Origin of the sequence: Mycobacterium heidelbergense (assembly GCF_050205645.1) — a bacterium.
GTDB classification, from domain to species: Bacteria; Actinomycetota; Actinomycetes; order Mycobacteriales; family Mycobacteriaceae; genus Mycobacterium; species Mycobacterium heidelbergense_A.
On record NZ_JBNMQT010000007.1, the window covers coordinates 1 to 57,671 of the forward strand.

Here is a 57,671-nt window from a genome sequence, read left to right on the forward strand (position 1 = left end):
TGCCGCAGCCGCCCAAGGGGCAGCGGCCGCGGCCGCGCTGGCCCCCGCCGCTGCCCCTTGGGCGGCTGCGGCACCCGCGGCGCCCGCCGCGGACGCGGCCCCACTCGCCAGACCCTGACCGCTCGCGGCGATTCCGAACACCGACGACATCGCGTACAGCGGGGTGGCCGCGGCCATCAGCCAGGCGGGCATGTCGGAAGCCACGAGGCTCGTGATATCCGACGAGGTGAGCGAGGCGGCGGTGGTGGTCGCCGTGGTCGCTGCGGTCGAGGCGAGTGTGCTGGCCGAGCTGGTCGCGGGCGATGAGAGCGACTGCAGCGCGGCGGGCACCGAGGTCACCACGCTCGCCAGGTTGGCTTGCGACGTCCCGGAGATGCCGCTTGCCTGGGTGACCGCGGCCGCCTGCTCGGCGAATCCGGCGGGGTTCGTGGTTTGCGGCGCCGGGGTGAACGGCGTCACCTCGCACGCGACGGCTGAATTCGCGGCGTATTGATACATCGCTGCCGCGTCCTGCGCCCACATCTCGCCGTATTCGGCTTCGGTGGCCGCGATCGCGGCCGAATTCTGGCCGAAGAAGTTGGTGGCGATCAGCATTGCGAGCTGGACTCGGTTGGCGGTGACCGCCGGTGGCGGCACGGTCATCGCGAAGGCCGCCTCATAGACCTCGACCGCGAGCAACGCGTGACTTGCGGTCTCGGCGGCCCGCGCGGCGGCGCCGGTCGTCCACGCCACATATGGAGCGAATGCGGACGCCATGGTCAGCGACGAGGGGCCCATCCAGCGGGTGGTGGTGAGTCCGGCGATCACCGACCGGTAAGCGCTTGCGGCGGAATGCAATTCGGCCGCCAAGTTATCCCAGGCCACCGCCGCGGCCGCGAGCGATATCGGCCCGGGCCCGGCATACATCCGCGCGGAATTGATCTCCGGCGGAAGCGCACCGAATTCGATCACGCCAGCCCCCGGGTTCCGGCGGGCCGCGGTCCAGCCTGCGCGCCATCCTCGCCAACGAGCGTCGGCCGTCCACACATACTCGCAGCATGAGTAGAACGCCATCTTGCTGACGATGGGTATTTCGCCCGTCGACCCAGGATCTTGGTCCCCCCAGTGCGCGGGCCCTCCGGCGTGACGATGGTCGGGCGGGCGGCCGTGACCACGTTTCCGCTGCTCATCGCGGCTGCCGATGCCGGTGGCGCGTCGGCCGAGGCCTCCGGCGCAGTTGGCTGCGTGATGACGAACGGCATGCGGTCCCCTCGAGAGCTCGGCGCCATGATGCAAACTGACAGCCATACAATAACACATAAAAAATACTTATGGAACGGAAAACGGGTAGGATCCTTGTGACGGGTATCTAGACGGGCTCGGGGCCGGTTTGCATGGTCCGGGGACCTCGTCCTGATAACCTCTTAGGTGGCCAAACGCCGCCCGAGAGACGCCGGCGAGTAGTTCGCCTTGGACCGCTGGAAGAACCAGGTGTGTGCGCCGCTCGAGGAGGGCATCAACAACGTGAAGGCGATCGACCCAGCTCAGGGCACCCGTGGCGATCGCGATCTCGCGGCGGCGGACAACTGAGTCGTCGGTTTCGATGTCCACCCACCCACCCGACGGACGCGCGGATGCGACGCGGCGGCAGATTCTGCGGGCCGCCTCGCACCAGTTCGCGCAACGCGCCTACCACGAGGTCGGCCTCGACGACATTCTCGCCGAGGCCGAACTGACCAAGGGCGCGATGTACTTCCATTTCAAGTCCAAGCACGCGCTGGCCGTCGCGATCATTGATCAACAGACCGAGGCCGGTACGGCCGCCGTCCAAGACCTGATAACGCGGGGACTTTCCGGCCTGGAGACCCTGATCGATTTCTCCTACCTCATCGCCGTCCAGGACATCAAGACCGATCGAGTCCGGGCGGGACTGAACCTGATCGAATCCGTCGGTCGTTCGGAAGGCCTGCAGGAGAGGTTGTTGGACGAGTGGGTCAAAGCATTGGCCGCAGTCGTCGAGCAGGCCGTCGGCGAGGGTGACATCGACGACCGGTGCGACCCGGAGGATGTCGGGCGCCTGATCGTTTCCCTGCAGATAGGGCTGCGAAAAACCAGCAACCTAGATCAACCGGAGCGGTTTTTGCTCGACCTGGAAAAATGCTGGGCCCTGCTGATGGCCGGGATCCTGCGACCGGACCGCGTCGAATACTTCCGGCAATTCCTCAGGCGGCGTGCGGCACTGGCGATCAACGCCAATTCGACCGATCCCGACTCCGGGTAACAAGACCGCGACGTACCCGACGGCCGCTGATCGCCGTGGCTGTTAACCTTGATCGTCTTGCGGGGCGATGCGAAACGTGACCGACGAATCCGCGTACCCGACGAGATCCCGGAGGTATTAGGGGCGATGGCGCGGCAGGTTCGGTCGGAAGCCACTCGGCGAAAGATTCTTAAAGCCGCGACCGACGTGTTCGGAGAGGTCGGGTATGCGGCCGCCGGGTGGGGCACGATCATCGAACGCACGGGGATGACCAAGGGCGCCCTCTACCATCACTTCGATTCGAAGGAATCGTTGGCGTCGGCGATCATCGAGGAGGGCTCCGGCACGCTCGCCAACGCCTATCGGAACGCGTGCGGTTCGTCATCGCCGGGCCTGGAGAACCTGCTGCACGGTACGTTCACGATCGCCGATGTGATGACCTCGGACGAAACCGCCCGCGCGGCCGTGCAACTCACCGCGACACTGAGTGGTTTCAACGAAGCCGCCGCGAACTTCTGCGCGGCTTCGGTTCAGCTGATGACCGCCGAGGCCCGGCGGGCCATCGCCGAGGGGGACCTCCGCAAGGACCTCGACCCGCAAGTGGTCGGCGAATCGATCGTCGGCGCCATGTTCGGAGCGCGATTGCTATCGAACGCGATATCTGCCGTCGACACAAAAGAAGGCGTCGTCTGCGACCTCAGCGAGCGCTTGATTCGGATTTGGGAACTCCTGCTTCCCGGCATCGTCTCAGAAGCTTCGCTCGGCTATTCCCGGGAATTCCTTGCTCGCGAAGCAATGCGCCATGCCCGGCTGGCCGCCGCGCGCACCGAGACCGTGCCGGAAACCGATTAGGCATCTGCCGATACCGCGATTCAATTACCGCGCGCATTCAACAATGCATACTGTTCCGGTGATGAACCGGAAATATGCGAGCCGAGTTATTGCGCTGGCTGGTGTGGTCGGATTCTTGGTCATGAGCGCCCCGGTATCGCAGGCCGCGCCCGGCGACGCGGGCGCGACCGAGTCAACGACGTTGGCGCTGGCCGACGTTGGGTCCTCGTCCACCTTGTCGTTCTGGGGATTCACCAGCTCCCAACAGCTCAGCGTGCCGGTGCTGCACGGGCTCACACCCACCGCGCTCAACGCGACCGTCGAACTGCCGATCAATATGCGGTCCGGCCAGCTCACCGTCACCCAGGGCGAGCGCACGATTGCGCGGCTGAACCTGCCCACCACCGATCAAGCGCCGATCGTCCTCCCGCTGACCGGAGCGGAAGTCGCCGACAATTGGGTATCGGTGACGGTGCGTTCCTACCTGGTGCCCCTGGACGGATTCTGCTTGTACCCGGAGAGCCCGCTGCGTCTGGTCAACGGAACGATCAACTACACCGGGGTCGAACAGCCGCCCACGACGGTGGCCCATTTCTTGCCGCCGGTGCTGCGCAAGCTGACCATATTTCTGCCGCAGGCGCCGTCAACGGCTGAGTCCGACACGGCAATTCAACTCGCCACGTCGGCGGCCGCGCACTACGGCAGGCAGGCTCCCGAGATCGCGGTGGTCCCGTTGCCCGACGGACAGCAGGCGCCGCCGACGCCGCCGCAACCGCTGGAACGCCAGGTCGTCGTCAAAGAGGGGTCGGACGCCGGGCTTTCCCTGCAGGGCAACACCGGTGTGCCATGGCTGTTGATCTCGGGGCCCCTCGGGCGAACCGACGAATCGGATACCGCGCTGCTGTTCAACGACCTGTCGCGGCTGGCCCTTGTCTCCAGGGCATCGGCGGAATCGTTGAAGACCACCCCGCAGCTACCCGGCGACAACGCCACGCTGCGCGAACTGGGGCAGCCCTTCGCCAACGCCACTTCGCTGCAACCGCGGGTGTCAATTGGATTGGACCAGACCAAGTTTGGCAGATCCGTGCACGGGGTGCGCGTGCATCTGCAGGGGTCGTATACCCCGACGCCGGCCAACGTCGGCGGCCAGATCACCGCCAACATCGGCGCGGAGAGCATCGACCATTGGCCCACCGACGGCCACGGCGCCATCGACCACTGGATCGACGTGCCGGATCGGCTGCTGCAGCGATACACCAGCCTTGACGTAGTGCTGGATGTTGCGAGCAACATCGGACACTGCGGGGATTTCTACACGCCTGGCGCCGGCAACTCGCTGCTCACGTTGAACATCAGCGGCGACAGCACCGTGCAGAGCAGCCCCGCCGCGCCACCGGTGCCCGGCGGCCTGCAGTCGGTGCCGCAGGCGTTGATGCCCAAGGTCCAGGTGGGCATCGAGCCCCACTCGTTGATTGACACCAAGCGCGCGATCGACATCATGGTCGGCCTGCAGCGCATCAGTGCGGCGCCGATCGACACCACCGTCACAGGCGTTCAGCAGGCGCTCGATTCGTCGAATCCCGCGCTGGTGATAGCCGCCGACGGATGGAACCACTCCGACATCGCGCTTCCGGTGTCCGCCGGGCCCACCGGTCCGATCACGATCAACGCCGTCGAGTCGGGCGGCAAGCCCACCAAGCTGACACTGGACCCGTCGTTGCGGTTCGCTTCTCTCCAAACGGTTTTCAACCGCGGCCGGTCACTGTTGATCGCGACCTCCAACGGCGCGCCCTTCCAGCTCGACGAGCTGCTGCGCTGGCTCACCGGCGACAACAAGCACTGGCAGAGCCTCAAGGGCGTCGCGGCGGTGTCGGTACCGGGACAAGAGCCGGTCACCGTCGATCGGTCGCCCACCGCCGGTCCGGTCGCGGCGGCGCCCGGGCGCGGTAGTCACTCGGACCTGGCCTGGCTGTGGTGGTTCGGCGCGGGGTGGCTGGTCCTGGCCATCGTCGGGGCGGCAGTGATCGTGCTGCGCACCAGGCGCCGGACCTAGCGCTCCTCGATCCACAACTGCGCGGTCAGATCCTGGAACGTCGCGAGGGCGAATTGGTCGTCGGCCCGCCGCACGGCCGATTTACTCATCAGCGCGCGCACGACCGAGCCGTCCCGGTGTGCCAATTCGACCACCATGTTGCCCAGGGCGTGGACGACCGATAGTAAGGAATCCGAGGCCGGGGCCTCATGGAAGACCTCGTGGAACCCGAGCGCCAGAACCTCGTCCGGTGCGTAACCCACCATGTCGGCAAACGCGGTGTTGGTGAACAGGATGCTGCCGTCATGCCCGATAGCCAGCACGGGAACCGGGATCCGCTCCAGCACGACCAGTGCGGGAAGCTGCTTTAAGGTCGTCATCGGCGACTGGGTGTGTTGCCGATTACGTCGTCGCTCCACCGGCCGATTATGGCCCATGGCAGCGACCATGCCGTGCGCTTTTTCTAATACAGCGTCCGGCGGTCTTTCGTCATGCGTCTGAAGCCGGCTGGTAGCGGGGGAACACGCCCGAGGGCGCCGGCAGTGCCGTGCCGGGGGCCAGCCGCGCGCCGATGGCGCCGAACGTGCGCCGGTCTTCGTCCTGGCCGAGCAGGTCCAGCAGCTTTGCGGCCGACTCGGGCATGACGGGCTGCACCAGCAGCGCCGCGATGCGCACGGCCTCGCATGTGGTGTAGAGGACGGTACGGAACCGTGCCTGATCGGCCCCGGACTCGCTCTTGCCCAGCACCCACGGCTGCTGGGCCGAAAAGTATTTGTTCGCCTCGCCGAGCATCAGCCAGATCGCCTCGAGGGCCAGGTGCATCGCCTGAGCGTCGAAACTCGCGCGCACCCGCTCCAGCAGACCCTCGGCCGTGGTCAGCAGTTCGGTGTCGGCGGCGGTGAAATCGCCGGGCTCGGGCACCACACCGCCGAGGTTCTTGGCCACCATCGACAACGACCGCTGCGCCAGGTTGCCGAGTTCGTTGGCCAGGTCGGCGTTGATCCGGGTGACGATCGCCTCTTCGCTGTAGCTGCCGTCCTGGCCGAACGGAACTTCCCGCAACAGGAAATAGCGCACTTGATCCACACCGAACGTGTCGATCAGCGCCACCGGGTCGACGATGTTGCCGACCGACTTGCTCATTTTCTCGCCGCGGTTGAGCAGAAACCCGTGCGCGAAAACCCGTTGCGGCAGCTCGATTCCGGCCGACATCAGAAACGCCGGCCAGTAGACGGTGTGAAACCTGATGATGTCCTTGCCGATCATGTGCAAATCAGCGGGCCAATAGTGGCGGAACAACTCGGAGTCGGTATCGGGGTAGCCGACCCCGGTCAGGTAGTTGGTCAGCGCGTCGACCCAGACGTACATGACGTGATCGGGGTGTTCGGGCACCGGCACCCCCCAGTCGAACGAGGTGCGCGAGATGGACAGGTCCCGCAGGCCACCCGAGACGAAGCTGACGACCTCGTTGCGCCGCACCTCGGGCGCGATGAAATCAGGGTTCGCCTCGTAGTGGGCCAGCAGCTTGTCGGCGTACGCGGAGAGCCGGAAGAAATAGGTCTGCTCGTCGGTCCACGTCAGCGGGGCGCGGGTCTCGATGGCGATGCGGGTGCCGTCGTCGAGCAGTTCGGTTTCCGCTTCGACGAAGAACCGCTCGTCGCGCACGGAGTACCAGCCCGAGTAGGTGTCTAGGTAGATGTCGCCGGCCGCCGCCATCCGTCGCCAGATTTCCTTCGATGCCTCATGGTGGTCGGCGTCGGTGGTGCGGATGAACCTGTCGAAGGAGATGTTCAGCTTCTCCTGCAATCGCTGGAACACGTCGGAGTTGCGCCGCGCCAGTTCGGCGGTGGGCAGTCCCTCGGCCGCGGCGGCCTGGGCGACCTTGAGGCCGTGCTCGTCGGTGCCGGTGAGAAAGCGGACATCGAAGCCGTCGAGCCGCTTGAACCGTGCGATGGCGTCGGTGGCGACGTACTCGTAGGCGTGCCCCAGGTGCGGTGCGGCATTGGGGTACGTGATCGCGGTGGTGACGTAGTACGGCCTCATCGAGACTCACCCTATTGTGTGGCGGTGAGCTCCAACCGCTCCGGTAAACGAGAAGCGCCGCCGGCGCCCGAGCCGCTGGCGCCGTTGGTCGACGCCCACACCCACCTCGACGCGTGTGGGGCGAGTGACGCCGAGGGGGTGCGGGCCATCGTCGAGCGCGCCGCGGCCGTGGGGGTCGGCGCGGTGGTCACCATCGCCGACGACCTCGGCTCGGCGCGCTGGGTGACGCGGGCCGCCGAGTGGGACCCACGCGTCTACGCCGCGGTCGCGCTGCATCCGACCCGCGCCGACGCGCTCGACGACGCCGCCCGCGCCGAGATCGAGCGACTGGCCGCCCACCCCCGGGTGGTGGCCGTCGGCGAGACCGGGATGGACCTGTATTGGCCCGGCAAGCTGGACGGGTGCGCCGCGCCCGACGCGCAGCGGGAAGCGTTCGCCTGGCATATCGACCTGGCGAAGCGGTCCGGGAAGCCGCTGATGATCCACAACCGGGAGGCTGACACCGAGGTGCTCGACGTGTTGCGGGCCGAGGGCGCCCCGGAGGTCGTGATCTTCCACTGCTTTTCCTCGGACGCCGCGATGGCCCGCCGCTGCGTGGATGCGGGGTGGATGCTCAGCCTGTCTGGGACGGTGAGCTTCCGTAACGCGCGCGCCCTGCGGGAAGCCGTGCCGTTGATACCCGAGGAACAGCTTTTGGTGGAGACCGATGCCCCGTATTTGACGCCACATCCTTACCGTGGCGCAGCGAACGAGCCGTACTGCCTTCCTTATACTGTGCGGGCGCTGGCTGAACTGGTCGGTCGCCCGCCCCAGGAGTTGGCGGCGATCACCACCGGCAATGCCCGCCGCGTCTACGGACTGGCCTAGCGCGACGGGTGATTTGGGTAACACTGGCGCACACACGGTCCGCCGGAGTTGCCGAACATTGGCCGGTTCGTTACCGTCTTGTGATCGAACGAGTGGGCCCGTGGGCCCCTTTGTCGTTTTCTGCTGAATAGGTCTGAGTAGGTCGTTGAAGTGGTTGCTGAGGTCGGGGTAAGCGCGCGTTGAGTGTATTAGCGAAACTTCATCAATCCCCATCACCCATGTTGCGGCTCGTCGTCGCGGGCCTGCTCTTAGTACTGACGTTGGCCGGCGGCGTTGCCGTCTCCGCAAGCAAGACCGTGACGCTGACCGTCGACGGCATCGCGATGCGGGTGACCACCATGAAGTCGCGGGTGATCGACATCGTCGAGGAGAACGGCTACACCGTCGACGAGCGCGACGACCTGTACCCCGCCGGTGACGTCCAGGTGCACGACACCGCCAACATCGTGCTGCGTCGCAGCCGGCCGTTGCAGATCTCGCTGGACGGCCATGACGCCAAGCAGGTTTGGACCACCGCGTCCACCGTCGACGAGGCGCTGGCGCAGCTCGCGATGACCGACACCGCTCCCGCCGCGGCCTCCCGCGGCAGCCGAGTTCCGCTGGCGGGGATGGCCCTGCCGGTCGTCAGCGCCAAGACGGTCAAGATCAACGACGGCGGTGCAACCCGCACGGTGCACCTGCCGGCGCCCAACGTCGCGGGACTGCTGAGCGCCGCGGGCATACCGCTGGCCGACAGCGACCAGGTGGCGCCGAGCGCGACGGCACCGATCGTCGACGGCATGGAAATCCAGGTGACGCGCAACCGGATCCAACGGGTCACCGAGCGGGTTCCGCTGCCGCCGAACGCCCGTCGGGTCGAGGACCCCGAAATGAACGTCAGCCGGCAGGTCGTCGAGGACCCGGGCGCCCCGGGCACCCAGGACGTGACGTACGCGGTGGCCACCGTCAACGGTGTCGAGACCGGACGGATCCCCGTCGCCAACGTGGTTATCACCCCGTCCCGGGAATCGGTGGTGCGCGTCGGCACCAAGCCCGGCACCGATGTGCCCGCCGTGATCGACGGATCCATCTGGGACGCCATCGCGGGCTGCGAGGCCGGCGGAAACTGGGCGATCAACACCGGTAACGGGTATTACGGTGGTGTGCAATTCGATCAGGGCACCTGGGAGCGCAACGGCGGCCTGCGGTTCGCCTCCCGCGCGGACCTGGCGACCCGGGAAGAGCAGATCGCCATCGCCGAGGTGACGCGCGAGCGCCAGGGGTGGGGCGCCTGGCCGGTGTGCAGCGGAAGAGCTGGTGCACGCTGACCATCCGGCTACTCGGGCGCACCGAGATCAGGCGGCTGGCCAAAGAACTTGAATTTCGGCCTCGGAAGGCACTCGGCCAGAACTTCGTTCACGACGCCAACACGGTGCGCCGGGTGGTGTCGACCTCGGGGGTCAGCCGCTCCGACCATGTCTTGGAGGTCGGTCCCGGTCTCGGGTCGCTCACGTTGGCGTTGCTCGACCGCGGCGCCGCCGTCACCGCCGTCGAAATCGACCCGGTCTTGGCCGCGCGGCTGCCCCAGACCGTGGCCGAGCACTCGCACAGTGAAATCCAGCGGCTGACGGTGCTCAATCGCGACGTCTTGACCCTTGCCCGCGACGAGGTGACTACCGAACCGACGGCCGTCGTGGCCAACCTCCCCTACAACGTCGCGGTCCCGGCGCTGTTGCACCTGCTTGCCGAATTTCCCTCCATCCGCACCGTGACGGTGATGGTGCAGGCCGAGGTCGCCGAACGCCTCGCGGCCGAGCCGGGCGGCAAGGACTACGGAGTGCCCAGCGTCAAGGTGCGTTTCTTCGGGCAGGTCCGCCGCTGCGGGATGGTGTCGCCGACGGTCTTCTGGCCCATTCCCCGGGTCTATTCCGGGCTGGTTCGCATCGACCGGCACACGACCTCGCCGTGGCCAACCGACGAAGCTTTCCGGCGGCGGGTATTCGAACTGGTCGACATCGCGTTTGCTCAGCGCCGCAAGACATCTCGCAACGCGTTCGCCGAATGGGCGGGCTCGGGCAGCGAGTCGGCGAATCGCTTGCTCGCCGCCAGCATCGATCCCGCACGGCGCGGCGAAACGCTGTCGATCGACGATTTCGTCCGGCTGCTGCGGCGTTCCGGTGCACCGGGCCAAGGCGCCGCCCCGGCAAGCACGAATACCGCGCTGCGGCACGTTTCGGGGCACGCGTCCGCGAGCTGAGTAGGACGTCGACCGTTCCAGCGATAGTCTGCTGCGGTGTCCGCGTCTGACGGCAGCACCGCAACGCAGTGGGTGCCCACCGGGTCGGTCACCGTTCGGGTGCCCGGAAAGGTCAACCTCTACCTGGCCGTCGGCGATCGCCGCGAGGACGGCTATCACGAGCTGACGACGGTGTTCCAAGCCGTCTCGTTGCTCGACGAGGTGACCGTGCGCAACGCCGACGTGCTGTCGCTCGAGCTCGTCGGCGAGGGCGCCGACACGTTGCCCGTCGATGAACGCAACCTCGCCTGGCAGGCGGCCGAGCTGATGGCCGATCACGTGGGCCGGGCACCCGATGTCTCGATCATGATCGACAAGTCCATTCCGGTCGCCGGCGGCATGGCGGGCGGCAGCGCGGATGCGGCCGCGGTGCTGGTTGGGATCAATGCGCTGTGGGAGCTCAACGTGCCGCGCCGCGATCTGCGCATGCTCGCCGCGCAACTCGGCAGCGACGTGCCGTTCGCTCTGCATGGCGGCACCGCGCTGGGGAGCGGTCGCGGCGAGGAGCTGGCGACGGTCTTGTCGCGGAACACCTTTCACTGGGTGCTGACGTTCGCGGACAGCGGGCTGCTCACCCCGGCGGTGTTCGGCGAGCTCGACCGGCTCAGGGAGAGCGGCGAGCCGTCACGGCTGGCCGAGCCCGGGCCGGTGCTGGCGGCCCTGGCCGCGGGCGACCCGGCGCAGCTGGCGCCGCTGCTGGGCAACGAGATGCAAGCGGCGGCGGTGAGCCTGGACCCGGGTCTGCGGCGGACGCTGCGCGCCGGCGTGGAGGCCGGTGCGCTGGCCGGCATCGTGTCCGGCTCCGGTCCGACGTGCGCTTTCTTATGCACCTCGGCGTCGCAGGCGGTCGACATCGGCACCCAGCTGTCGGGCGCGGGCGTCTGCCGCACGGTCCGCGTCGCGAGCGGACCGGTGCCCGGTGCACGCGTCGTGCCCGCGCCGATGACCGAAGTCTGAACGGGGTGTGAAATCCGACTCAGCGGCCGCTAGAAGTTGGCGCTTCCTTAAGAGGAGTTTAAGATGACTCGCGGTGACGAGTAGCGGTAAGCAGGACCACTCGATTTCGTCGTCTGCCGGGCGCTGCGGTGGACGGCCGACGGGGTTTGCAGACTCATCACTGTTTCGAGACCCAACCGCTGCCCAACTGTGCTCGCGCGCCTGCTGCAAAGTAGCCCCCAGCAGGCGGAATATGAGATTCCGGGCGTTGGGGAATGTGCCGGAACCGAGGAGGCCTTTGTGAGCCGGTTTACCGAGAAGATGTACCGCAACGCCCGCACCGCGCGGACGGGCATGGTCACCGGTGAACCCCACGAACCCGGCCGCCACACGTGGGGCGAGGTCCACGAGCGCGCCCGGTGCATCGCGGGCGGCCTGGCCGCCGCGGGGATCGGCCTCGGCGACGCGATCGGTGTGCTCGCCGGCTTCCCGGTGGAGATCGCCCCGACCGCGCAGGGCCTGTGGATGCGCGGGGCCAGCCTCACCATGCTGCACCAGCCCACGCCGCGCACCGACCTTGCCGTCTGGGCCGAGGACACCATGACCGTGATCGGCATGATCGAGGCCAAGGCCGTCATCGTCTCCGAGCCCTTCCTGGTGGCCATCCCCGTGCTCGAGGAGAAGGGAATCAAGGTCCTCACCGTCACCGACCTGCTGGCGTCGGATCCGATCGACCCCGTCGAGGTCGGTGAGGACGATCTGGCGCTGATGCAGTTAACGTCCGGGTCCACCGGTTCACCCAAAGCTGTCCAGATCACGCACCGCAACATCTACTCCAACGCCGAGGCGATGTTCATCGGCGCGCAGTACGACGTCGACAAGGACGTCATGGTCAGCTGGCTGCCCTGCTTCCACGACATGGGCATGGTCGGCTTCCTGACCATCCCGATGTTCTTCGGCGCGGAGCTGGTCAAGGTCACGCCGATGGACTTCCTGCGCGACACCCTGTTGTGGGCCAAGCTGATCGACAAGTACAAGGGCACCATGACGGCGGCGCCCAACTTCGCCTACGCGCTGCTCGCCAAGCGGCTGCGGCGCAACGCGAAACCCGGCGATTTCGACCTGTCGACTCTGCGCTTCGCGCTGTCCGGCGCCGAGCCCGTCGAACCCGCCGACGTCGAGGACCTGCTGGACGCGGGCAAGCCGTTCGGGCTTCGGCCCTCGGCGATCCTGCCGGCCTACGGCATGGCCGAGACGACCCTGGCCGTGTCGTTCGCGGAGTGCAACGCCGGCCTGGTGGTCGACGAGGTCGACGCCGACCTGCTGGCCGCCCTGCGCCGGGCCGTGCCCGCCAGCAAGGGCAACGTCCGCAGATTGGCCACGCTGGGTCCGCTGCTGAAGGACCTCGAGGCCCGCATCATCGACGACCAGGGCGACGTGATGCCGCCGCGCGGCGTCGGTGTCATCGAGCTGCGCGGCGAGTCGCTGACGCCCGGCTACCTCACCATGGGCGGCTTCATCCCGGCCCAGGACGAGCACGGCTGGTATGACACCGGTGACCTCGGCTACATCACCGAGGAGGGCCACATCGTGGTGTGCGGCCGCGTCAAGGACGTCATCATCATGGCCGGCCGCAACATCTACCCGACCGACATCGAGCGGGCCGCCTGCCGCGTCGAGGGGGTGCGGCCCGGCTGCGCCGTCGCGGTGCGGCTCGATGCCGGTCACTCACGCGAGACGTTCGCCGTCGCTGTCGAATCCAACGCCTGGCAAGACCCGGCCGAGGTGCGCCGTATCGAGCATCAGGTCGCGCACGAGGTGGTCAGCGAGGTCGACGTGCGGCCACGCAATGTGGTGGTGCTGGGCCCGGGGACGATTCCGAAGACGCCGTCGGGCAAGCTGCGCCGGTCCACCTCGGTCACGCTCGTCAGCTAGCGCTGGCGCCTAGTTCACGACAGCGGGGACAGACCCGAGCGCACCAGCTCCAGGCACGTGGCGGCGATAACCCCCAAATCCTCGACACAGCCGTTCTGCCCCCACGTCTCCACACCGATCACCATGGCCGCGGCCAGCGTTGCGCCCGCGACGTTGGCGACCAGATCGATGTTCGGAACATCGGGGTAGCGCTGCTTGACGAAGTCGGTGATGACCGCGGCGAACGACGCCTGAACCACGCGCAGGTGGCTGGCGATCTGCTCGCCGGTGATCAATTCGGCCCGGGCGAGCGCCGCCTGCCGCACCAGCTCGATGTCGTGCGGATAGCTGGCCATGCTCGCCAGCACCGCCTCGAACACTGACTCGGAGCGGGGGCGGTGCGCGAGCGCCTCGGCCAGCCACTCCACCTGGGTGTCGTAGTCCTGGAACAGCACGGCTTCCTTCGTGGGGAAGTGCCGAAAGAACGTGCGCTCGGTGACGCCGGCCTCCTGCGCGAGCTGCTGCACGGTGACGTTTCCGAAACCCTCGCTGGCGAACCGCTTGAGGGCCACCTGCCGCAGCGCCTCATGGGTCCTGGTGCGGCGCACCTTGTGGAGGTTCTCCTTCTCGCCCATACCTCGCATCCCACCACACCGATCGGCCGGAGCCGACGTCTTCCAATTGAGTCAGTACTGACATATATTAAGGGCGCCCGCGGCTCCTGTCGCGCGGAATGGCCTCGGAGACCGAGTCGGAGAAGGAGCAGGAGCGATGACGGACTATGACGCGATCGTGGTCGGCGCCGGGCACAACGGGTTGACCGCCGCCGCGATCCTGCAGCGCGCCGGCCTGCGCACACTGTGCCTGGAGGCCAACACCTATACCGGCGGCATGGCGGCCACTGTCGAGCTGATCGACGGATTCCGTTACGAGATCGCGGGTTCCGTGCAGTTTCCCACTGCCCCGCAGATCGTCAAGGAGCTGGGGCTGGACACCCTGCCGACCGTCGATGCCGAGGTGCAGTCGGTCAACCTCGGCGACGACGGCGAAGAACCGATGATCTTCTACCGCGACCCGATGCAGCTGATGACGCACCTCGCCGAGAAGCTCGGCGCCGACGCCGTCACCGGCATGGCCGAGATGATCGGGTGGAGCCAGGGGCCCGCGAAGGCGCTCGACCGCTTCGAGGTGCGCACCCCGCCCAAGACCCTCGACGAGATGTATGCCTGCGCGGCAAACGAATCCGAGCGCAGAGCGATCCACGAGGTGTTGTTCGGGACGGCGATGGACCCCATCGACCGCTTCCTGCCCGACAAGGACAAGCACGCGGTGCTGCGCGGGATGCTCGCGTTTCTCGCCATCAACTCCACCTACCGCGGGCCTTATACCCCGGGCAGCGCAACGTGTTTGGCGTTCGCGCTCGCCGTCCCCAACGAGGGCACGGCGATGATGACGAAGCTCGAGGGCGGCATCGGCGCCCTCTGCACGCACCTGCATGAGATGTTCGTCTCGCACGGCGGCGAGGTCAGGTACCGCGCCAAGGTCGAAAAGATTCTCGTCGAAAACGGCCGGGTGACCGGTGTGCGGCTGCGTGACGGCTCACAGATCACCGCACCCGTCGTGGTATCCAACCTGTCGCCCGATTTGACCCTCATCGACCTGCTCGGCGCCGAGCATCTGCCCGCCGAGCTGGTCGCGCGCCTCAGCGGACGTGACCACCGAGCGTCGTTCGTCCAGATCCACTTCGCGCTCGACGGCTTGCCGGAATTCGCCCCGCCGTACGACTTTCTCAACGAACCGGGCATGCAGTCGTCCATCGGCATCTTCGGCTCACCCGAAGAACAGCAACGCCAATGGGAGGAGTGCAAGAGGGGAATCATTCCGGACAACCCGTCGATGGGCATGCAGATCCCGTCGGTGCACGATCCCGCCATGGCGCCCCCGGGCAAGCACGCGGCAAGCGCATTCGCCTACGCCTTCCCGGTCGAAGCCAACCGCGACCTTCATGGCCAGCTCAAGAACGTGATGGCGGAGAAGGTCATCGACAAGATCACCCGCTACGCGCCCAACTTCCGCGACATCCAGATACGGCACATCACGTTCGCGCCGTACCACATGCAGACGATGTTCGCCGCTCCCTCCGGGGACTTCTGCCACGGCCTGTTGCACCCGGACCTGATGGGGCCCAACCGGCCCGGGCCCAAGGGCTTCCTGGACCTTCCCGTCCCGATCGAGGGGCTGTACCTCGGCGGCGCGGGATGCCATGGGGGACCGGGGATTACGTTCACGCCCGGCTACAACGCGGCGCACCAGGCGCTCGAGGACATCTCTCGATGACCTACGTGGTCGCAGAACCGTGCGTCGACCTGAAAGACAAGGCGTGCGTGGAGGAATGTCCCGTCGACTGCATCTATGAAGGCTCGCGGATGCTCTACATCCATCCTGACGAGTGCGTCGACTGTGGTGCCTGCGAGCCGGTGTGCCCGGTCGAGGCCATCTACTACGAAGACGACGTGCCCGACCAGTGGCAGCACTACACCCAAGTCAACGCCGACTTCTTCGGGCAGCTCGGCTCACCCGGCGGCGCGGCCAAAGTCGGCCCGTACGAGCATGATCCGCCGGGGGTCACCGGGCTCCAGCCAATGGAAAGGCAGGCATAGTGACACGACCCCTCGACGGCACGGTGGCCCTCGTCACCGGCGCGAGCCAGGGCATTGGCCAGGGCATCGCGCTCGAGCTCGGCCTGCAGGGCGCCACCGTCTGGCTCACCGCCCGAAGCGCCGCCGGCCTCGAGAAGACCGCCGACCAGATCCGGGAGCTCGGCGGCACCGCGGTGGCCCGGCCCTGCGATCACGCGGACGACACCCAGGTCGTGGCCGTGTTCGACGAACTGCGTCGAGACGCGGGCCGACTCGACGTGGTGGTCAATGTCGCATCGCCGGACTTCACATCGATGGTGGGCCAACCGTTTTGGGCATTGCCCTTCGAAGCGATCACCGACAGCCTCGCCGTCGGACCGCGCGCGAACTTTGTGACGTCGGCGCTGGCCGCGCCGATGATGATCGAGCAGGGGGGTGGACTGATCGTCAACATCTCCTCGCACGGCAGCGAGGACTACATACTGTCGACGCCCTATGGGGCGGCCAAGGCCGCCATCGAGAAGATCACTCACGACACCGCGCTCGAGCTGCGCGAGCACCACGTGGCGGTGATCGGATTGTGGCCGGGCTTGGTGCTCGCCGACCGCATCCTCGCCTTCGCCACCGAGGGCCCGTCCGGGTCGCGCCAGCTGTTCGGCCTCGACCTCGACATCTGCGAGTCGCCACGATTTCCGGGTCGCGCCGTGGCCGCACTGTTCACCGACCCCGACCGCATGGCCCGTACGGGCCGATCTTTCTTCGCCTCTCGCCTCGCCCGCGAATACGGCTTCACCGATGTCGACGGCCACCTGCCGCCGGAGGTGCGACTGCTGGTCGACTATCTCGGCGACGGCAATGTGCCCGAGTATTGGCAGATGGTCGAGCGGTTCGGCCGGGGTTTCGCCGAGCCGTCGCCGGCCTGAGCGGGCCCGTCATCGCGGTTTCCGTCCTGTCCAAAATTTGTCAGTACTGACGTCTTCCAATTAGGTCAGCACTGACATATTCTGGCGTCAGCCCGCCGGGGTGGGTCGCCGGGATCATTCGGACAAGGAGCTGCAGCGATGACGGATCGTCACGCGGTTCCCGCAGTGCGCGGTTGCGATGGCAACTAGCTCCGCGGTTCGGTGTTGGCCGGGTATGACGTTGGGGCGCAACGCGGTACGCACCTCGCTCGTCGTCGTGGCAGTCGTGACCCTCTTGGTATCGCCGGCCGTCTACGGCGCCAACGGCAACTTCAACCTGTCCGGGTGAGGGAATCGATGTCTGGTCGTGCCGTTCGTCCGATGCTCGGGCTGGTGACTCTCGCGACGATTGCCGGGATCGTCGCCATGACCACCAGCCTGTTCCGGGGCGACTTCTCCGACAGCGTGCCGGTCACCGTGCTTTCGCCGCGCGCCGGGTTGGTGATGGATCCAGACGCCAAGGTGAAGCTGCGCGACGTGCAGGTCGGTACCGTCGCCTCCATCGAGGAGCAGCCGAATGGTCAAGCGGCCCTTCACCTGTCGATCGACCCGTCGAAGCTACGGCTGATTCCGGCCAACGTGCTCATCGACATCACCTCGACGACTGTGTTCGGCGCGAAGTTCGTGCAGCTGGTTCCGCCGGCGGATCCCTCGCCGCAAAAGGTGCACCCGGGTCAGGTCCTCGAGGCCAAGAACGTCACGGTGGAAATCAACACGGTGTTCCAGGAACTGACATCGGTGCTTTCGAAGATCGAACCGGAGAAACTCAACGAGACGCTCGGCGCGCTTGCCTCGGCGCTGGGCGGCCGCGGTCACAAGGTCGGCCAGATGCTTTCGGACCTGGATTCGTTTTTGGCCACGCTGGATCCCAGCCTTGCCAATCTCGGCCACGACGTCGCCGCCGCGCGGCAGGCGTTCACTGCCTACGCCGACGGTGCGCGCGACCTGGTCGAGGTCGCCGACAACGCGACACGGATCGGCCAGACCGTCGTCGACGAGCAAGCCAACCTGGATGCGCTGCTGATCAGTGCGATCGGATTGGCGGACATCGGAAACGATGTCGTGGGCGACAATCGGCACGGCCTGACCGATGTGGTTCATCTGTTGGTGCCGACCACCGATCTTGCCAGCCAGTACCACGAAGCGCTCAATTGCGCGGTAGCCGGACTGGTGCCGATGGCCAAGAACCCGCCGCCGCCCGAACCCGGCGTGGTGGTCTCGGTCAGTTTCACACTGGGCATCGAACGCTATCGATACCCCGGCCATTTGCCGAAGGTTTCGGCCAAGGGCGGACCGCATTGCGCGGATCAACACCTACCGGCCGTGCCGCCCGACACGGCTCCGCCCTTCGTGGTCACCGACGTGGGCGCCAATCCGTGGCAGTACGGCAACCAGGGCATCCTGCTCAACTCCGACGGGCTGAAACAACTGCTGTACGGGCCGATCGATGGGCCACCGCGCAACTCCGCTCAGATCGGACAACCGGGATGAGCCGCTCGGTGCGCGCCACCTTTCTCAAGTTCGGGGTCTTCTGTGTCGTGATGGCGACGCTGACCGCGGTTCTCTTCTTCATCTTCGGCCAGTACCGCACCGGCGCGACCAACGGCTACTCCGCGGTCTTCGCGGACGTGTCGCGCCTGAAGACCGGCGACTCGGTGCGTGCGGCCGGGATCCGGGTGGGCACGGTCGACAGCGTCGAATTGCGCCCGGACCAAAGCGTTTTGGTGAAGTTCGACGCCGACCGCGGCGTCGTCCTCACCAGCGGGACCAAGGCGGCGGTTCGCTACCTCAACCTGGTCGGCGATCGCTACCTCGAACTCGTCAACGGCCCAGGCTCGACCGGGGTGCTGCCGGCCGGGGCGCAGATCCCGGTGGACCGCACCGCGCCCGCGCTCGACCTCGACCTGCTCCTCGGCGGCCTGAAACCCGTTATCCAAGGCCTCAATCCGCAAGATGTCAACGCGCTCACCGCATCGCTGGTAAAGGTCTTCCAGGGCGAGGGTGACACGCTCGACTCGGTATTTTCGAAGACGTCGTCGTTCTCGAATGCGTTGGCCGACAACAACCAGACGATTCAGCAATTGATCGACAACATGCACGCGGTGCTCGCCACGCTCGTCAAGGACGGCGACAAGTTCTCCAACGCCATCGACCGGCTCGAGCGCTTGACGTCCGGACTCTCCCAAGACCGCGATCGGATCGGCGCTGCAATCGAATCACTGGACAACGGAACCGCGACCATCGCCGACCTGCTCCGAATCGCGCGGCCACCGTTGGCCGGCACGGTAGAGCAACTGGATCGGCTGGCTCCGCTGCTGGATCAGGACAAGGACCGATTGGACGCCGCCCTGCAGCGGGCGCCGGAAAACTACCGCAAGCTCGCCCGGCTCGGGGCATACGGCAGCTTCATCCAGTTCTACATCTGCGGAATGTCCGTCCGGGTCACCGACCTGCAGGGCGAAACCGCTGTGTTCCCTTGGCTTAAGACACAAGGAGGGAGGTGCGCGGAACCCAATGCTTAAGTACGGCGGTTCGCACCTGACCCGGGCGGGTTTCATCGGCATCGTCCTCGTCACACTCGTCATCGCCGTGGGCCTGCAGCCCGGGCGGCTGTTGTCGTTGGCTACCTCCGTCCGCTACCAGGCGTTGTTCTCCGAGGCCGGCGGGCTCGAGGTCGGCAACGACGTGACGACATCGGGCATCAAGATCGGCACGGTGTCGGATATCGCGTTGCGCGACGGCGAAGCCTTGGTCACGTTCACCGTCAAGGGCAAGGTGCGGCTCGGATCGGACAGCACCGCGCACATCAGGACGGGCTCGCTGCTGGGGCAGCGGGTGCTCACCCTCCAGTCGGCGGGGGCTCGGCGACTGCGCCCGTCCGACCTGATTCCGCTGTCGCGCACCTCATCGCCGTACTCGCTGACGGAGTCGGTCAGCGACCTGACGACCAACCTTGCCGGGACCGACACCGCGTCGCTCAACCAGTCGCTGGACACACTGTCGGCGACGATCGACCGCGTCGCACCGCAATTGGGGCCGATGTTCGACGGCCTGACCCACCTGTCGGAGTCGCTCAACGGCCGCAACCAAACTCTCGGCGAGGTCTTGAAGAGCACCAGCACCGTGACCGGCATCCTGTCGCAACGCAGTCAGCAGATGAACACGTTGATCCTCAACGCCAATGCGCTGGTGGGTGTGCTGGCCCAGCGCCGCGAGGCGATCGTCGAACTGCTCGCCAACACCTCCGCGGTGTCCAAGCAGCTGTCGGGGCTGGTGCACGACAATGAACAAACGCTGGCACCGACGCTGCAGAGGCTCAACTCGGTGACCGCGATCCTGGAGAAGAACCGCGACAACATCTCCAAAGCCCTTCCGGGCCTTGCCAAGTTCGAGATCACCCAGGGCGAAGCGGTCTCCAGCGGGTTCTACTACCAGGCCTACGACCCCAATGTGATGCCGCCGCAGTTCGTGCAGCCGTTCCTCGACTACCTGTGGGGTTTCCGCCGGGGCAACATCCCCGGGCAGCCGCCCGACAATGCCGGCCCGCGGGCACTGTTTCCGTTCCCGTACAACGGGATTCCACAGCATCAGGGACAACGATGATGCCCCGGAACAAACTAGTCGTGGCGGTGGCGATTGCGTTGATCGGGCTGGGCGTCGGAGCAGCGGCTTTCCTTGTCCACCAGTCCTTTTCGCGCTCGAAGACGATCACGGCCTACTTCACCACCGCGACCGCTATCTATCCGGGCGATCAGGTGCGGGTCTCCGGCGTCAGGGTCGGCAAGATCACGTCGATCCACCCGGAGGGCGGCACGGTCAGGCTGACCATGCACCTGGATCGCGACGTACGCATCCCCGCCGACGCGAAGGCGGTGATCGTCGCCCAGAACTTGGTCGCGGCGCGTTATGTCCAGCTGGCCCCGGCGTACCACCACAGCGGCCCGACGATGCCCGATGGCGCCGTGATTCCCGTGGAACGCACCGCGGTCCCGGTGGAATGGGACGAGGTGAAGACCCAATTAACGCGCCTTGCCACCGAATTGGGCCCCACCAGTCAGGTGTCGGTCCCGTCGATGGCCCGGTTCATCGACAGCGCCGCCAACGCATTGAACGGTAACGGGGACAAGCTGCGCCAGACGCTGGCTCAACTGTCGGGGGTGGGAAGGATCCTGGCCAACGGCAGCGGCAACATCGTCGACATCGTCAACAATCTGCAAGTCTTCGTCACAGCGCTGCGCGACAGCGACCAGCAGATCGTTCAATTCGAGAATCGGCTGGCCACGCTGACCAGCGTGCTCGACGACGGCCGCTCCGACCTGGACGCCGCGCTGACCGATCTCTCGAGCGCGGTCGGGGAAGTGCGACGATTCGTTTCGGGCAGTCGTAACCAGGTCTCCGAACAGATCCAGCGATTGGCAAACGTCACCAACAACCTCGTCGAGCACCGCACGGACCTCGAGAACCTCTTGCATGTGGCACCGAACGCGTTCGGCAATTTCTACAACGCCTACAACCCCGACACGGGCGACGCCATCGGATCGATCGTGTTCAACAACTTCTCCAGCCCGGTGCAGTTCATCTGCGGGCAGATCGCGGCGATCGAAAACGTCACCGCGGGCGAGAGCGGGAAGCTGTGCGCCGAGTATCTGGGCCCCGCGCTGCGATTGCTGAACTTCAACTATCCGCCGATCCCGTCGAGTCCGTTCCTGATGAAGTCGGCGAACCCGGACAACATCATCTACTCCGATCCCCGTCTGGCGCCCGGCGGCGAGGGGCCCAATCCGGGTCCGGCGGAGACGCCGCCCGCGGTGTCCGCGTACTCGGGGCTGCCCGGTGATACCCCGCCGGCGGTACCGCCACCGCCGCCGCTGGGGCGCATACCGGGGCTGGCGCAACCCGAGCCGCCGCCGACGACCGCGACGGGGACTGTGCCGCAAGCGGTCCCGGCGCCCGCACCGGCGAGTTGGCAGGACCTGTTGCTTCCATCGGGAAGGCCGGGCCCGTGAGCGGGTCGCGGTCGATGGGCCGCGCACTCCTGATCGGCGCGTGCGTCCTGCTCGGCGTGACAGGATGCGCGTTCCAGGGATTGAATTCGCTACCGCTGCCCGGTGCGGTGGGACGAGGGCCGGGCGCCACCACCTACCACGTCGAGGTGGCGAACGTCGGGACGCTAGAGGCGAATTCGCCGGTGCTGCTCAACGACGTCGTCGTCGGCAGCGTCGGCAACCTGACCTTCCGCGACTGGCACGCCGACGTCCTGATCTCGGTGAAACCCAACGTCGTCGTGCCCGCCAACGCGGTGGCCCGGGTCGGGCAGACCAGCCTGCTGGGATCGATGCATCTCGAGCTGAACTCGCCGCTGGGTGAAACGCAGCGAGGCCGGCTGCAGTCCGGAGCCACGATCCCACTGGACAGGTCGGCGACCTATCCGTCGACGGAGCAGACGCTCTCGTCGCTGTCAGCGGTGATCAACGGCGGGGGATTGGGGCAGATCGGCGACATCATCCACAACTTCGGCGCCGCCCTGTCCGGGCATGAAAGCCAGATCCGGGATCTGCTGACCCGGTTCGACGACTTCGTCGGCACGTTGGATGCCCAACGCGACAACCTCATTGGGTTCATGGAGGAACTGAATCGACTCACCGGAACGCTCGCGGGACAGCGCGATGTGATCACGCAAGCGCTGCACAAGATACCGCCGGCCCTGGACGTGCTGATAGCCGAGCGGCCACGCATCACGACGGCACTGGACAAGCTGCGCGTTTTCAGCGACACCGCAACCGGGCTCATCAACGACACGCAGGCCGACCTGGTGCGCAACTTGAAGAATCTGGAACCGGCGATCAAGGCGCTCGCCGACGTCGGGCCCGACCTGGGCATGGCGCTCGCCTACGCCCCCACCTTCCCCTACGGCCAGAATCTGATCGACCGGGGCATTCGAGGCGACTACATGAACATGTACCTGATCGCCGACCTCACGCTGCCGCGGCTCAAGCGGACACTGCTGCTAGGCACCCGGTGGGGTCAGGTGGGCGCGAAACTTGTTCCGGCACCGGGGGATCCGTCGTATCTGAACTACACCTATGCGCCGCCGGGCGTGGGCGCGACACCCCCGCCGGCGAGTGCGCCACCCGATCGCGGTCTCGCGCCTGCTCCGACACCGGATGGGGTGAGCCAAGCGCGACCACTGTCGGGCATTCCGCTGCCAACCGACTTTCCGCCGAAAGATGAGGCCGGCGGCTGATGTTGACGCGTTTCGTCCGAATCCAACTCACGGTCTTCACGATCTTGTCGATCATTGGTGTCCTCTCGATGGTCCTCGGCTACGTCCAGGCGCCGACCCTGCTCGGCATCGGCCGCATCACCGTGCGCCTGGAATTGCCTTCCGGCGGAGGGATATACAGGTTCTCCAACGTCACGTACCGCGGCGTGCAGGTGGGCAAGGTCACCGCGGTCGACGTGTTGTCGGACCACGTACAGGCGACGCTCTCGCTCGACACGTCGCCGCGCATTCCCACCGACCTGCGGGCGGAGGTGCGCAGCGTCTCCGCGGTGGGGGAGCAGTACGTGGACCTGCGTCCGCGCGCCGACGTCGGCCCCTACCTCGAGGACGGCTCGGTGATTCCCCTTGAGAAGACCTCGATTCCGCAACCGGTGGGGCCGATGCTGGATAAGGTCAGCGCGCTGATAAACAGCATCCCCAAGGAGAAGCTCGGCGCGTTGCTTGACGAGTCGTTCAAGGGCCTCAACGGCGCGGGCTACGATCTGGGCTCCCTGCTCGACTCGTCCGCTCAGGTGGCCGGTGATATCAAGCCTGTCGCCGATCCGACCCGCGCCCTGGTCGATAACGCTGTGCCCCTGCTGGATTCACAAGCCAACACGACCGAGTCCATCCGGACCTGGGTGCACAGCCTGGCCAGCGTCACCCATACGGCGGCGGCCGACGACCGACAACTGCGGACACTGCTGCGGGCCGGCCCAGGCGCCGTGAACGAAGTTTCGCGCCTGCTCGACCAGATCAAACCCACGCTGCCCGTTCTGCTGGCGAACCTCACCACCGTCGGTCAGGTCCTGGTGACCTACAACCCGTCGCTGGAGCAGCTGCTGGTGTTGCTGCCGCCGGCGATCGCCGCGCTGCAGTCCGCCGGACTCTCGGCGAACAACGCGACCGGGCAGGCGCTGGGCGAGTTCGCGATCAGCATCGGCGATCCGCCGCCGTGCACCGTTGGATTCCTGCCACCGTCCTCGTGGCGCTCGCCCGCCGACACCACCACGATCGACACCCCGGACGGGCTGTATTGCAAACTCCCGCAGGATTCCCCGATCTCGGTCCGCGGTGCCCGCAACTATCCGTGCATGGGTAACCCCGGCAAACGCGCGCCGACCGTGCAGATCTGCGACAGCGACAAGCCCTATGAGCCGCTCACCATGCGTCAACATGCGCTCGGCCCGTACCCCATCGACCCGAACCTGCTGTCGCAGGGCATCCCGCCCGATGATCGCGTCACAGCCGACGAGCACACCTTTGGTCCGGTCGACGGGACACCCCTGCCCCCGGGCGCCGCGCCGTCGGGCACGCCACCGGCAGGCGCGGCTCCGAGTTCGTTGACGACCGCCGGGCCGAAGCCGTTGGTGGGGTTCGCCGGATACGACCCGCGCACCGGTAAATACATGACGCCCGACGGCCAGTTGTTCCGGCAATCCAACGTGGTTTCCCGTGCGGCGCCCAAGTCGTGGAGGGACATGCTGCCGACCTAACGGCGCGGCCGTGCTCGCCTTATCTGTAACGGTGTCAAGGACGTTGGCTGCTTGCGCTGGGCAGTCGCGGGTGGGAACAGCGGTGTCGGAGTATGCTCCCGTGCTGTGCAGGGAACTCGCTTGGACACTGCGCGGATCCGAGCGAGTCGCCGCCTCATCGATCCGGTTTTTCTCGATACTCCGCTGTACCGCTGCGAGGCTCTGGAACGAAGCCTTGGGTGCGCGGTGAGCATCAAGCTCGAAACAGCCAACCCGGTCCGCAGCTTCAAAGCCCGCGGCGCGGAGGTGGTCGCGAGCCTGCTCGCCGACAATGGTTCGCCCGCAGTGGTGTGCGCCAGCGGGGGCAACCTCGGCCAGGCCCTGGCTTGGTCTGGTCGCGCGAGGGGCCTTGACGTCACGGTCGTGGCACCCCGGTTTGCACCCGAGGTCAAGCTCGATCGCATGCGCGCACTGGGCGCCAGATTGGAGTTAGTCGAGGGCCCCGAGGTGGCCCGCCCGCGAGCGGCAGCCATCGCGAGGCATGACGGCATCCGGTTGCTCGAAGACAGCTTGGACATCGAAACTTGTGAGGGCGCGGCGACCATTGGCCTGGAACTGGTGGACGCGGGGTCGTCGTTCGACGCCGTACTGATCGCCCTGGGCGGTGGAGCACTGGCTACCGGGGTCGGGCATGTGATGAAGGCCTTCGCTCCCGAGGTCGAGGTGATCTGCGTTCAGCCAGCCGGTGCGCCGGCGATGACACATTCGTGGCGCGAGCGTCGCGTTGTCACCACCGAGTCGACCGACACCATCGCAGACGCTGTCGTCGAGCGGTGTCCATTTCCGGCCGTCCTTAACGACCTGCTTCTGGTCGCCGACGATGCCGTCCTGGTCCAGGAAGCATCGATCATCGCCGGTATGCGGATGCTTTTCGAAGTCGCTGGCCTGATCGTCGAACCGGCGGCCGCACTTGGCATTGCGGCCATCCTCGAAGACCGCGACCGCTTCGCGGGCCGACATGTAGTGACCATTGTGTGCGGCAGCAACGTCGACATGGACGCCTACCGCCGCTGGACCGTTTAGGGCCCGCCAAGGGACCTACCAGGCGTGGATTCGGTTTTGCGCGGGCTCCAGACCCAGGTCGATGAGTAACTCGGTGGCGTCGGCCGCCTGCTCGCAGATCGTGGGAACTTCGGGGCGCTCGGCGGCGGTAAAGTTTTCAAGCACGAAAGCCGCCGGGTCCTTACGGCCGGGCGGACGGCCGATCCCGATGCGCACCCGCTGAAAGTCCTTGGTGCCCAAGGCTGCCGCCACCGAGCGCAGGCCATTGTGGCCGCCCTCGCCGCCGCCGATCTTGAGCCGGATGCGACCGAACTCGAGGTCGAGGTCGTCGTGGATGACGATGATGTCCGCCGGCGCCACCGAGTAGAACTTTGCGAGCGGCCCGATCTGGCGGCCGGATTCGTTCATGTAGCAGCGCGGCTTGGCCAGCAGGATCGAGCGGCCGGCCAAGCGGCCGCTGACGACCTCCGCGCCGGAACGCTTGTGCGCCTTGAATTTCGCGCCCAGCCGGGCGGCGAGCAGGTCGGCGACCATGAACCCCAGGTTGTGCCGCGTCCGTGCGTAGTTGTCTCCGGGGTTGCCCAGGCCGACCACCAACAACGGCTCGGCCATGTCGCGAGCCGCCTACTCGGACTCGGCGGCGGGTGCCTCGGCTTCGCCGCCCTCTTCGGCTTCTTCTGCGGGGGCTTCCGGCGCTTCTTCGCCCTCGGCGACCTCGCCCGCGCCCTCTTCCTCGAGGTCCTCGGCGGTCGGCGCGACCACCACGTTGACCACCAGCATCTCCGGGTCGGAAATCAAGTTGACGCCCGAGGGCAAGGAGATCTGTCCTGCCGTGAACTGGGTGCCCGGTTCGGCGCCCTCGACGGACACGGTCAACTGCTCGGGAATCGACAGGGCGTCGGCCTCGATCTCGATGGTGCTGGTGTCCTGGGTGACCAGGGTGCCGGGGACGGCGTCGCCCTCCACGACGACCCGCACCTCGACGACGACCTTCTCGCCACGACGCACGACGAGCAAGTCGGCGTGCTGAATGGTGCGGCGGATCGGGTGGATGTGCAGCGCTTTGGTCAGCGCCAGCTGTTCCTTACCAGCGATGTCGAGGGTCAGCACCGCGTTGGTGCCGGAATGCCGCAGGACGGCCGCGAAGTCGTGCCCGGGCAATTCGAGGTGCTGCGGGTCGGCGCCGTGACCGTAGAGGACGGCCGGAATCTTGCCGTCGCGCCGGGCTCGCCGGGACGCGCCCTTGCCGGTTTCGGTTCGCACCGTCGCCGTGAGTTGATTGACTGCCGACTTGGCCATCGTGTCGCTCCTGTGTCCTGTAGTTCTGGGCACGGCCAGGATCGCGACAATCTGTCGGTCCCCGTCAATAACGGTGCTGGTTAGACGGCCAGCCACCCTCGCCGTGACGCCCGGTCAGGTTATCGCATGAGCACGTCAGAGCGGAAATCGATGAGTGTGCTCGTAGGGCGCCGTCAGCGCACACTGGAAGCCCTCAGCGCACACTCGAACAGACCTCAGAGCGGAAATTTGGTGCCCGTGAGCTGCTCGGACAGCTCCCAGAGCGCGGCGGCGGCGGCCGCGTCTCGCGCCCGCCGGCTGCGGCCGACCGGTTGGGTTCGGCCGACATAGCCGAACCGCGGGCCGACGAACGCATTCCCCGGCACGTCCTGCGATGCCGCGTAGAGCGTCTGCCGGGCGCCGAAGTCGGCGTTCGTGGCAAACACCCGGGTGGCCGCCGACATCAGCGCGTCGCCCAGCTTGCGGCCCGAGGCGCCCTGCAGGTTGGTGTGCGAATAGCCGGGATGCGCCGCGACCGCGCGCAGCGGCGAAGCGGCGGCCTCAAGGCGCCGCTGCAGCTCGCTGGTGAACAGGAGGTTGGCGAGCTTCGACTGGCTGTAGGCCAGCCACGGCGAGTACCGCCGGGTCTTGAAGTGCAGGTCGTCGAAGTTGATCCGCCCCGCCCAATGCGCCATCGAGGACACCGTGACGACCCGGTCGGTCAGCTTGGGCAGCAACAGGTTGGTCAGCGCGAAATGGCCGAGATGATTGGTGCCGATCTGGCCCTCGAAGCCGTCGACGGTCAACGCATAGCCCGCGGCCATGATGCCGGCGTTGTTGATCAGCACATCGGCCTTGTCGACCCCGTCGGCGAACTGCCGCACCGACGACAGGTCCTGCAGATCGAGTCGGCGCACCTCGACTTCGCCGCGCATCCGCTGCGCGGCGGCGTCACCTTTCTCGGTGTTCCGCACGGCCATGACGATCTTGGCGCCTTTCGCGGCCAGCTCGCGCGCCGTGATCTCGCCCAGCCCGCTGTTGGCCCCGGTGATGATGGCGGTGCGCCCGGCAAACGAGGGGAGGTCTGCGGCGGTCCAGTCGGTCATGGCTGACAACAGTAGTGAACCGCGTGCGCCGAGATCGCCGTGAGGGCTGTGGTTCGCGCGCGGATCACGACCATGGTGGCAATCTCGGCGACGTCACCGCCGCCAGGATCGCCCAATCACTTTGCGGCGACGACGAATCCGTGGATGATCGCCTCGATGTCGGTTGACTGCGCCACCGCCTCGCCGGCCAGGTCGGTGATGGTCAGCTGAACCAGGTATCGCTGGGCGGCGGGTGGCGATCCGGTGGGGATGACGATCCGGTTCCAGCTGTGCAGCCGCGTGCCCTCGAGGTCGTAGCTGCCCTGGATCATCGACGAGGGAAATCCGTTGAAGGGCGCGGTCGACGCGTCGAGTTGGTGGAAGTTCTGGAACAGCTGGGCATCGTCGTTGCCGTGTTTGACGACCTGGGCCGGGTCGAAATCCCCGCGCAGCTTGAACACCACCAGCCTCGCAGTCGGATACTTGCCGCCCTTGGAGATCATCACCGTCTCGGGCGTGATCTTCTTCGGATCGCTGAACGGCGACCAGCCCGGTGGCGTCGGTATCGACACGGTCAGATCGGTCAGGCTGCTCGGCGCCACCTGCTGCCCGGTGACACCGATGCTTTCCAGATACCTCGACAACGGGACCGGCTTGCTGGTCGTCGTCGTCGTAGTGGTCGGCGTCGACGTCGTCCCCAACACCGACGAGTAGTCGGGCGGTTTCGGGGCGCAGGCGCCCAGCGTCAGCGCGACTAGCGCGGCACCGGCCGCGACCGTGCAGCGAGAGGTCACAGAACCTCGCGGACCGCGTCGATCGGGCGGGCCAGCCGGGTCCCCTTGGGTGTGACGACAAACGGCCGTTCGATCAGGATCGGATGCTCGGCCATGGCGTCGAGCAGCTCGTCGTCGGTCGCGTCGGCGAGGTTGAGTTCGGTGTAGAGCGGTTCCCGCTTGCGCACGGCGGTGCGCACATCGATGCCGGCGTCGCGGATCATGCGAACGAGTTCGTCGCGGGACGGCGGTGTTTTCAGGTATTGGACGATGGTGGGCTCAAAGCCGTTGTCCCGCAGTAGATCCAGCGTCTTGCGGGAGGTGCTGCACTTGGGGTTGTGGTAGATGACCGCGTTGTGTGAACCGGAAGCCATCTAGGCGTCTCCGTCGAATAGCCCTGTGACTGAGCCATTTTCGAAGACGGCGCGAATGGTGCTGGCCAGCAGCGGCGCGATCGACAAAACCGTGAGCTGGGGGAAACGCTTCTCCTCGCCGATCGGCAAGGTGTTCGTCACGATCACCTCGCGCGCGCCGCACGCGGCCAGCCGCTCGGCGGCCGGGTCCGACAGCACACCATGGGTTGCGGCGATGATCACGTCACTGGCGCCGTCGTCGCGCAACAGCTGCACCGCGCCGGCGATGGTGCCACCGGTGTCGATCATGTCGTCGATCAGGACGCAGGTGCGGCCTTCGACCTCGCCGACGACGCGGTTGGAGACCACCTGGTTGGGCACGCGCGGGTCACGGGTCTTGTGAATGAAGGCCAGCGGAACGCCGCCCAGTGCGTCGGCCCATTTCTCGGCGATGCGCACCCGGCCGGAGTCGGGGGAGACCACGACCATGTTGCTGTCCGGGTAGTTGTCCCGGATGTAGCCGGTCAGCAGGTTCTGCCCGCGCATGTGGTCGACGGGCCCGTCGAAGAAACCCTGGATCTGATCGGTGTGCAGGTCGACGGTCACGATCCGGTCGGCCCCCGCCGTCTTGAGCAGGTCGGCGACCAGCCGCGCCGAAATGGGTTCGCGGCCCCGGTGCTTCTTGTCCTGGCGAGCGTAAGGGTAGAACGGCATGACGGCGGTGATCCGCTTGGCGCTGCCGCGCTTGAGCGCGTCGATCATGATCAGCTGTTCCATCAGCCAGTCGTTGACCGGCGCCGGATGGGACTGCAGGACGAACGCGTCGCAGCCACGCACCGATTCGTGGAAGCGCACGAAGATCTCACCGTTGGCGAACTCCCGCGCCGTCTGCGCGGTGACGTGGACGTCGAGCTCTTTGGCTACCTGCTCGGCCAGCTCCGGATGCGCGCGGCCGGAGAAGAGCATCAGGTTTTTGCGGTTATCGGTCCAGTCGTGGCTCACCGTGCTGCCCTCGGGGTATCGGGATCGAGATAGCGAATTGAAGGCCCCATCGTATGCGAAGGGTCTGGACGGGCTGCCGCATTGCCACGCAGTGGGCTCACGGCGCCCGATCCGGGTCGGGTGGGGGCGGGGGCTGCTGGGCGGCCTTTTCCGCGGCTTCGGCGGCTTGGGCCGCGGCGCTGCCGGGCCGCTTGCGCTGCACCCAGTTCTCGATGTTGCGTTGTGGTCCCGCCGAAACGGCCAGCGCACCCGGTGGGACGTCGTCGCGCACGACGGTGCCGGCACCGGTGTAGGCGCCGTCGCCGACGGTCACCGGCGCCACGAACATGGTGTCGGACCCGGTGCGCACGTGCGAGCCGATGGTGGTGCGTGATTTGGACTCGCCGTCGTAGTTGACGAACACGCTGGACGCACCGATGTTGCTGTGCTCGCCGATGTCGGCGTCGCCGACGTAGGTCAGATGCGGAACCTTGGTGCCCGCGCCGATGGTGGAGTTCTTGGTCTCGACAAACGCGCCCAGCTTGCCGTCGGCCCCCAAAACGGTGCCGGGCCGCAGGTAGGTATACGGGCCCACCGTCGCGCCACCGCCGATCGACGACGACGAGCCGTGCGTGCGCACCACGGATGCGCCGTCGCCCACCGTGACGTCGGTCAGCGTGGTGTCCGGGCCGACGACACAGCCGGCGCCGACCTGCGTGTGTCCGAGCAACTGCGTCCCGGGATGGACGACGGTGTCGCGGCCGATCGTCACGTCGACGTCGATCCAGGTGGTCGTCGGGTCGACCACGGTCACGCCGGCCATCTGGTGGGCGGCGACGATCCGGCGGTTCAGCTCGGCGCCCAGCTCGGCCAGCTGGACACGGTTGTTGACGCCGGCCACCAGCGCGCTGTCGTCGACGTGCTGGGCGAGTATCGACCGGCCGTCCCCGCGCAGGATGGCGATGACGTCGGTGAGGTAGAGCTCGCGTTGCGCGTTGTCGGAGCTCAGGCGGCCCAGGGCGGACCGCAGCGCGGCGACGTCGAAGGCGTAGACACCGGCGTTGACCTCGCGGATCTCGCGCTGCGAGTCCGTCGCGTCGGCATGTTCGACGATCGCCATCACTTCATTGTCCTGCGTGCGCAGGATGCGGCCGTAGCCGAAGGGGTCGCTCAGCGTAGTGGTCAGCACCGTCACCGCGGCCGACCCCGCGTTGTGCGTCGCGATCAGGCCGGCCAGGGTGTCGGAGTCCAGCAGGGGAGTATCGCCGGAGGTGACGACGACGATGCCGGCGTAGTCCTCGGGCAGCGCGGACAGCCCGCAGAGCACCGCGTGGCCGGTCCCCAGCGGTTGATCCTGCAGCGCCACGTCGATCGGGCGCCCGAGCCGCTCGGCCAGTTCGGCGACCAGCGGGGCGATGCGCTGGTGCTCGTGGCCGAGGACGACGACCAGGCGCTGGGGTGCCACCTTGGCGACCGCGTGCAGCGAGTGGGCCAACATGCTGCGGCCGGCGATCGTATGCAGCACCTTCGGGGTATCTGACCGCATCCTGGTGCCGGGCCCGGCCGCCAGGACCAGGACCGCGGTGTCACCACGAAACGACATGAATCCCCTTTCGACGCGAGCGTGCGTGTTTGTACGCCGACACGCCGTCAAGCGTGTCATTTCATGCACGCTCGTGGCAAAGAACCGTGCTCCGTCGCCAGGACTCGAACCTGAACTTTCTGAACCAAAATCAGAGGTGCTGCCGATTACACCACGACGGATTGCCCACTGCGGCGGCCGCCGGAACGATCGCCGACCACGCCACCAAGACTCTAAACGTTACCGGGGCCCGCGGCGGCCCCAACCAAAGTCATACAACTTCACCTGCGCAAACCGATACCCTGAAGGACGTGGCAGCCCCGGATAAAGAAGTGCGGGCCCCGCGCGCCAGGATGACCGGCAGCGCGCGCCGGCACCAACTCATCGGTATCGCGCGCCAGCTGTTCGCCGAACGCGGCTACGAGGGCGCGTCGATCGAGGAGATCGCGCAGCGCGCCAACGTGTCCAAACCCGTCGTCTACGAGCATTTCGGCGGCAAAGAGGGCCTGTACGCCGTGGTGGTCGACCGCGAGATGTCGGCACTGCTCGACGGCATCACCTCGTCGCTGACCAACAACCGGTCCCGGGTGCGGGTCGAGCGGGTCGCGCTGGCGTTGCTCACCTACGTCGAGGAACGCACCGACGGCTTCCGGATCATGATCCGCGACTCGCCCGCCGCGATCAGCTCGGGCACCTATTCCAGCCTGCTCAACGACGCCGTCAGCCAGGTCAGCTCGATCCTGGCCGGCGACTTCGCCCGCCGCGGCCTGGACCCGGATCTGGCGCCGCTCTACGCCCAGGCGTTGGTCGGCTCGGTGTCGATGACGGCCCAGTGGTGGCTCGACACCCGGGAGCCCAAGAAGGAAGTGGTCGCCGCGCACCTGGTCAACCTGATGTGGAACGGCCTGACCCACCTGGAAGCCGATCCCAAGCTGCAGGACGAGTGAAAGCTACGGCCGCACCCCGCCCAGGAAGTTGTTCAAGGCGTGCTTGCCGATTTCTCGTATGCCCAGCGGCCGCGGAAGCAGGCGGGTCACGACGAACATCATCCGCCGGTTCGGGGCCCCCACTTGCATGCTGGGCCGCTTGCCGAGATACAGGATGGCCTCTTCGACATTTTCCTCGGGCGTATTGATGAGGCTGCCCCTGGCCCGCGCGACGTCGAGCGCCTCGGCGGCCCCCGGCGAACTCGTCAGCCCGGCCATGCATGCCAACACATGCACGTTGTCGGGTTTCAGTTCGTACCAAAGGCCTTCGGCGAGAATGATGTTGTATGCCCGCGTCGCGCCGTAGTGCGTGTAGTACGGGCTGCCGATCAATCCCGTGCCGCTACTCATCAGGACAATGCCGCCGCGACGGCGCGCCTTCATGAGCGCCCCGTAGTGGTAGGTCAGCCCAAACGGACTGCAGCAGTTGACGTTTATCCGCCGCCGCTCGAATTCGAGGTTGTCCGCGAAGAATCCGCCCACGGTGGCCAGGGCGGCATTGGACACCAGCAGCCCGATTTCGCGGTCGCCGACGGCCGCGATGATGTTTTCAACCGCGTCGGGCGCCCCGAGGTCCTGGGAGATGGCCAGCACCTCGACGCCGAACCTCGTCACCAGTTCTTGCCGTTTCTTCTCCAGCTTCTCGGGGTCGCGGGCGACGATCGCGACCGACAAACCTTGGGCCGCAGCGTAATCCGCCCAGGCGCCACCGATGCCCTCACTGGCACCGGACACGAGCGCCCAGGGTCCGTACTGCCCGGCGAAGTTCGCCGGCGCGCGCCGGGCCAGTGGACTGTGCGAGTGCCACTGCCTGGCGGCGAGTGATTTCAACGCTCGAGCCGATTGTGTTGCGTTCATTCGTACCTTCCTGGGGTGGGGTCACGCGACCGTGAGCGTGGGAATGGCCTTGAGGCGATCGACCAGCATCGCCAGCACGTCGTCGGGCATGTCGTCGGCGACCGGCAGGCTCAGGCCGGTGCACGCGCCGGAGTACCAGCGCTCGAGCACGGCGGGAATTTCGTCGTAGGTGCCTTGCGGCACAACCTGATCCATCACCTCGTCGGTCAGGTGCTTGTGCAGTTCGCTCCATTCGTTCCGGCGTGCCATGCCGGTGAGCGCTTCGCCGATCTCCGCAAAGCCGAAGTGTTCGAGCTGCCGGCGGTAGGCGGGCGTGCTGTAGAGGAAGGCCAGCTCGGATCGCCGGGGTTCCCGCAACCGCGCCAGCTCGTCGCGGGTGGCGGCCATCAGCGGTTGCGGGTTGGCCACCACCGCGAGCGGGGTCCGCGAGCGGCGGCCATTCCGGGCGCCTTCGGCCAGGGCCGGCAGCGTCTGGGTCGCGAGGATCGACGGATGCGAGTTGGTGGGATGACAGACGAAGCCGTCGGAGAGTTCACCGGCCAGCAGGCACATCTTCTTGTTGACCCCGCCGGTCCAGATCTGCGGGGGCGGACACGGAATGCGGCCGGGGTTGAAATATGGCTGGAGGCGGTCGAATTGGTAGAACCGTCCGGCGTAGTCGAGAGGCTCGCCGGTCTGGAAGGAGCGGAATATGGCGAGCACGGCTTCGATGTATTCGCGCAGCCGCAGGGCCGGCTGCGACCAGGGAACCGAGAACCGTCCGACGATGTTGCCCCGGACCTGGGAGGCCAGACCGAGCTGGAAGCGTCCGTCGGAGTACTTGGCGAGATCCCATGCGGCGTAGGCGGTGATCATGGGGCTGCGCGGAAATGCCAGCGCCATGCTGGTCCGGACGGTCAGCCGGGTCGTATTGGCCAACGCCATTGCGGCGACCGTGAATGCGTCGTGGGTGGTCTCGGATACGTGGATGACCCCAAAGCCGACGCGCTCCATGCGGGCGGCCCAGGGACCGATCTCGCCCAAGCCCATCTGGGCGGGCGCGGAGGCCACGACTTCCATGGGCGGCCCGCCGGCGGTCACCGGGTCATGCCCCGGACGATCAGCGTGGTGTTGTGCTCGAGCCAGGCGTCGTCGAGCGTGCGTTCGGTGGCCATCGACATCATGACGGTGCCGCCGATCATGTCCATCAGCAGACGCGCGTCGATGCCGTCGGTCGCCAATCCGCGGGCGGCGGCGTCATCGAGATACTGCTGCAGGCGTTCGTAGGTGCTGCCCTGCAGGCGATCCAGCAGCCGCGCCGACAAGCCGGGCTCGGAGGGCAGTTCGGCGGTCAGACCCGACACCGCGCTGTGCACGGCCGGGCGGCTGAACAGGTTGATCGATCCTTCGAGCAGGCCGCGCACGACCGCGCGCAGATCGCCGGTCAGCGGCAACTCCTCGCGCGGCGTCGGGGGAAACACCGCCGCGAAGACGAGTTCGATCTTCGTGGGGAAACGGCGGTACACCGCCGGCGGCGTGGCCCCGGCGCGCGCGGCCACCACGGGAATGGTCAGCCGGGCATAGCCGATTTCCTCGAGGAGCTCGTTCGTCGCGCGCAGGACCGCGTCGTCGATGCGCGAATCGCGGGGCCGCCCCTGAGGTTTGGCCGCGCGACGCCCGGATTCGAACGACGTTGACTCCATTACGTTCAGATCGTAATGTTTTGTGAGGCCGGTCACAACCGTGCATTACGCGTATCCGCTCAACGGTGAGGAACGCCCTTCATGGCCATCGAGGCACCACCCAGACCGCTACCGTTTCGGATACTCAACAGCGCCTACCGCGCCGCCCGCGGCCTGGGCGCGCACCCCCTGCCGCTGCGCAAGTACGCGCTCATGGACCGGGCGAGCCGGAAAGCCGGCGGCCTGACCGACTTTGGCGATCCCCGCTTCGAGGAAGGCCTGGACCGGCTCATCGAGTCGATCAACACCGAAGACAGGCTCAACGGCTTCGGTCGCATCCTGGCCACGACGCACATCACCAACCTGTTGCGCCAGCGGCTGCTGGTGATGGACCACATCCGCCGCAACCCCGCGATCCGCGACGAGGTCATCGCCAAACCGATCTTCCTAGTCGGGGCGCCGCGCACCGGCACGACGATCACCCATCACCTGTTGAGCCAGGATGATCGTTTCCGCTTCCCCCTCACCTGGGAGTGCGACGAGCTGCACCCGCCGCTGGATCCCGCCACGATGCGCACCGACCCGCGCATCGCCCGCAGCGAAAAGCAGATTCGCCGCAGCCTGGCGCTGGCCCCCGATCTCGACGCGGCACACCCGATCGGCGCGTGGGAGGCGCAGGAGTGTGCGCTGCTGCATGCCTACGCCTTTGCCAGCGAGACGTTCCACGTCATGTTCAACTGCCAGGGCTACGACCGGTGGCTTGCCGGCCAGGACCGCACCTGGGTCTACCAGGAGGAGAAGCTGCTGCTGCAGTACATGCAGAGCGGCGGTCTGCGGCCAAGGGAGGGATGGCTGCTCAAGACCCCGCCCCACATGGCCAACATCGACAAGATCCTCGCCGTCTTCCCCGACGCCCGCTTCGTCACCACCTACCGCGAACCCACCGAAGTCATCGCGTCGAGCTGCAAGCTGTCCGGCACCGTCTTCGCGATGGTGCAGGACGGCTTGGATTGGCAGGACTGGCACGACCACGGCCGCTACATGCGCTGGCGTGCCGGGGGCTTGCTCGCCCGCAACGTCGAACTACGGCGCCAATTCGCCGACCGGTCAACGCAATTCATTGATTTCTCGATGGATCGTATGGTTCGCAACCCGCTGGCGTGCGTAAAGGAGATCTACGACCACTTCGGCATCGAACTCACCGCGGAGGTGCAACGGAAGATGCGTACGTTCATGGACCAGCGCGGCGCCTCCCGCAAGCCCAACATCTACCGGGCCGAAGACTACGGGCTCGACATTCCGACGCTCTGGCCCGAATTCCAGTACTACCGGGACTTCTACGGAATCGAGGACACACCATGACCGAACAGCCGAGTGACGTCTTGCGGGCGGCGTGGCGACGGTTCGGTGAACTCCACGACGACCTGCTCGACGTGGCGCTGGCTCAGGGCGACCTCGACGAGGGTTCGGCCAGTGCGCTTTTGGGCCATCTGGTCGGCCACATTCAATACATGGGGCTGCAACTGCGCAGCGACCCGGCGCGCCCAACGCTGATCAACGCCCAGTACGCGCCGTGGAACTGGGGCCACTCCAACCCCGACACGCTGTACCTGTCGGCGCGCATCGACGACGCCCACGCCTACCGGGTGTACGGCACGTTGGGTTCGGTCTCGCAGACCACGTTCGGTGTCTACGCCGGCAAGGACGACCAGGCGCGGGCGGTCAAGACGCAGTCCGAGGATCTACAGATCGGCCCCGATGGATCCTTCGAAATCTACTTCAGCCGCCAGAAGATGGGCGATACCAACTGGTTTGAGCTTCCGCCCGGTGCCGAGTCCTTCTGCTGCTACCAAACCTACGGCGACTGGCAGCGCCAGTCCAAGGGCGACATCCGCATCGAATGCCTCGATGCGCCACCGCCGGTGCGCCCGCCGTCGTTGGCGCAGAGCGTCGCCCAGTTCGACGAGCACCTGGCCGCGTCTCGCGACCTGTTCACCCTGTGGATCAACGACATTCCCGCGCGGGTGTTCGGGGCCCTCCCGAAGAACTTCGCCATCCCGCCGATGCAGCCGCCGTCGGCCATGGCCGGCGCGTGGTTCGTGCCCATCTCCTGGGAACTGCGAGACGGCCAGGCCCTGGTGATCGACTATCAAATCCCCAGTGGCAGCCCCTATGTCGGTATCTGCCTGACCAACCGGTGGAGCGAGATGATCGACATCGAGACGCGGCAGACGAGCCTGAACCTCGCCCAGTCGCACGCCGACGGCAACAACGTTCGGGTGCTCGTGGCCACCGAGGACGTCGGCGTGAACAACTGGCTCGACGCGCGCGGGTACCGCGGTGGGGTCGTCACCTGGCGGGCAACCGCGACCGAGCAGCCCGCGACGCCCACCGTCACGGTGATCGACGTCGACGGCATCGACGACTACTTCGACCCGTCGCGGCGGGTCACCGCCGAGCAACGGGCGGCGGCCCTATCGGCGCGGCAACGCCACTTCGCGGAGCGAAACGCGTTGTGACGGCCACGCTTTAGCCGCAGTCGCGGGAGAGCAGGTCGGCGATCGTCTCACGACGGACGAGCGCACGGGCCCGACCGTCCTTGACCGCCACCACGGGCGGCCGGCAGACCATGTTGTAGTTCGACGCCATGCTGTGGTGATAGGAGCCGGTGCACGCCACGGCCAGCAGGTCGCCGGGCTGCACGTCCGCGGGTAGCTCGACGTCGCGGGCGATTTCGTCGCCCGCCTCGCAGTGCCGGCCGGCCACGGTCACGGTGCGCTTGGCCCCCAACGAACGCCGATTCGCCAGCGCGACCGTGTATTGCGCGCCGTACAGCGACACCCGCGGGTTGTCGCTCATGCCGCCGTCCACCGCGACGAAGGTGCGGCCACCGGGTTGCGTCTTCACCGAGCACACCCGATACAGCGTGAGACCGGCTCGGCCGCTGATGGCGCGGCCCGGTTCCACCACGACCGTCGGTCGGGGGAAGTGTTCGGCGGCGCACACCTCGTCCAGCGCGTTCTCGATTACTCCGGCGAGCTCGTTCAGGTCGAGCTCCCGATCGCCGGAGACGTACGGGATCCCATGGCCGCCACCGATGTTCAGCTCGGTGAGGATGACGCCGTGCCGGGTGCGGATGTCGGCCATGGCGGCGATCATCCGGTGGATGGCCTCGCCGTAGCGGGCCGCATCGGTGACCTGCGAGCCGATGTGGCAGTGCAGGCCGACCAGGTCCAGGGCCGGGTGCGCCAGTACCCGCTGGGCGGCGACGTCGGCGCGGTCGCCGTGGAGCGTGAAGCCGAACTTCTGGTCGCTGATGCCGGTGGTGACGGCGCGGTGGCCGTGGATGTCGATGTCGGGGGTCACCCGGATGAGCACCGGCTGGCGACGCCGCGCCAGCCCGGCGAGGTAGGCGATCTCCATGTACGAATCCAGCACGATGCGCCCGACGCCGGCTCGCGTCGCGTCGCGCAACTCGTCGGGCGATTTCGCGTTGCCGTGCTTGACGATGCGGGCGGGTTCGACGCCGCCGGCCAGGGCGACGGCCAGCTCGCCGCCGGAGCAGACGTCGACACCGAGGCCCTCTTCGCGGGCCCAGCGCGCCACCGCCGTGGTCAGCAGTGACTTTGCGGCGTAGACAACCTCGACACCGCGCAGCGCCTTGCGGTAGCGGCGGGCGCGGTGCCGAAAATCGGTCTCGTCGATGACGTACGCAGGGGTGTGGAACTCGTCGGCGATGTCAGTCAGCGCCACCCCGCCGACGCACAGCCGGCCCTCCTCGTCGGAGCGCGTGGTGACCGGCCAGATCGCGGGATCGAACCGCACCGGTGCCGCCTGACCCAGAGACGGCAGGATGTCGATCAATGTCATGGCTTCAAGGTGCGCCCATGGGGAGTCGGGTGCCGCTTTCTTGACGATCCTTTGACGGCGTCCGGCGCAATCTTCACGAAATTCGGCGGCTCCGATCGGCCCCTAGAATGGGCCTCATCATGACCGCACCGGGGCCTGCTCGCCCAGAAACCCCGATCGCGGGGCTCGTCGAATTGGCGCTGACGGCGCCCACTTTCCAGCAGCTCATCGAGCGCGCGGCCGCCCGACCCGCGGAATTGAGCATGGTCGGCCCGGCCAGCGCCCGCTTGTTCGTCACCAGCGCGCTGGCGCGGCTCGGTCCGTTGCTGGTGGTCACCGCCACCGGGCGCGAAGCCGACGATCTGGCCGCCGAACTGGCGGGCGTGTACGGCGACGCGGTCGCGGTCTTCCCGTCCTGGGAGACGCTGCCGCACGAACGGCTGTCACCCGGCGTCGATACCGTCGGCACCCGCCTGATGGTGTTGCGCCGGCTGGCCCATCCCGACGACACGCGGCTGGGGCCGCCGCTGCAGGTGGTCGTGACGACCGTCCGATCGCTGCTGCAACCGATGACGCCGCAGCTGGGCCTCGTGGAACCGGTCACGTTGAGCGTCGGCCAGGAAGTCGAATTCGAGAGCGTCGTGGCCCGGCTGGTCGAGCTGGCCTACACCCGGGTGGATATGGTCGGCCGGCGCGGCGAATTCGCCGTCCGTGGGGGGATTCTCGACGTTTTCCCACCGACCGCCGAACACCCGGTGCGCGTGGAGTTCTGGGGCGACGAGGTCAGCGAGATGCGGATGTTCGCGGTCGCCGATCAGCGGTCCATTCCCGAGATCGACGTCGACACGGTGGTCGCGGTCGCCTGCCGTGAGCTGCTGCTCGACGACGACGTGCGGGCGCGGGCCGCCGCGCTGGCCGCACGGCACCCCGCGGGCGAGGGCGCGATCACCGGCAGCCTGACCGACATGCTGGCGAAGCTGGCGGAGGGCATCCCCGTCGACGGCATGGAGGCGCTGCTGCCGGTGCTGCGGCCCGCGGAAAATGGGGCCCACGTCCTGCTGACCGATCAGCTGGCCGAGGGCACCCCGGTGCTGCTGTGCGACCCGGAGAAGGTGCGCAGCCGGGCGGCCGACCTGATCAAGACCGGCCGTGAGTTCCTCGAGGCGTCGTGGTCGGTCGCCGCGCTGGGCACGTCGGCAGACCAAGCGCCCGTCGACATCGGGCAACTGGGTGGGTCGGGCTTCGCCGAACTCGGCGACGTGGAGGCCGCGGCGGTCCGGTCCGGTCATCCCTGGTGGACGTTGAGTCAGCTGTCCGACGAGTCGGCGCTGGAGCTCGACATCCGGGCGGCGCCGTCGGCTCGTGGCCATCAACACGACATCGACAGCATCTTCGCGATGCTGCGGGCGCACGTCACGACCGGCGGGTATGCCGCGGTGGTTGCGCCCGGGACCGGGACCGCCCACCGCGTGGTGGAGCGGCTGGCCGAGTTCGATACGCCGGCCGCGATGCTGGATTGCGGTGCTGCGCCCAACCCCGGAGTCGTCGGGGTGCTCAAGGGCCCGCTGCACGACGGCGTCGTGATACCCGGCGCCAACCTGGTCGTCATCACCGAGACCGACCTGACCGGCAACCGGGCCACGGCCGTCGAGGGCAAACGGCTGGCGGCCAAACGGCGCAACACCGTCGACCCGCTGGCGCTCGCGGCGGGCGACCTGGTGGTGCACGACCAGCACGGCATCGGCCGGTTCGTGGAGATGGTCGAGCGCACCGTTGGCGGCGCCCGGCGCGAGTACCTGGTGCTCGAGTACGCCTCCAGCAAGCGGGGCCAGCAGGCCGACAAGCTGTATGTCCCAATGGATTCCCTGGACCAGCTATCGCGGTATGTCGGCGGCCAGGCCCCGGCGCTGAGCCGGCTGGGCGGCAGCGACTGGGCCAACACCAAGACCAAGGCGCGCCGCGCGGTCCGCGAGATCGCCGGCGAGCTGGTGTCGCTGTACGCCAAACGGCAGGCCAGCCCAGGGCACGCCTTCGGGCCGGACACCCCGTGGCAGGCCGAGATGGAGGACGCGTTCGGCTTCACCGAGACCGTCGACCAGCTCACCGCGATCACCGAGGTGAAGGCGGACATGGAAAAGCCGATTCCGATGGACCGGGTGATCTGCGGCGACGTCGGCTACGGCAAGACCGAGATCGCGGTGCGGGCGGCGTTCAAGGCGGTGCAGGACGGCAAGCAGGTCGCCGTGATGGTCCCCACCACGCTGCTGGCCGACCAGCATCTGCAGACTTTCGGCGAGCGGATGGCCGGGTTTCCCGTCGTCGTCAAGGGGTTGTCCCGGTTCACCGATGGCGCCGAATCCCGCGCCGTGATCGACGGCCTGGCCGACGGGTCGGTGGACGTCGTGATCGGCACGCATCGGCTGCTGCAGACCGGAGTGCGCTGGAAGGATCTCGGCCTGGTCGTCGTCGACGAGGAGCAGCGGTTCGGGGTCGAGCACAAAGAGCACATCAAGTCGCTGCGCACCCACGTCGACGTGCTCACCATGAGCGCGACCCCGATCCCGCGGACGCTGGAGATGAGCCTGGCCGGGATCCGCGAGATGTCGACGATCCTGACGCCGCCCGAAGAGCGCTACCCGGTGCTGACTTACGTCGGCCCGCACGACGACAAGCAGGTCGCCGCGGCGTTGAGGCGCGAGCTGCTGCGCGACGGGCAGGCTTTCTATGTCCATAACCGGGTCAGCTCCATCGACCGGGCCGCCGCCCGGGTACGCGAGCTGGTGCCCGAGGCGCGCGTCGTCGTCGCGCACGGCCAGATGCCCGAGGACCTGCTGGAACGGACCGTTCAGGGGTTCTGGAACCGCGAATACGACATCCTCGTCTGCACCACGATCGTGGAGACCGGGCTGGACATCTCCAACGCCAACACGCTCATCGTCGAGCGTGCCGACACCTTCGGGCTGTCGCAGCTGCACCAGCTGCGCGGCCGGGTCGGCCGCAGCCGGGAACGCGGCTACGCCTACTTCCTCTATCCACCGCACGTGCCGCTGACCGAGACGGCCTACGACCGGCTGGCGACCATCGCGCAGAACAACGAGCTGGGCGCGGGCATGGCGGTCGCGCTGAAGGACCTCGAGATCCGGGGCGCCGGGAACGTGCTGGGCGTCGAGCAATCCGGCCATGTGGCCGGCGTCGGATTCGACCTGTACGTGCGCCTGGTCGGCGAGGCCGTCGAGGCCTACCGCGCGGCCGCCGACGGCGAGACGGTCGTTGCCCGCGAGGAGCCCAAGGATGTGCGGATCGACCTGCCGGTCGACGCGCACCTGCCGCCCGACTACATCGCCAGCGACCGGCTGCGGCTGGAGGGCTATCGGCGGTTGGCCGCCGCGGCCGACGACGCGGCCATCGTCGGGGTCGTCGAGGAGCTCACCGACCGCTACGGGCCGCTGCCCGAGCCCGCCCAGCGGCTGGTCGCGGTGGCGCGGCTGCGGCTGCTGTGCCGTGAAGCCGGCATCACCGAAGTGTCGGCCGCCTCCGCGGCGACGGTGCGGCTGTCGCCGATAACGCTGCTAGATTCGGCTCAGGTGCGGCTCAAGAGGATGTATCCGGGCGCGCACTACCGGGCCACCACCGCCACCGTTCAGGTTCCGATCCCGCGCGCCGGGGGTGTCGGTGCGCCACGCATCCGCGATGTCGAGTTGGTCCAGATGGTGGCCAACGTGGTGACGGCGCTGCAAGGCAAGCCACAGATAGAGATTGGTATAACGGGTTCACCTGCAGCGATGCCCGGGGAGGAGCGACAGGCGAGATGATCGTCGTCTTGTTCGATCCCCGACGCCCGTCGCTGGTGCCCGTCGAAGCGATCGAGCACCTCGCCGGCGAGGTGCAGTACACCGAGGAGATGCCCGTCGCGGTGCCCTGGTCGCTACCGGGTGCCCGCCCCGTCCACACCGGGGACCCAGACGTCCCAGCCCCCGTGTTGCTGTCGTCCGACCCCGACCACCCGGCCGTCGCCGCCCGGTTGGCCGCCGGGGCGCGGCTGATTTCGGCGCCCGACACACCGCGCGGCGAACGGCTCGTCGACGCCGTCGCAATGATGGACAAGCTGCGCACCGCCGGGCCGTGGGAAAGCGAGCAAACGCACGACTCGTTGCGCAGATTCCTGCTGGAGGAGACTTACGAGCTGCTCGACGCCGTCCGCAGCGGCAACGCCGATCAGCTGCGCGAAGAGCTCGGCGACGTGTTGCTGCAGGTCCTCTTCCACGCGCGCATCGCCGAGGACGCGCCGCAGCACTCCTTCACCATCGACGACGTCGCCGCCACGTTGATGCGCAAGCTCGGCAACCGGGTGCCGGGTGTGCTTGCGGGCCAACCCATTTCGCTCGAGGACCAGCTGGCTCAGTGGGAGGAGCGCAAGGCGGCCGAAAAACCGCGGAACTCGGTGATGGACGAGGTTCATACCGGCCAGCCCTCATTGGCGCTGGCGCAGAAGGTTATTCAACGCGCGGAGAAGGCCGGGTTCCCGGCCGACCTGATCCCCGCCGAGATCACCGCGGTCGAGGTGTCGGCGGGTATCGACGCCGAAAGCTCGTTGCGCACAGCAGTTTTGGAGTTCGTCGACACCGTCCGCGCTGTCGAAAAGTCGATAGCCACCACCCGCCGCGGGGACAGCGTTCCCGAGGAGTTCGATGTGACGCCGCTGGGCGAGATCACCGACGAGGAGTGGCGTGCACACTGGCCCGTCGCCGGGCCGGAAGTCGATGCGGTGGAGCCGGCCGGCGGCGATGGGGCCGGCGACAAGACCGACGAGCCCGCCGCCGCGGCCAAGGGGTCCGGCAAGGGCTCGAAGAAGCGCGGTGGCCGCCGCTGAGCCCGTTCAGACTTTTTAGTCCCAAAACTCATGGGACGATGATTATGGGCGAAGTTGGTGCAGGCGAGCTTAAGGGGAGCGTGGTGTCGCCGAGGCGTTGGTTGCGCGCGGCCGCTGTGATCGGCGCGACCGCGATGCTGATGGCCTCCAGCTGCACCTGGCAGCTCAGCCTTTTCATTCCCGACGGCGTGCCGCCGCCGGCCGGCGATGCGGTGCCGCCGGTGAACACCCACGCCAGCGGACGGCCCGCGGACCAGTTGCGGGAATGGGCGCAGCAACGGTCGGCCGCGATGGAGATTCCGGTCATCGCGCTGGAGGCCTACGCCTATGCCGCCCGGGTCGCCGAGGTCGAAAACCCCAAGTGTCATATCGCGTGGACCACGCTGGCGGGCATCGGACAGGTGGAGAGCCATCACGGCACGTACCGGGGTGCGACGCTGGCGCCCAACGGCGATGTGAGCCCTCCCATTCGGGGTGTTCGCCTGGACGGCAGCGGCGGCACCCTGCGCATCGTCGACAGCGAGGAAGACCCGCGTGGGGACGTCGATGTGGTGCGCGCGATGGGGCCGATGCAGTTCATCCCGGAGACGTGGCGGCTGTATGGGGTCGACGCGCACAACGACGGGCGCGTGAGCCCGGACAACATCGACGACGCGGCGCTCGCGGCGGCGGGCTATTTGTGTTGGCGCGGAAAGGATCTCGCCACACCCCGCGGGTGGATAACCGCGCTGCGCGCGTACAACAACTCCGGCATCTACGCGCGGGCCGTTCGGGACTGGGCGACCGCCTACGCGTCGGGGCACCCGCTGTAGCAGGATGTATCGCTGACCGAGGCTTTACGCTTAAGGCGGCCGTCATCAGCTAACACGCAAGGAGAACCCAGTGCCGATTATCGAGCAGGTCGGGGCCCGCGAGATCCTCGATTCTCGCGGTAACCCGACGGTCGAGGTCGAGATAGCTCTGATCGACGGGACATTTGCCCGGGCGGCGGTGCCGTCCGGCGCGTCGACGGGGGAGCACGAGGCCGTCGAGCTGCGCGATGGCGGCGAGCGCTACGGCGGCAAGGGTGTGCAGAAGGCGGTGCAGGCCGTGCTGGACGAGATCGCCCCGGCCGTCATCGGACTCAACGCCGACGATCAGCGGTTGGTCGACCAGGCATTGGTGGACCTCGACGGCACCCCGGACAAGTCGCGGCTCGGCGGCAACGCGATCCTGGGCGTCTCGCTGGCCGTCGCCAAGGCGGCCGCGGATTCCGCCGAGCTGCCGCTGTTCCGCTATCTCGGCGGCCCCAACGCGCACATCCTGCCGGTGCCGATGATGAACATCCTCAACGGCGGTGCGCACGCCGACACCGCCGTCGACATTCAGGAATTCATGGTGGCGCCGATCGGAGCGTCGCATTTCGGTGAGGCGCTGCGCTGGGGCGCCGAGGTGTACCACGCGCTCAAATCGGTGCTGAAGAAGCAGGGGCTTTCCACCGGGCTGGGCGACGAAGGCGGTTTCGCTCCCGACGTGGCCGGGACCACCGCGGCGCTCGACCTGATCAGCACGGCCATCGAGGCGGCGGGCTTGAAACCCGGCGTCGACGTGGCCTTGGCCCTCGACGCGGCGGCCACCGAGTTCTACACCGACGGGACCGGCTACGCCTTCGAGGGCAGCACCCGCAGCGCCGAGCAGATGACCGAGTTCTACGCCGGCCTGCTCGACTCCTATCCGCTGGTGTCGATCGAAGACCCGCTCTCCGAAGATGATTGGGACGGCTGGGCGGCCCTGACGTCGTCGATCGGCGACCGGGTGCAAATCGTCGGCGACGACATCTTCGTCACCAATCCCGAGCGCCTCGAGGACGGCATCGAAAAGGGAGTGGCAAATGCGTTGCTGGTCAAGGTGAACCAAATCGGGACGCTGACCGAGACGCTGGACGCCGTCGTGCTGGCGCACCACAGCGGCTATCGCACGATGATGAGCCACCGCAGCGGCGAGACCGAAGACACCACCATCGCCGATCTGGCGGTGGCGGTCGGCAGCGGCCAGATCAAGACGGGCGCTCCCGCCCGCAGCGAGCGCGTCGCCAAATACAATCAGCTGCTGCGCATCGAGGAGGCGCTTGGCGACGCGGCCCGCTACGCCGGCGATCTGGCTTTCCCGCGGTTCGCGCTGGACCAGAAATAAGTATGAACAGGTCGAAATAGCTTGACGCCCAAGCCCGATCCGAAGCGCCGCTCCCCGGCATCACGCCCGGGCAAGGCCGGCGATCCGGCTCGGCGCCGTCGCTCCACCAAGACCGTGCGTGAGCACGTCGTCGAACCCATCAAGCGGCAGCTCGCCGAATCCGTCGAGCAGCGGTCGGATCAGCGGCTGGGATTCACCGCGCGCCGGGCGGCGGTGCTCGCCGCGGTGATTTGCGTCTTGACTCTGACCATCGCGGGCCCGGTACGCACCTACTTCGCGCAGCGCACCGAGATGAATCAGTTGGCCGCGAGCGAAGCCGCGCTGCGGCGCCAGATCGCCGACCTCGAGCAGAAGAAGGTCAAACTCGGTGACCCGGCCTACATCGCGGCGCAGGCCCGCGAGCGACTCGGCTTCGTGAAGCCGGGAGACATCCCGTTCCAGGTCCAGCTCCCGCCGTCGGCGGCGACGCCGCAGCCCGGATCCGATACGGCCAAACCCGCCAGCGGTGACCCGTGGTACACGGCGCTGTGGCACACGATCGCCGATGCCCCGCACCTGCCACCGTCCAACACCCCACCCACCCCAACGGCGCCCGGTGGTTGATCGTGCGGACCTGGAAGCGGTGGCGCGCCAGCTCGGTCGCGAGCCGCGCGGGGTTTTGGAGATCGCTTATCGCTGCCCCAACGGCGAACCCGGCGTGGTGAAGACGGCGCCGAAACTTCCTGACGGCACGCCGTTTCCGACGTTGTACTACCTCACGCACCCGGTGCTCACCGCGGCCGCGAGCAGGCTGGAGACGACGGGACTGATGCACGAGATGACCGAGCGGTTGAAGCGCGAGCCGGAGTTGGCGGCCGCGTATCGGCGGGCGCACGAGTCGTATCTGGCCGAGCGCGATGCGATCGAGCCGCTGGGGACGGACTTTTCCGCCGGAGGCATGCCGGACCGGGTCAAGTGCCTGCACGTGCTGATCGCGCATTCGCTGGCCAAGGGCCCGGGGGTGAATCCGCTCGGCGATGAGGCACTGGCCCTCCTGGCCGGCGAGCCGGCGATGGCCCCTGTGTTGGTGACGGGACAGTGGTGAGCCGGCTTGCCGCTATCGACTGCGGTACCAACTCAATTCGGTTGCTGATCGCCGCTGCCGCCGGCGGACGCCTGCGCGATGTGCATCGCGAGACGCGGATCGTGCGGTTGGGTCAGGGCGTGGACGCGACGGGCGAGTTCGCACCGGACGCGATCGCCCGGACCCGGTCCGCGTTAACCGATTACGCTTCGTTGCTGAAAGAGCACGGCGTCGAGCGGGTGCGGATGGTGGCGACGTCGGCCGCGCGTGATGTGGCCAATCGCGATGTGTTTTTTGCGATGACGGCCGACGTGCTGGGCCCGGTGCTCCCTGGCGCCGTTGCGGAGGTGATCAGCGGCGCCGAAGAAGCCGAGCTGTCGTTCCGCGGCTCGGTCGGCGAATTGGACAGCGCGCGAGGGCCTTTCGTCGTGGCCGACCTGGGTGGGGGTTCCACCGAAATCGTGGTCGGCGCGGACGAAGTGCTCGCCAGCTATTCGGCCGACATCGGTTGTGTCCGGCTGACCGAACGCTGCCTGCATTCCGACCCGCCCACACCGGAGGAAGTGACGGCGGCCCGCCAGGTGGTGCGCGAGCGGCTCGAGGTTGCGCTGCGCGCGGTGCCCGTCGAAGGCGCCCGGACGTGGGTTGGGTTGGCGGGCACGATGACCACGCTGTCCGCGCTGGCCCACAACATGACGGCGTATGACGCTGCGGCTATTCACCTTTCGCGTGTTGCCGGCCGTGATCTGCAGGGGGTCTGCGATCGGTTGATCGGCATGACGCGGGCCGAGCGTGCGGCGCTGCCGCCGATGCACGAGGGCCGCGCCGACGTGATCGGGGGCGGCGCGATCGTGGTCGAGGAACTGGCGCGCGAGCTGCGCACCCGGGCGGGCATCGATGAGCTGACCGTCAGCGAACACGACATCCTCGACGGCATCGTGCTGTCGATCGCTTGAGTCACATCCGCCACACTGATAACCGCACGGAGGCGACGCACGTTTTGCCCGCCTCACAGCGACAACTCCGTCGATGTCGTACCCGTGCCGGAGTTGCGTGCGGCAGCCAAGTTGTCGCTGTGAGGCGGGCAAAAAGCCGGCCGCCTTCGGCAGAGGCGCATGTTGCGGACGTGACTCACGCCTCGAAGCGATAGCCCATGCCCGACTCGGTCAACAGATGTTTGGGATGCGACGGGTCATCCTCGAGCTTGCGCCGCAGCTGCGCCAGATACACACGCAGGTAATGGGTTTCGGTGGCGTATGCCGGACCCCAAACCTCCTTGAGCAGTTCCTCGCGCCCGACCAACTTGCCGCGGTTGCGGACCAGCACCTCGAGCATGCCCCATTCGGTCGGGGTCAGATGCACTTCGGCGCCGTCCTTGGTGACCTTCTTGGCGGCCAGATCGACGGTGAACGCGTCGGTTTCCACGACGGGCTCGTCCATTTCGGACGCCGCGGCGTTACGCCGGACCGCGGCACGCAGCCGGGCCAGGAACTCGTCCATCCCAAAGGGTTTCGTGACATAGTCATCGGCGCCGGCGTCCAGCGCCTCGACCTTGTCCGAGGAATCCGTGCGCGCCGACAACACGATCACCGGCGCCGTGAGCCAGCCGCGCAGGCCACCCAGCACCTCGATTCCGGAGATGTCGGGCAGGCCCAGGTCGAGGATCACCACGTCGGGCTTGTGCTCGGCGGCGGCGCGCAGCGCACCGGCACCGGTCGACGCGGTGATGACCTCGTAGCCGCGCACGGACAAGTTGATTCGCAACGCCCGCAGGATGTGCGGCTCGTCGTCGATCACCAACACCCGGGTCATCGTGCGCCAATCTGCTGCGGGGCGGCGAGTTCCACCACGACGGTCAGTCCGCCGCCGGGGGTATCGCCGGCCGCGATGGTGCCACCCATGGCCTCGACGAAGCCGCGCGCCACCGACATGCCCAGGCCCACCCCGGTGGTGTTGTCCTGGTCGCCGAGGCGTTGGAACGCTTCGAATATCTGATCCTCGGCCCCGTGTGGGATTCCGGGTCCTTCGTCGATGACGTTGATCAGGACGCGATCGCCCACCTGTCCGGCGTTGACCCTGACGATGCTGTTGGGCGCGTAGCGCAGCGCGTTGTCGATCAGGTTGGCGAGCACCCGTTCCAGCAGCCCGGCGTCGGCCATCAGCACGGCGTCACCGACGTCGACCTTGACGCGATCGATGGCGGGTCGGTAGAAGCCGGTGGCGCCCTTGCCGATGCTGACCAGCGCGCGCTGCACCGTCTCCTCGACATACACCCGGTGCAGGTCGGGTCGAACCACGCCGGCGGCCAGGCGCGAGGAGTCGAGCAGATTGCCGACCAACGCCGTCAGCTGGTCGACGGACTCCTCGATGGTGGCGAGCAATTCGGCGGTGTCCTGGGCCGAGAAGGCGACATCCTCGGCGCGCAAGCTGGATACCGCTACCTTGGCCGCGGCCAGCGGCGTGCGCAGATCGTGACTGACCGCCGAGAGCAGGGAGCGGCGTAGCTCGTCGGCCCGCACGATCGCCTCGGTCCGGCTGGCTTCGTCGGCAAGCTCGCGCTGCCGGATCAGACCCGCGGCTTGTTTGGCCACCGCGGCGAGCACCCGGCGGTCGCGCGCCGCCAGCTTCCTGCCGGCCATCAACATCCAGAATTCGTCGTCGCCGACCTCGATCGCGGTGTCAGCGGAATCCACGCTCGCACAAGGGTCGTTGCCCACGCAGGCGACAACGTGGCTCTTCTTTCCGCTGGCGCGATCCTCCTCGCCGGGCTCGCGCAGCATGCTGACCGCGCGCTGTGAGTACGTCTCGCGCACCCGTTCGAGCAGCGTCTCGAGGTCCGCGCCGCGCAGCACCGATCCGGCGAACAGCGTCAGCAGCTCGGCCTCCTGGGACGCGCGCCGCGCTTCTCGCGCGCGATTGGCCGCGAAGTTCACCAGGACCGCGACGGCGACCGCGATCAGCAGCAGCACCAACTCGGTGATGGCGCTGTTGGGTTCGGCGATGGTGAAGCTGTGCCGCGGAGCTATTAGGAAGTAGTTCAGCAGCAACCCGGAGAGCACCGCCGAAAGGGCCGCCGGGGCAACGCCTCCCAGTAAGCCGACCAACAGTACCCCGACGAAGAACAACGCGCTCTCGCCGCCGGTGTCCAGATAGGGGTCCAGCATGGTCACCGTGACCGCGCAGATGGCCGAGGGGATGATGAACGCCGCGAGCCAGGATGCGACGCGTCGCTCGTGTGGCGCGAGCGACCCAACGTGCAAGCCGCGCTTGGATTCCTCGTGCGTGACCATGTGCACGTCGATCTTTCCGGACCGCTCGACGATCGTCTGGCCGATGCCCTCCTCGAAGATGCGCGCCCACCGGGGCCGACGCGAGGTGCCGATCACCAGCTGGGTGGCGTTGTTTTCGCGGGCGAAATCCAGTAGGGCCGTGGGCACGTCGTCACCGACCACGGTATGCAGGGAAGCGTCCAGGCTGTTCGCCAGTTCGCGAATCTTGCCCATCTTGCGGTCGGACACGCCGGCCAGCCCATCGCCACGTATGACGTGCACCACCATCAGCTCGGCGCTGGATTTCGACGCGATCCGCGACGCCCGCCGTACCAAGGTCTCCGATTCCGGTCCACCGGTGACGGCCACGACGACTCGTTCGCGCGCCTCCCACAGGTCGGTGATCTTGTTCTCGGCGCGGTACTTGGCCAGTGCGGTGTCCACCTGGTCGGCCAGCCACAGTAGCGCCAATTCGCGTAGGGCCGTGAGGTTTCCGCGACGGAAGTAGTTGGACAGGGCCGCGTCGATCCGCGCCGGAGCGTAGACGTTGCCGTGGGATAGCCTGCGCCGCAGCGCCTCCGGGGTTATGTCGATGAGTTCGACCTGCGAGGCCTCCCGCACGATGGAGTCCGGTATCGTTTCCTGCTGATGGATGCCCGTGATCCGCGCGACGACGTCGTTGAGGCTTTCCAGGTGCTGGATGTTGACCGTGGAGATCACGGTGATACCGGCATCGAGCAGTTCCTCGACGTCCTGCCAGCGCTTGGGATTTTTGCTGCCCGGTGTGTTGGTGTGGGCGAGTTCGTCGACGAGGACTACCTGCGGATGCCGTGCCAGCACGGCGGGCACGTCGAGTTCGGGGAAACTCCCGCCGCGATAGTCGACATAGTGCGGCGGGATGACCTCGATGCCCTCAATCAGCTCAGCGGTTTTCGCCCGTCCATGCGTCTCCACGACGGCGGCCACCAGGTCGGTGCCGCGCTCCAAGCGCCGGTGCGCCTCTCCCAGCATCGCGTACGTTTTGCCCACACCCGGGGCCGCACCGAGGTAGATGCGTAGCTCTCCGCGCTTGGCAGGTTGGCCCGGGAGGCCGACGTCGTTCACGTCAACCATCATCCCCCCATGGCGCTAACTGGTGACCGGATACGTGTGATCGAGTTGGAGGTTGAGTTCCAGCACGTTCACGACTGGCTCGCCGAAGAAGCCAAGGGTGCGGCCGTTGCGGTAGTGCGCGAGGACCTCGCGTATCTGGTCCGGGGACACATGCCGGGCCTTGGCCACGCGGGCGACCTGGATGTCCGCGTACGCCGTTGAGATGTTCGGATCCAGGCCGCTGCCGCTGGCGGTGACAGCGTCCGCCGGAACCCGCGGATCCGCCGGCGCGGCCCCGCGAATGGGCACGATCTGGCCGATCGAGTAGTCCTCGCCGGACTTCGCGCACTCGACCCGAACGCCCTCGTAGAAGTCCAGGAAAGGCTGGGGCGTCGTGCCGCACGGCTCGTTGACGCTCACGACTCTGGTGGGGTGAGTGACATAGCCGCGCGAATCGCGGGGGCCGATCACCGACAGGACGGCCCCGACGCCGCCGCCCGTGCAGAACGGACGCGACCCATCGACGCCTTCGAGTTGGCCGATCGATGCACTGCGGGAACACACCTGCGTCAGCAGGCTGGGCTTGGCCGGATCTACGTCGACCACGCTTTCGGGACCCAGGTTGCTGCCGCCGCTGGCGGTCGGGTCATACCCGTTGCTGCCCGCGGCCGATGGGCGGCTCTGAAAATACTGCGGCAGCGGGTTGCCCGACGAGTCGGTGAACGACTGGCCGATCAGCTTGCTGCCGACGGGCTTGCCGCTCGCGGTAATGATCGAACCCTGCGCCTTGTCGTGCAGTCCGGGAATCGAAGCCACCAACCAAATCAGCAGCGGATAGCCGAAACCGAGCAGCACGGTGAACACGAGCAGCGCGCGCAACGCGGCCCAATGTTGGCGAATCACGTTTCCAAACTTCATCTCAGGCCATCCCGGGGAGCAGTTGAACCAGCAAGTCGATGAGTTTGATCCCGATGAACGGGGCGACGATGCCACCCAGGCCGTAGATGTAGAGATTGCGGCTCAGCAGTTTGGCCGCGCGGCTGGGCGTGTAGCGAACGCCGCGCAGCGCCAGCGGAATCAGGGCGACGATGACGATCGCGTTGAAGATGACCGCGGACAGGATCGCCGATTGCGGACTGTGTAGGCGCATGACGTTGATCAGGTCCAGGCCCGGGAAGATCGACACGAACAACGCGGGGATGATCGCGAAATACTTGGCGATGTCGTTGGCGATGGAGAATGTGGTCAACGCGCCGCGGGTGATCAACAGCTGCTTACCTATTTCCACGATCTCGATGAGCTTGGTGGGGTCGGAGTCCAGGTCCACCATGTTGCCGGCCTCTTTGGCCGCCGAGGTTCCGGTGTTCATCGCCACCCCGACGTCGGCTTGGGCCAGGGCGGGGGCGTCGTTGGTGCCGTCGCCGGTCATCGCCACCAGGCGGCCGCCCTGCTGCTCACGCTTGATGAGCATCATCTTGTCTTCCGGCGTCGCCTCGGCGAGGAAGTCGTCGACCCCGGCCTCCTCGGCAATCGCCTTGGCGGTCAACGGATTGTCGCCGGTGATCATCACGGTGCGGATGCCCATCAGCCGCATCGCGTCGAACCGGTCGCGCATGCCCTGCTTCACCACGTCTTTGAGGTGGATGACGCCCAGCACTTCCGCTTTTCCGTCGGTGCGTTGTCCGACAACCAGGGGGGTTCCTCCGGCGGCGGAGATACCGTCGACGATCTCGCCGAGATCGGCGGGAACCGTGCCGCCGTGACCGCGGACCCACTCGGCCACCGAGCTGGCCGCGCCCTTGCGTAGCTGGCGGCCGTCGAGGTCCACGCCCGACATCCGGGTGGTCGCACTGAATTCCACCCACGAGGCGTTGGACAGCTCGCCGGGTGTCCGCGCGCGCAGCCCGTAGGCCTCTTTGGCGTAGACGACGATGGAACGACCCTCGGGAGTTTCGTCGGCGAGGCTGGACAACTGCGCGGCGTCGGCCAGATTCTGATTTGTCACGCCGGACACCGGAATGAATTCCGACGCTTGACGATTCCCGAGCGTGATGGTCCCGGTCTTGTCCAGGAGCAGGGTGTTGACGTCGCCGGCCGCCTCGACCGCGCGACCGGACATGGCGAGCACGTTGCGTTGCACCAACCGGTCCATTCCCGCGATGCCGATCGCCGACAGCAGCGCGCCGATGGTGGTGGGAATCAGGCACACCAGAAGTGCGACCAGGACGATGCCGCTGATCCCGTCGGCGCTCAGCGCCGAGGTGGCCGGAACGCCGGGATTATTGACCTTGGAGTAGATCGCGAGCGGCTGAAGCGTGGCGACCGCGAACACGAAGATGATGGTCAGTGCCGCCAGCAGAATGTTGAGCGCGATTTCGTTGGGTGTCTTCTGCCGGTTCGCACCCTCGACGAGTGCGATCATCCGGTCCACAAAGCTCTCTCCGGGCTTCTGGGTGATCTTGACGACGATCCGGTCGGAGAGCACGGTGGTTCCGCCGGTTACCGCCGAGCGATCCCCACCGGATTCCCGGATGACGGGCGCCGATTCGCCCGTGATGGCCGATTCATCAACCGAGGCAATGCCTTCCACGACATCCCCGTCGCCGGGAATGACCTGTCCCGCGGTGACCACCACGATGTCGCCCTGCTGCAGTAGTGGCGCCGCCACCTCTTCGGGAGTGCCGCCGGTGCCGCCCGGCTTCCAGTCGTTGAGCCGGTGCGCGATGGTGTCGGCTTTCGATTTGCGTAGCGTGTCGGCCTGCGCCTTGCCACGCCCTTCGGCGACCGCTTCGGCCAGGTTGGCGAAAACCACTGTCAGCCATAGCCAGAACACCGTGAGCCAGCTGAACCAGCTGCCGTCGCCGATTGCGAGCACCGTCGACCATGCGGCGCCGATTTCCACGATGAACATCACCGGGTTACGCCAGAGGGTTCGCGGATCGAGCTTGGCGAGTGCGTCCGGCAGCGACTTCACCAGCAACGCGGGGTCGAGCAATCCGCCCTGCAACTTATCGCCGGGTGCCTTGGCGCTGCGCCGGAGTTTGGGGGACGGGATGGTGGCGGTCACGTCAGTGAATCCCTTCGGCGAGCGGCCCGAGCGCCAGTGCGGGCAGGAAGGTGAGGGCAACCAGGATGACGGTCACACCCACCACCAAGCCGACGAACTGAGGCCTGTGCGTGGGCAGCGTGCCGCTCGATTCGGGGGTCACGCTCTGACGGGCGAGTGAACCGGCCAGCGCGAGAACCAGCATCATCGGCAGGAAGCGGCCGAATACCATCGCCAAGCCCAGCGCCGTGTTCCACCAGACCGTGTTGGCCGAGAGCCCGGCGAAAGCCGAACCGTTGTTGTTGGCCGCGGAAGTGAATGCGTAGAGGACCTCGGAGAGGCCGTGCGGGCCGGTGTTGGTCATGGCGGCGCGCTCGCCCGGCAGCGCCATCGCGATGGCGGTGCCGAGCAGCACGATGAGCGGAGTGATCAGGAAATAGCCTGCGGCCAGCTTCATTTCACGCGGGTTGATCTTCTTGCCGAGGTATTCCGGTGTGCGGCCGACCATCAAGCCGGCGACGAACACCGTGATGACGGCGAGGATCAGGATGCCGTACAGGCCGGACCCGACACCGCCCGGCGCGACCTCGCCGAGCTGCATGTTGAACATCGTCATCATGCCGCCCAGGGAACTGTAGGAGTCGTGCACCGAATCGACGGCGCCGGTCGACGTCAGGGTGGTGGCGTCGGCGAAGATCGCGGAATCGGCGACCCCGAAGCGCTGTTCGACGCCTTCGGCCGAGGCACCCACCGCGGTGGGGACGGTGCCGTGGTGCTGCAGCTGGAACAGCATCATGAACGTGACGCTGAGAACGGCCAGGACGCCGACGATCGCCGCAATCGCATAGCCCTGTTTCCTGCTGTTCACCATGCGGCCGAATGTTCGCGGCAGCGAGAAGCTGATCACCAGGAGCAGGAAGATCTCCACCCAGTTCGTCCAGGCGGTCGGGTTTTCGAACGGGTGCGCGGAGTTGGCGTTGTAGAAGCCACCGCCGTTGGTGCCCAACAACTTGATCGCCTCCTGGCTGGCGACCGGCCCGCCGGGGATGGTCTGGCGGGCACCGGCCAGCGTGGTGACTACCTGGTCGTTGAGGTGGAAGTTCTGCACGACGCCGCCGGCGACCAGGACGATGGCTCCGAGGATGGAGATCGGCAGCAGGATGCGCAGGGTGCCGCGCGTCAAGTCCACCCAGAAGTTGCCGAGTTCGTGGGTGCGGTGGCGGGCAAAACCACGGACCAACGCGACCGCGACGGCCATGCCGACCGCGGCGGAGACAAAGTTCTGCACCGCCAGACCGGCCATCTGCACCAGGTGTCCCATGGTCGATTCGCCCGAATAGGCCTGCCAGTTGGTGTTTGTGACGAAACTGATTGCGGTGTTCCACGCCAGCGCCGGCGTCATCTTCGTCGCGGGGTCGTGCAGATGCAGCGGCAGCTTGCCCTGGACGAGTTGCAACACGAACAGAAATACGACGCTGACCGCCGAAAAAGCAAGCACGCTACGGGCATACGCGACCCAGCCCTGCTCGGCGTCCGGGTTGGCCCCGATCAGGCGATAGATGAATTTCTCTGTGCGCGAATGCTTTCGGGAGCTGTAGACCCGGTACATGTAGTCGCCCAGCGGGACATGGACCACCGCTAGCGAAAGGACGAGTAGCGCGAGGAAGATCAGCCCCGCCGCGGTCCCGCTCACTAGAACCGCTCCGGAAAGACGAGGGCCGCGCCCAGTAGCAGGGCGATGAGCACGGCCAGTATCAGGCCTATGGCGTTAGCGCTGCTCACGAGCCCCACTTCAGCGTCAAGCCGAGCGCGGCGAACACCGCTACGGTCAGCACGAGGTAGACCAAGACGCCCATCTTTGTCTCCGTTCTGCGCCAGTCGTGTGCACACTTAACGACCTCATCGAGTCCGCGACAGCGTAGTCCTCGGAGGCAAGGTCAGGTTGAAATTAGCGGGACCGGATGGAGTGGGGCCGTTGGTTGACGCTTTCCTAACGGCGCCACCATGCGCCTTTACGGTTTCTTTACGCCCGAAGATCGATGCGCAGCAGGCTAGGCGCTATCCGCGAGCGAGCCCTCGATCATGGGCAGCCGCACCCGAAACACCGTTCGGCCGCTGGCGGATTCGGCGGTGACCGAGCCGTGGTGGGCCTTGACGATCGAACTCACGATGGCCAGCCCCAGCCCGATTCCCGAACCGTCGGACCTCGTCGCGTCCGCCCGGACGAATCGCTCGAATAACCGGGGCAGCAGCTCGGCGTCGATGCCGGGCCCGTCGTCCTCGACGGTCAGCTCCGCATAGGCCCCCTCGGCGCTGCGCTGGCAGGTGATCCCGGTGGTCACCGTGACGCCCGGCGGTGTGTGCAACCGGGCGTTGCTGAGCAGATTGCTGACCAGCTGGTGCAGCCGGTCGTGGTCCCCCCGAACCCATACCGGCTCGTCGGGCAGGTCTTTGACCCACTCGTGCGTCGGCGCCGCGACGGCCGCGTCGTTCACCGCGTTGATGACGAGGTCGGCCAGGTCGACGTCCTCGTTCTGCAGGTCTTGACCCTCGCCCAAGCGCGACAGCAGCAACAGCTCGTCGACGAGCAACGTCATGCGCCTTGCTTCCGACTCGATGCGGGCCAGCGCGTATTCGGTAGTCGGTGGTAGCGCCGAACTGTCCTGACGGGTCAGTTCGGCATAGCCCTGAATCGCGGCCAGCGGGGTCCGTAACTCGTGGCTGGCGTCGGTGATGAATTGCCGCGTGCGCAGATCGGAGTCGACACGATGCGCCAGCGCGCTATCCACGTTGTCCAGCAACCGATTCAGCGTGTGCCCGACGATCCCGACCTCGTTGTCCGGGTCGGTGTCCTCCGGCCGAACCCGGACGCTGATCCGGTGGTCGTCGTCGGTAAGCGGCATCGCGGCGACTTCCGCGGCGGTCGCCGCGACCCGGCGCAGCGGGCGAAGGGTGTAGCCGACGACCCACACCGTGAGTCCCGCGGTGATGATCAGGGCGGCCGCGACCAGCGCCGTGGTGGTGATGTTCTTGCGTGCGATGATCCGGTCGGCGAGGTTCAACGACACCCCGACGACCAGGACGTCGGGTCCGTCGATGAGGCAGTCGACCCGATACGACCCAAGGCTGCCGAGCTTTTCGGTACGTGGCGGACCGTCGTGCCACTGTTGCCCTTCGATGGCGCGCACGACGTCGGCCGGCGCGGGTCGTGGTTCG

General features: G+C 67.2%; 50 protein-coding genes, 1 tRNA gene and 1 pseudogene (1 of these 52 running past the window's edge). 29 read left to right on the top strand and 23 right to left on the bottom strand.

The window, feature by feature from the left end:
- On the bottom strand, positions 1–951 hold a 951-nt coding region (locus tag ACQI5H_RS09420; RefSeq protein WP_427079345.1), incomplete at its 3' end, for a PPE family protein.
- A gap of 631 nt (positions 952–1,582) precedes the next feature.
- Between ACQI5H_RS09420 and ACQI5H_RS09425 the strand changes: the two genes are divergently transcribed.
- The 3 genes from ACQI5H_RS09425 to ACQI5H_RS09435 all read left to right on the top strand — a co-directional run bounded on the left by ACQI5H_RS09425 (position 1,583) and on the right by ACQI5H_RS09435 (position 5,123).
- A complete protein-coding gene (locus tag ACQI5H_RS09425; protein ID WP_427079134.1) occupies positions 1,583–2,260 on the top strand; it encodes a TetR family transcriptional regulator in 678 nt (225 codons plus the stop codon).
- Positions 2,261–2,386: 126 nt separating this feature from the next.
- On the top strand, positions 2,387–3,091 hold the full coding sequence (locus tag ACQI5H_RS09430; protein ID WP_427079346.1) for a TetR family transcriptional regulator: 705 nt from the start codon (positions 2,387–2,389) through the stop codon (positions 3,089–3,091).
- Between the two features lie 43 nt (positions 3,092–3,134).
- Positions 3,135–5,123 (top strand): hypothetical protein, encoded by a 1,989-nt coding sequence (locus tag ACQI5H_RS09435; RefSeq protein ID WP_427079135.1) that lies wholly within the window; start codon positions 3,135–3,137, stop codon positions 5,121–5,123.
- Here ACQI5H_RS09435 and ACQI5H_RS09440 read toward each other — a convergent pair.
- Both ACQI5H_RS09440 and metG read right to left on the bottom strand, forming a co-directional pair.
- Entirely contained in the window at positions 5,120–5,482 is a 363-nt protein-coding gene (locus ACQI5H_RS09440) for a PAS domain S-box protein (RefSeq protein ID WP_427079347.1), read from the bottom strand. The genes ACQI5H_RS09435 and ACQI5H_RS09440 overlap by 4 nt on opposite strands.
- Positions 5,483–5,591: 109 nt before the next feature.
- Entirely contained in the window at positions 5,592–7,145 is a 1,554-nt protein-coding gene (gene metG / locus ACQI5H_RS09445; protein ID WP_427079136.1) for a methionine--tRNA ligase, read from the bottom strand.
- An 18-nt stretch (positions 7,146–7,163) separates the two neighbouring features.
- On the opposite strand from metG, the gene ACQI5H_RS09450 reads away from it, so the two are divergent.
- The 5 genes from ACQI5H_RS09450 to ACQI5H_RS09470 all read left to right on the top strand — a co-directional run bounded on the left by ACQI5H_RS09450 (position 7,164) and on the right by ACQI5H_RS09470 (position 13,158).
- The gene (locus tag ACQI5H_RS09450) at positions 7,164–8,012 is read left to right on the top strand and encodes a TatD family hydrolase (RefSeq protein ID WP_427079137.1); all 849 of its coding nucleotides are present in this window, start codon (positions 7,164–7,166) and stop codon (positions 8,010–8,012) included.
- 179 nt (positions 8,013–8,191) lie between these two features.
- Complete coding sequence (locus tag ACQI5H_RS09455; RefSeq protein ID WP_427079138.1) at positions 8,192–9,319, top strand: transglycosylase family protein; 1,128 nt, start codon at positions 8,192–8,194, stop codon at positions 9,317–9,319.
- Positions 9,283–10,248 carry a 16S rRNA (adenine(1518)-N(6)/adenine(1519)-N(6))-dimethyltransferase RsmA gene (gene rsmA / locus ACQI5H_RS09460; RefSeq protein WP_427079348.1) on the top strand — a complete coding sequence of 322 codons (966 nt, stop codon included), beginning with the start codon at positions 9,283–9,285 and terminating at the stop codon, positions 10,246–10,248. Before ACQI5H_RS09455 ends, rsmA begins: the two co-directional genes overlap by 37 nt.
- A gap of 36 nt (positions 10,249–10,284) precedes the next feature.
- Positions 10,285–11,244 carry a 4-(cytidine 5'-diphospho)-2-C-methyl-D-erythritol kinase gene (locus ACQI5H_RS09465; protein WP_427079139.1) on the top strand — a complete coding sequence of 320 codons (960 nt, stop codon included), beginning with the start codon at positions 10,285–10,287 and terminating at the stop codon, positions 11,242–11,244.
- A gap of 279 nt (positions 11,245–11,523) precedes the next feature.
- On the top strand, positions 11,524–13,158 hold the full coding sequence (locus tag ACQI5H_RS09470) for a fatty acyl-AMP ligase (RefSeq protein WP_427079140.1): 1,635 nt from the start codon (positions 11,524–11,526) through the stop codon (positions 13,156–13,158).
- Positions 13,159–13,172: 14 nt separating this feature from the next.
- Here ACQI5H_RS09470 and ACQI5H_RS09475 read toward each other — a convergent pair whose 3' ends face one another.
- Complete coding sequence (locus ACQI5H_RS09475; protein ID WP_427079141.1) at positions 13,173–13,772, bottom strand: TetR/AcrR family transcriptional regulator; 600 nt, start codon at positions 13,770–13,772, stop codon at positions 13,173–13,175.
- Between the two features lie 136 nt (positions 13,773–13,908).
- On the opposite strand from ACQI5H_RS09475, the gene ACQI5H_RS09480 reads away from it, so the two are divergent.
- The 11 genes and pseudogenes from ACQI5H_RS09480 to ACQI5H_RS09530 all read left to right on the top strand — a co-directional run bounded on the left by ACQI5H_RS09480 (position 13,909) and on the right by ACQI5H_RS09530 (position 25,558).
- Positions 13,909–15,474, top strand: coding sequence for a phytoene desaturase family protein (locus tag ACQI5H_RS09480; RefSeq protein WP_427079142.1), 1,566 nt, complete (start codon positions 13,909–13,911; stop codon positions 15,472–15,474).
- Positions 15,471–15,797 carry a ferredoxin gene (fdxA, locus tag ACQI5H_RS09485; RefSeq protein ID WP_427079143.1) on the top strand — a complete coding sequence of 109 codons (327 nt, stop codon included), beginning with the start codon at positions 15,471–15,473 and terminating at the stop codon, positions 15,795–15,797. The genes ACQI5H_RS09480 and fdxA overlap by 4 nt, the downstream gene beginning before the upstream one ends.
- Positions 15,797–16,699: an SDR family NAD(P)-dependent oxidoreductase gene (locus ACQI5H_RS09490; protein ID WP_427079144.1), complete on the top strand. Its 903-nt coding sequence runs from the start codon at positions 15,797–15,799 to the stop codon at positions 16,697–16,699. Before fdxA ends, ACQI5H_RS09490 begins: the two co-directional genes overlap by 1 nt.
- Before the next feature lie 232 nt (positions 16,700–16,931).
- Positions 16,932–17,027, top strand: a pseudogene (locus ACQI5H_RS09495) (ABC transporter permease); the annotation flags it as partial.
- A gap of 8 nt (positions 17,028–17,035) precedes the next feature.
- Positions 17,036–18,229, top strand: coding sequence for an MCE family protein (locus ACQI5H_RS09500; protein ID WP_427079145.1), 1,194 nt, complete (start codon positions 17,036–17,038; stop codon positions 18,227–18,229).
- Positions 18,226–19,260 (top strand): MCE family protein, encoded by a 1,035-nt coding sequence (locus ACQI5H_RS09505; protein ID WP_427079146.1) that lies wholly within the window; start codon positions 18,226–18,228, stop codon positions 19,258–19,260. The genes ACQI5H_RS09500 and ACQI5H_RS09505 overlap by 4 nt, the downstream gene beginning before the upstream one ends.
- Positions 19,253–20,341: an MCE family protein gene (locus ACQI5H_RS09510; RefSeq protein ID WP_427079147.1), complete on the top strand. Its 1,089-nt coding sequence runs from the start codon at positions 19,253–19,255 to the stop codon at positions 20,339–20,341. Before ACQI5H_RS09505 ends, ACQI5H_RS09510 begins: the two co-directional genes overlap by 8 nt.
- The gene (locus ACQI5H_RS09515; RefSeq protein WP_427079148.1) at positions 20,341–21,744 is read left to right on the top strand and encodes an MCE family protein; all 1,404 of its coding nucleotides are present in this window, start codon (positions 20,341–20,343) and stop codon (positions 21,742–21,744) included. The genes ACQI5H_RS09510 and ACQI5H_RS09515 overlap by 1 nt, the downstream gene beginning before the upstream one ends.
- A gap of 14 nt (positions 21,745–21,758) precedes the next feature.
- Complete coding sequence (locus tag ACQI5H_RS09520; RefSeq protein WP_427079349.1) at positions 21,759–22,982, top strand: MCE family protein; 1,224 nt, start codon at positions 21,759–21,761, stop codon at positions 22,980–22,982.
- On the top strand, positions 22,982–24,496 hold the full coding sequence (locus ACQI5H_RS09525) for an MCE family protein (RefSeq protein WP_427079149.1): 1,515 nt from the start codon (positions 22,982–22,984) through the stop codon (positions 24,494–24,496). Before ACQI5H_RS09520 ends, ACQI5H_RS09525 begins: the two co-directional genes overlap by 1 nt.
- A 105-nt stretch (positions 24,497–24,601) precedes the next feature.
- Positions 24,602–25,558, top strand: a complete 957-nt coding sequence (locus ACQI5H_RS09530) for a threonine ammonia-lyase (RefSeq protein ID WP_427079150.1) — start codon at positions 24,602–24,604, stop codon at positions 25,556–25,558.
- A 15-nt stretch (positions 25,559–25,573) separates the two neighbouring features.
- On the opposite strand, the gene pth is transcribed toward ACQI5H_RS09530, so the two are convergent.
- The 8 genes from pth to ACQI5H_RS09570 all read right to left on the bottom strand — a co-directional run bounded on the left by pth (position 25,574) and on the right by ACQI5H_RS09570 (position 31,771).
- Positions 25,574–26,149: an aminoacyl-tRNA hydrolase gene (pth, locus tag ACQI5H_RS09535; RefSeq protein WP_427079151.1), complete on the bottom strand. Its 576-nt coding sequence runs from the start codon at positions 26,147–26,149 to the stop codon at positions 25,574–25,576.
- Positions 26,150–26,161: 12 nt separating this feature from the next.
- On the bottom strand, positions 26,162–26,836 hold the full coding sequence (locus ACQI5H_RS09540; protein ID WP_427079152.1) for a 50S ribosomal protein L25/general stress protein Ctc: 675 nt from the start codon (positions 26,834–26,836) through the stop codon (positions 26,162–26,164).
- A gap of 215 nt (positions 26,837–27,051) precedes the next feature.
- Positions 27,052–27,921, bottom strand: coding sequence for an oxidoreductase (locus tag ACQI5H_RS09545; RefSeq protein ID WP_427079153.1), 870 nt, complete (start codon positions 27,919–27,921; stop codon positions 27,052–27,054).
- Between the two features lie 116 nt (positions 27,922–28,037).
- Entirely contained in the window at positions 28,038–28,649 is a 612-nt protein-coding gene (locus ACQI5H_RS09550; protein ID WP_427079350.1) for an LpqN/LpqT family lipoprotein, read from the bottom strand.
- 41 nt (positions 28,650–28,690) lie between these two features.
- A complete protein-coding gene (arsC, locus tag ACQI5H_RS09555; protein WP_427079154.1) occupies positions 28,691–29,047 on the bottom strand; it encodes an arsenate reductase (glutaredoxin) in 357 nt (118 codons plus the stop codon).
- Entirely contained in the window at positions 29,048–30,028 is a 981-nt protein-coding gene (locus ACQI5H_RS09560; RefSeq protein WP_076060142.1) for a ribose-phosphate diphosphokinase, read from the bottom strand.
- 97 nt (positions 30,029–30,125) lie between these two features.
- The gene (gene glmU, locus ACQI5H_RS09565) at positions 30,126–31,610 is read right to left on the bottom strand and encodes a bifunctional UDP-N-acetylglucosamine diphosphorylase/glucosamine-1-phosphate N-acetyltransferase GlmU (RefSeq protein ID WP_427079155.1); all 1,485 of its coding nucleotides are present in this window, start codon (positions 31,608–31,610) and stop codon (positions 30,126–30,128) included.
- A gap of 89 nt (positions 31,611–31,699) precedes the next feature.
- Positions 31,700–31,771 (bottom strand) — tRNA-Gln (locus tag ACQI5H_RS09570).
- 171 nt (positions 31,772–31,942) lie between these two features.
- Between ACQI5H_RS09570 and ACQI5H_RS09575 the strand changes: the two genes are divergently transcribed.
- Positions 31,943–32,536: a TetR/AcrR family transcriptional regulator gene (locus ACQI5H_RS09575; RefSeq protein ID WP_139329783.1), complete on the top strand. Its 594-nt coding sequence runs from the start codon at positions 31,943–31,945 to the stop codon at positions 32,534–32,536.
- Positions 32,537–32,539: 3 nt separating this feature from the next.
- Here the strand turns inward: ACQI5H_RS09575 and ACQI5H_RS09580 are convergent, their stop codons facing one another.
- The 3 genes from ACQI5H_RS09580 to ACQI5H_RS09590 are packed head-to-tail and all read right to left on the bottom strand — an operon-like array spanning position 32,540 to position 35,115.
- On the bottom strand, positions 32,540–33,433 hold the full coding sequence (locus ACQI5H_RS09580; RefSeq protein ID WP_427079156.1) for an SDR family NAD(P)-dependent oxidoreductase: 894 nt from the start codon (positions 33,431–33,433) through the stop codon (positions 32,540–32,542).
- A gap of 21 nt (positions 33,434–33,454) precedes the next feature.
- Entirely contained in the window at positions 33,455–34,492 is a 1,038-nt protein-coding gene (locus tag ACQI5H_RS09585; RefSeq protein WP_427079351.1) for a TIGR03617 family F420-dependent LLM class oxidoreductase, read from the bottom strand.
- A 17-nt stretch (positions 34,493–34,509) separates the two neighbouring features.
- On the bottom strand, positions 34,510–35,115 hold the full coding sequence (locus ACQI5H_RS09590; RefSeq protein WP_427079157.1) for a TetR/AcrR family transcriptional regulator: 606 nt from the start codon (positions 35,113–35,115) through the stop codon (positions 34,510–34,512).
- Positions 35,116–35,196: 81 nt separating this feature from the next.
- Between ACQI5H_RS09590 and ACQI5H_RS09595 the strand changes: the two genes are divergently transcribed.
- Together ACQI5H_RS09595 and ACQI5H_RS09600 are read left to right on the top strand one after the other, a co-directional pair.
- Positions 35,197–36,456 carry a sulfotransferase family protein gene (locus ACQI5H_RS09595; protein WP_427079158.1) on the top strand — a complete coding sequence of 420 codons (1,260 nt, stop codon included), beginning with the start codon at positions 35,197–35,199 and terminating at the stop codon, positions 36,454–36,456.
- Positions 36,453–37,613 carry a hypothetical protein gene (locus ACQI5H_RS09600; protein WP_427079159.1) on the top strand — a complete coding sequence of 387 codons (1,161 nt, stop codon included), beginning with the start codon at positions 36,453–36,455 and terminating at the stop codon, positions 37,611–37,613. The genes ACQI5H_RS09595 and ACQI5H_RS09600 overlap by 4 nt, the downstream gene beginning before the upstream one ends.
- 10 nt (positions 37,614–37,623) lie before the next feature.
- Here the strand turns inward: ACQI5H_RS09600 and lysA are convergent, their stop codons facing one another.
- Positions 37,624–38,964 carry a diaminopimelate decarboxylase gene (gene lysA / locus ACQI5H_RS09605; protein ID WP_427079160.1) on the bottom strand — a complete coding sequence of 447 codons (1,341 nt, stop codon included), beginning with the start codon at positions 38,962–38,964 and terminating at the stop codon, positions 37,624–37,626.
- 119 nt (positions 38,965–39,083) lie between these two features.
- On the opposite strand from lysA, the gene mfd reads away from it, so the two are divergent.
- The 7 genes from mfd (at position 39,084) to ACQI5H_RS09640 (ending at position 48,004) form a co-directional block, all read left to right on the top strand.
- Entirely contained in the window at positions 39,084–42,755 is a 3,672-nt protein-coding gene (gene mfd, locus ACQI5H_RS09610) for a transcription-repair coupling factor (RefSeq protein ID WP_427079161.1), read from the top strand.
- Entirely contained in the window at positions 42,752–43,813 is a 1,062-nt protein-coding gene (locus ACQI5H_RS09615; protein ID WP_427079162.1) for a nucleoside triphosphate pyrophosphohydrolase, read from the top strand. Before mfd ends, ACQI5H_RS09615 begins: the two co-directional genes overlap by 4 nt.
- Positions 43,814–43,896: 83 nt before the next feature.
- Positions 43,897–44,625: a lytic transglycosylase domain-containing protein gene (locus ACQI5H_RS09620; RefSeq protein ID WP_427079163.1), complete on the top strand. Its 729-nt coding sequence runs from the start codon at positions 43,897–43,899 to the stop codon at positions 44,623–44,625.
- 70 nt (positions 44,626–44,695) lie between these two features.
- Positions 44,696–45,985 (top strand): phosphopyruvate hydratase, encoded by a 1,290-nt coding sequence (gene eno / locus ACQI5H_RS09625; RefSeq protein WP_427079164.1) that lies wholly within the window; start codon positions 44,696–44,698, stop codon positions 45,983–45,985.
- Between the two features lie 21 nt (positions 45,986–46,006).
- A complete protein-coding gene (locus tag ACQI5H_RS09630; RefSeq protein WP_427079165.1) occupies positions 46,007–46,588 on the top strand; it encodes an FtsB family cell division protein in 582 nt (193 codons plus the stop codon).
- Complete coding sequence (locus ACQI5H_RS09635; RefSeq protein WP_427079166.1) at positions 46,581–47,069, top strand: DUF501 domain-containing protein; 489 nt, start codon at positions 46,581–46,583, stop codon at positions 47,067–47,069. Before ACQI5H_RS09630 ends, ACQI5H_RS09635 begins: the two co-directional genes overlap by 8 nt.
- The gene (locus ACQI5H_RS09640; RefSeq protein ID WP_427079167.1) at positions 47,063–48,004 is read left to right on the top strand and encodes an exopolyphosphatase; all 942 of its coding nucleotides are present in this window, start codon (positions 47,063–47,065) and stop codon (positions 48,002–48,004) included. Before ACQI5H_RS09635 ends, ACQI5H_RS09640 begins: the two co-directional genes overlap by 7 nt.
- Positions 48,005–48,179: 175 nt before the next feature.
- Here ACQI5H_RS09640 and ACQI5H_RS09645 read toward each other — a convergent pair whose 3' ends face one another.
- The 7 genes from ACQI5H_RS09645 to ACQI5H_RS09675 form a co-directional block, all read right to left on the bottom strand.
- Positions 48,180–48,860, bottom strand: coding sequence for a response regulator (locus tag ACQI5H_RS09645; RefSeq protein WP_427079168.1), 681 nt, complete (start codon positions 48,858–48,860; stop codon positions 48,180–48,182).
- Positions 48,857–51,433 carry an ATP-binding protein gene (locus ACQI5H_RS09650; RefSeq protein WP_427079169.1) on the bottom strand — a complete coding sequence of 859 codons (2,577 nt, stop codon included), beginning with the start codon at positions 51,431–51,433 and terminating at the stop codon, positions 48,857–48,859. The genes ACQI5H_RS09645 and ACQI5H_RS09650 overlap by 4 nt, the downstream gene beginning before the upstream one ends.
- Before the next feature lie 12 nt (positions 51,434–51,445).
- Positions 51,446–52,327 carry a potassium-transporting ATPase subunit C gene (locus ACQI5H_RS09655; protein WP_427079170.1) on the bottom strand — a complete coding sequence of 294 codons (882 nt, stop codon included), beginning with the start codon at positions 52,325–52,327 and terminating at the stop codon, positions 51,446–51,448.
- Position 52,328: 1 nt separating this feature from the next.
- Positions 52,329–54,464, bottom strand: a complete 2,136-nt coding sequence (gene kdpB, locus ACQI5H_RS09660) for a potassium-transporting ATPase subunit KdpB (RefSeq protein ID WP_427079352.1) — start codon at positions 54,462–54,464, stop codon at positions 52,329–52,331.
- A 13-nt stretch (positions 54,465–54,477) separates the two neighbouring features.
- Positions 54,478–56,148 (bottom strand): potassium-transporting ATPase subunit KdpA, encoded by a 1,671-nt coding sequence (gene kdpA, locus ACQI5H_RS09665; protein ID WP_427079171.1) that lies wholly within the window; start codon positions 56,146–56,148, stop codon positions 54,478–54,480.
- Entirely contained in the window at positions 56,148–56,237 is a 90-nt protein-coding gene (locus tag ACQI5H_RS09670) for a potassium-transporting ATPase subunit F (RefSeq protein WP_139329779.1), read from the bottom strand. Before ACQI5H_RS09670 ends, kdpA begins: the two co-directional genes overlap by 1 nt.
- A gap of 269 nt (positions 56,238–56,506) precedes the next feature.
- Positions 56,507–57,671, bottom strand: the 3' portion of a protein-coding gene (locus ACQI5H_RS09675) for a sensor histidine kinase (RefSeq protein ID WP_427079172.1). 347 nt of this gene lie beyond the right edge of the window; the window shows 1,165 of its 1,512 coding nt (coding positions 348–1,512); its start codon lies off the right edge, out of view; the stop codon is at positions 56,507–56,509.

Excerpts from the sequence above, each read along its gene's own strand:
- ACQI5H_RS09545 (WP_427079153.1), bottom strand. The coding sequence starts at position 27,921 with ATGACCGACTGGACCGCCGCAGACCTCCCCTCGTTTGCCGGGCGCACC.
- ACQI5H_RS09510 (WP_427079147.1), top strand. The coding sequence starts at position 19,253 with ATGCTTAAGTACGGCGGTTCGCACCTGACCCGGGCGGGTTTCATCGGC.
- lysA (WP_427079160.1), bottom strand. The coding sequence starts at position 38,964 with ATGACATTGATCGACATCCTGCCGTCTCTGGGTCAGGCGGCACCGGTG.
- ACQI5H_RS09585 (WP_427079351.1), bottom strand. The coding sequence starts at position 34,492 with ATGGAAGTCGTGGCCTCCGCGCCCGCCCAGATGGGCTTGGGCGAGATC.
- ACQI5H_RS09500 (WP_427079145.1), top strand. The coding sequence starts at position 17,036 with ATGTCTGGTCGTGCCGTTCGTCCGATGCTCGGGCTGGTGACTCTCGCG.
- ACQI5H_RS09425 (WP_427079134.1), top strand. The coding sequence starts at position 1,583 with ATGTCCACCCACCCACCCGACGGACGCGCGGATGCGACGCGGCGGCAG.
- ACQI5H_RS09650 (WP_427079169.1), bottom strand. The coding sequence starts at position 51,433 with ATGATGGTTGACGTGAACGACGTCGGCCTCCCGGGCCAACCTGCCAAG.
- glmU (WP_427079155.1), bottom strand. The coding sequence starts at position 31,610 with ATGTCGTTTCGTGGTGACACCGCGGTCCTGGTCCTGGCGGCCGGGCCC.
- ACQI5H_RS09590 (WP_427079157.1), bottom strand. The coding sequence starts at position 35,115 with ATGGAGTCAACGTCGTTCGAATCCGGGCGTCGCGCGGCCAAACCTCAG.
- ACQI5H_RS09525 (WP_427079149.1), top strand. The coding sequence starts at position 22,982 with ATGTTGACGCGTTTCGTCCGAATCCAACTCACGGTCTTCACGATCTTG.
- ACQI5H_RS09520 (WP_427079349.1), top strand. The coding sequence starts at position 21,759 with ATGGGCCGCGCACTCCTGATCGGCGCGTGCGTCCTGCTCGGCGTGACA.
- fdxA (WP_427079143.1), top strand. The coding sequence starts at position 15,471 with ATGACCTACGTGGTCGCAGAACCGTGCGTCGACCTGAAAGACAAGGCG.
- ACQI5H_RS09475 (WP_427079141.1), bottom strand. The coding sequence starts at position 13,772 with ATGGGCGAGAAGGAGAACCTCCACAAGGTGCGCCGCACCAGGACCCAT.
- ACQI5H_RS09515 (WP_427079148.1), top strand. The coding sequence starts at position 20,341 with ATGCCCCGGAACAAACTAGTCGTGGCGGTGGCGATTGCGTTGATCGGG.
- mfd (WP_427079161.1), top strand. The coding sequence starts at position 39,084 with ATGACCGCACCGGGGCCTGCTCGCCCAGAAACCCCGATCGCGGGGCTC.
- ACQI5H_RS09580 (WP_427079156.1), bottom strand. The coding sequence starts at position 33,433 with ATGAACGCAACACAATCGGCTCGAGCGTTGAAATCACTCGCCGCCAGG.
- ACQI5H_RS09655 (WP_427079170.1), bottom strand. The coding sequence starts at position 52,327 with ATGAAGTTTGGAAACGTGATTCGCCAACATTGGGCCGCGTTGCGCGCG.
- ACQI5H_RS09505 (WP_427079146.1), top strand. The coding sequence starts at position 18,226 with ATGAGCCGCTCGGTGCGCGCCACCTTTCTCAAGTTCGGGGTCTTCTGT.
- ACQI5H_RS09435 (WP_427079135.1), top strand. The coding sequence starts at position 3,135 with ATGCATACTGTTCCGGTGATGAACCGGAAATATGCGAGCCGAGTTATT.
- ACQI5H_RS09595 (WP_427079158.1), top strand. The coding sequence starts at position 35,197 with ATGGCCATCGAGGCACCACCCAGACCGCTACCGTTTCGGATACTCAAC.
- ACQI5H_RS09575 (WP_139329783.1), top strand. The coding sequence starts at position 31,943 with ATGACCGGCAGCGCGCGCCGGCACCAACTCATCGGTATCGCGCGCCAG.
- metG (WP_427079136.1), bottom strand. The coding sequence starts at position 7,145 with ATGAGGCCGTACTACGTCACCACCGCGATCACGTACCCCAATGCCGCA.
- arsC (WP_427079154.1), bottom strand. The coding sequence starts at position 29,047 with ATGGCTTCCGGTTCACACAACGCGGTCATCTACCACAACCCCAAGTGC.
- ACQI5H_RS09430 (WP_427079346.1), top strand. The coding sequence starts at position 2,387 with ATGGCGCGGCAGGTTCGGTCGGAAGCCACTCGGCGAAAGATTCTTAAA.
- ACQI5H_RS09600 (WP_427079159.1), top strand. The coding sequence starts at position 36,453 with ATGACCGAACAGCCGAGTGACGTCTTGCGGGCGGCGTGGCGACGGTTC.
- ACQI5H_RS09540 (WP_427079152.1), bottom strand. The coding sequence starts at position 26,836 with ATGGCCAAGTCGGCAGTCAATCAACTCACGGCGACGGTGCGAACCGAA.
- ACQI5H_RS09645 (WP_427079168.1), bottom strand. The coding sequence starts at position 48,860 with ATGACCCGGGTGTTGGTGATCGACGACGAGCCGCACATCCTGCGGGCG.
- ACQI5H_RS09615 (WP_427079162.1), top strand. The coding sequence starts at position 42,752 with ATGATCGTCGTCTTGTTCGATCCCCGACGCCCGTCGCTGGTGCCCGTC.
- ACQI5H_RS09440 (WP_427079347.1), bottom strand. The coding sequence starts at position 5,482 with ATGACGACCTTAAAGCAGCTTCCCGCACTGGTCGTGCTGGAGCGGATC.
- pth (WP_427079151.1), bottom strand. The coding sequence starts at position 26,149 with ATGGCCGAGCCGTTGTTGGTGGTCGGCCTGGGCAACCCCGGAGACAAC.
- ACQI5H_RS09480 (WP_427079142.1), top strand. The coding sequence starts at position 13,909 with ATGACGGACTATGACGCGATCGTGGTCGGCGCCGGGCACAACGGGTTG.